Source organism: uncultured Gilvimarinus sp. (assembly GCF_963972205.1).
GTDB lineage: Bacteria > Pseudomonadota > Gammaproteobacteria > Pseudomonadales > Cellvibrionaceae > Gilvimarinus > Gilvimarinus japonicus.
Genome location: NZ_CAXAUC010000011.1, coordinates 57,672 through 99,750, shown reverse-complemented (window position 1 = coordinate 99,750; position 42,079 = coordinate 57,672). Strand labels below are relative to the sequence as shown.

43 protein-coding genes (1 of these 43 running past the window's edge) are annotated in these 42,079 nt (G+C 54.1%); 26 read left to right on the top strand and 17 right to left on the bottom strand.

Annotated features, from left to right (window positions below):
• The 4 genes from AACY82_RS14785 to nagA all read right to left on the bottom strand — a co-directional run.
• On the bottom strand, positions 1-331 hold a 331-nt coding region (locus AACY82_RS14785; RefSeq protein ID WP_339617618.1), incomplete at its 3' end, for a hypothetical protein.
• 584 nt (positions 332-915) lie between these two features.
• On the bottom strand, positions 916-1,842 hold the full coding sequence (locus AACY82_RS14780; protein WP_339617617.1) for a histone deacetylase family protein: 927 nt from the start codon (positions 1,840-1,842) through the stop codon (positions 916-918).
• Between the two features lie 151 nt (positions 1,843-1,993).
• Complete coding sequence (gene nagB / locus AACY82_RS14775; RefSeq protein ID WP_339617616.1) at positions 1,994-2,785, bottom strand: glucosamine-6-phosphate deaminase; 792 nt, start codon at positions 2,783-2,785, stop codon at positions 1,994-1,996.
• Positions 2,782-3,945, bottom strand: a complete 1,164-nt coding sequence (gene nagA, locus AACY82_RS14770) for an N-acetylglucosamine-6-phosphate deacetylase (protein WP_339617615.1) — start codon at positions 3,943-3,945, stop codon at positions 2,782-2,784. The genes nagB and nagA overlap by 4 nt, the downstream gene beginning before the upstream one ends.
• 303 nt (positions 3,946-4,248) lie before the next feature.
• On the opposite strand from nagA, the gene AACY82_RS14765 reads away from it, so the two are divergent.
• Positions 4,249-4,887, top strand: coding sequence for an RpiB/LacA/LacB family sugar-phosphate isomerase (locus AACY82_RS14765; protein WP_339617614.1), 639 nt, complete (start codon positions 4,249-4,251; stop codon positions 4,885-4,887).
• A gap of 96 nt (positions 4,888-4,983) precedes the next feature.
• Here the strand turns inward: AACY82_RS14765 and AACY82_RS14760 are convergent, their stop codons facing one another.
• Positions 4,984-5,802, bottom strand: coding sequence for a universal stress protein (locus tag AACY82_RS14760; protein WP_339617613.1), 819 nt, complete (start codon positions 5,800-5,802; stop codon positions 4,984-4,986).
• Positions 5,803-5,975: 173 nt separating this feature from the next.
• On the opposite strand from AACY82_RS14760, the gene AACY82_RS14755 reads away from it, so the two are divergent.
• On the top strand, positions 5,976-6,449 hold the full coding sequence (locus tag AACY82_RS14755; protein ID WP_339617612.1) for a MaoC/PaaZ C-terminal domain-containing protein: 474 nt from the start codon (positions 5,976-5,978) through the stop codon (positions 6,447-6,449).
• Here AACY82_RS14755 and rnt read toward each other — a convergent pair.
• Together rnt and pyrC are read right to left on the bottom strand one after the other, a co-directional pair.
• Positions 6,446-7,057: a ribonuclease T gene (gene rnt / locus AACY82_RS14750; protein ID WP_339617619.1), complete on the bottom strand. Its 612-nt coding sequence runs from the start codon at positions 7,055-7,057 to the stop codon at positions 6,446-6,448. The genes AACY82_RS14755 and rnt overlap by 4 nt on opposite strands.
• A 125-nt stretch (positions 7,058-7,182) precedes the next feature.
• Complete coding sequence (pyrC, locus tag AACY82_RS14745; RefSeq protein ID WP_339617611.1) at positions 7,183-8,223, bottom strand: dihydroorotase; 1,041 nt, start codon at positions 8,221-8,223, stop codon at positions 7,183-7,185.
• 149 nt (positions 8,224-8,372) lie between these two features.
• On the opposite strand from pyrC, the gene AACY82_RS14740 reads away from it, so the two are divergent.
• From AACY82_RS14740 to AACY82_RS14725, 4 genes are all read left to right on the top strand, one after another.
• The gene (locus AACY82_RS14740) at positions 8,373-9,338 is read left to right on the top strand and encodes an OmpA family protein (RefSeq protein ID WP_339617610.1); all 966 of its coding nucleotides are present in this window, start codon (positions 8,373-8,375) and stop codon (positions 9,336-9,338) included.
• A 181-nt stretch (positions 9,339-9,519) separates the two neighbouring features.
• Entirely contained in the window at positions 9,520-10,917 is a 1,398-nt protein-coding gene (locus AACY82_RS14735; RefSeq protein WP_339617609.1) for a Do family serine endopeptidase, read from the top strand.
• A 152-nt stretch (positions 10,918-11,069) separates the two neighbouring features.
• Entirely contained in the window at positions 11,070-11,321 is a 252-nt protein-coding gene (locus AACY82_RS14730) for a succinate dehydrogenase assembly factor 2 (protein WP_339617608.1), read from the top strand.
• Between the two features lie 37 nt (positions 11,322-11,358).
• The gene (locus tag AACY82_RS14725) at positions 11,359-11,763 is read left to right on the top strand and encodes a protein YgfX (protein WP_339617607.1); all 405 of its coding nucleotides are present in this window, start codon (positions 11,359-11,361) and stop codon (positions 11,761-11,763) included.
• Here the strand turns inward: AACY82_RS14725 and nadB are convergent.
• On the bottom strand, positions 11,741-13,372 hold the full coding sequence (gene nadB, locus AACY82_RS14720; RefSeq protein WP_339617606.1) for an L-aspartate oxidase: 1,632 nt from the start codon (positions 13,370-13,372) through the stop codon (positions 11,741-11,743). The two genes, AACY82_RS14725 and nadB, sit on opposite strands and share 23 nt — an antisense overlap.
• Before the next feature lie 335 nt (positions 13,373-13,707).
• Between nadB and rpoE the strand changes: the two genes are divergently transcribed.
• From rpoE to AACY82_RS14700, 4 genes are all read left to right on the top strand, one after another.
• On the top strand, positions 13,708-14,301 hold the full coding sequence (gene rpoE / locus AACY82_RS14715) for an RNA polymerase sigma factor RpoE (RefSeq protein WP_339617605.1): 594 nt from the start codon (positions 13,708-13,710) through the stop codon (positions 14,299-14,301).
• A gap of 203 nt (positions 14,302-14,504) precedes the next feature.
• A complete protein-coding gene (locus AACY82_RS14710; RefSeq protein WP_339617604.1) occupies positions 14,505-15,212 on the top strand; it encodes an RseA family anti-sigma factor in 708 nt (235 codons plus the stop codon).
• A 3-nt stretch (positions 15,213-15,215) separates the two neighbouring features.
• Positions 15,216-16,334 (top strand): MucB/RseB C-terminal domain-containing protein, encoded by a 1,119-nt coding sequence (locus tag AACY82_RS14705; RefSeq protein ID WP_339617603.1) that lies wholly within the window; start codon positions 15,216-15,218, stop codon positions 16,332-16,334.
• 2 nt (positions 16,335-16,336) lie between these two features.
• A complete protein-coding gene (locus tag AACY82_RS14700) occupies positions 16,337-16,795 on the top strand; it encodes a SoxR reducing system RseC family protein (protein WP_339617602.1) in 459 nt (152 codons plus the stop codon).
• Between the two features lie 68 nt (positions 16,796-16,863).
• Here AACY82_RS14700 and AACY82_RS14695 read toward each other — a convergent pair whose 3' ends face one another.
• Both AACY82_RS14695 and AACY82_RS14690 read right to left on the bottom strand, forming a co-directional pair.
• A complete protein-coding gene (locus AACY82_RS14695; RefSeq protein WP_339617601.1) occupies positions 16,864-17,949 on the bottom strand; it encodes an MJ1255/VC2487 family glycosyltransferase in 1,086 nt (361 codons plus the stop codon).
• Positions 17,946-18,482: a phosphatase PAP2 family protein gene (locus AACY82_RS14690; protein ID WP_339617600.1), complete on the bottom strand. Its 537-nt coding sequence runs from the start codon at positions 18,480-18,482 to the stop codon at positions 17,946-17,948. The genes AACY82_RS14695 and AACY82_RS14690 overlap by 4 nt, the downstream gene beginning before the upstream one ends.
• Positions 18,483-18,574: 92 nt before the next feature.
• Between AACY82_RS14690 and AACY82_RS14685 the strand changes: the two genes are divergently transcribed.
• The 8 genes from AACY82_RS14685 (at position 18,575) to AACY82_RS14650 (ending at position 29,758) form a co-directional block, all read left to right on the top strand.
• The gene (locus AACY82_RS14685) at positions 18,575-18,946 is read left to right on the top strand and encodes a diacylglycerol kinase (protein ID WP_339617599.1); all 372 of its coding nucleotides are present in this window, start codon (positions 18,575-18,577) and stop codon (positions 18,944-18,946) included.
• Positions 18,947-19,020: 74 nt separating this feature from the next.
• A complete protein-coding gene (locus tag AACY82_RS14680) occupies positions 19,021-20,238 on the top strand; it encodes an efflux RND transporter periplasmic adaptor subunit (RefSeq protein WP_339617598.1) in 1,218 nt (405 codons plus the stop codon).
• 20 nt (positions 20,239-20,258) lie between these two features.
• On the top strand, positions 20,259-23,399 hold the full coding sequence (locus tag AACY82_RS14675) for a multidrug efflux RND transporter permease subunit (protein ID WP_339617597.1): 3,141 nt from the start codon (positions 20,259-20,261) through the stop codon (positions 23,397-23,399).
• 158 nt (positions 23,400-23,557) lie between these two features.
• Entirely contained in the window at positions 23,558-24,697 is a 1,140-nt protein-coding gene (locus tag AACY82_RS14670; RefSeq protein ID WP_339617596.1) for an efflux RND transporter periplasmic adaptor subunit, read from the top strand.
• Positions 24,690-27,773 (top strand): efflux RND transporter permease subunit, encoded by a 3,084-nt coding sequence (locus AACY82_RS14665; protein WP_339617595.1) that lies wholly within the window; start codon positions 24,690-24,692, stop codon positions 27,771-27,773. Before AACY82_RS14670 ends, AACY82_RS14665 begins: the two co-directional genes overlap by 8 nt.
• Before the next feature lie 109 nt (positions 27,774-27,882).
• Complete coding sequence (locus AACY82_RS14660; protein ID WP_339617594.1) at positions 27,883-28,197, top strand: BolA/IbaG family iron-sulfur metabolism protein; 315 nt, start codon at positions 27,883-27,885, stop codon at positions 28,195-28,197.
• Positions 28,198-28,331: 134 nt separating this feature from the next.
• Positions 28,332-29,279: a rhodanese-related sulfurtransferase gene (locus AACY82_RS14655; RefSeq protein WP_339617593.1), complete on the top strand. Its 948-nt coding sequence runs from the start codon at positions 28,332-28,334 to the stop codon at positions 29,277-29,279.
• A 116-nt stretch (positions 29,280-29,395) separates the two neighbouring features.
• On the top strand, positions 29,396-29,758 hold the full coding sequence (locus tag AACY82_RS14650) for a hypothetical protein (RefSeq protein WP_339617592.1): 363 nt from the start codon (positions 29,396-29,398) through the stop codon (positions 29,756-29,758).
• A 14-nt stretch (positions 29,759-29,772) separates the two neighbouring features.
• On the opposite strand, the gene AACY82_RS14645 is transcribed toward AACY82_RS14650, so the two are convergent.
• Both AACY82_RS14645 and AACY82_RS14640 read right to left on the bottom strand, forming a co-directional pair.
• Positions 29,773-30,306 carry a hypothetical protein gene (locus AACY82_RS14645; RefSeq protein ID WP_339617591.1) on the bottom strand — a complete coding sequence of 178 codons (534 nt, stop codon included), beginning with the start codon at positions 30,304-30,306 and terminating at the stop codon, positions 29,773-29,775.
• A 159-nt stretch (positions 30,307-30,465) separates the two neighbouring features.
• Positions 30,466-31,062 carry a DUF4202 domain-containing protein gene (locus AACY82_RS14640; protein ID WP_339617590.1) on the bottom strand — a complete coding sequence of 199 codons (597 nt, stop codon included), beginning with the start codon at positions 31,060-31,062 and terminating at the stop codon, positions 30,466-30,468.
• Between the two features lie 276 nt (positions 31,063-31,338).
• On the opposite strand from AACY82_RS14640, the gene AACY82_RS14635 reads away from it, so the two are divergent.
• Entirely contained in the window at positions 31,339-31,545 is a 207-nt protein-coding gene (locus tag AACY82_RS14635; protein WP_041522612.1) for a cold-shock protein, read from the top strand.
• A gap of 61 nt (positions 31,546-31,606) precedes the next feature.
• Here AACY82_RS14635 and AACY82_RS14630 read toward each other — a convergent pair whose 3' ends face one another.
• A complete protein-coding gene (locus tag AACY82_RS14630) occupies positions 31,607-32,536 on the bottom strand; it encodes a glutaminyl-peptide cyclotransferase (RefSeq protein ID WP_339617589.1) in 930 nt (309 codons plus the stop codon).
• A 17-nt stretch (positions 32,537-32,553) separates the two neighbouring features.
• Between AACY82_RS14630 and AACY82_RS14625 the strand changes: the two genes are divergently transcribed.
• Entirely contained in the window at positions 32,554-33,192 is a 639-nt protein-coding gene (locus AACY82_RS14625; protein WP_339617588.1) for a DUF502 domain-containing protein, read from the top strand.
• Here AACY82_RS14625 and mnmC read toward each other — a convergent pair.
• The 4 genes from mnmC to trmL form a co-directional block, all read right to left on the bottom strand.
• Positions 33,158-35,230, bottom strand: coding sequence for a bifunctional tRNA (5-methylaminomethyl-2-thiouridine)(34)-methyltransferase MnmD/FAD-dependent 5-carboxymethylaminomethyl-2-thiouridine(34) oxidoreductase MnmC (gene mnmC, locus AACY82_RS14620; protein ID WP_339617587.1), 2,073 nt, complete (start codon positions 35,228-35,230; stop codon positions 33,158-33,160). The two genes, AACY82_RS14625 and mnmC, sit on opposite strands and share 35 nt — an antisense overlap.
• Complete coding sequence (fldB, locus tag AACY82_RS14615; RefSeq protein ID WP_339617586.1) at positions 35,227-35,778, bottom strand: flavodoxin FldB; 552 nt, start codon at positions 35,776-35,778, stop codon at positions 35,227-35,229. Before fldB ends, mnmC begins: the two co-directional genes overlap by 4 nt.
• Positions 35,775-36,221 carry a flavodoxin domain-containing protein gene (locus AACY82_RS14610; RefSeq protein WP_339617585.1) on the bottom strand — a complete coding sequence of 149 codons (447 nt, stop codon included), beginning with the start codon at positions 36,219-36,221 and terminating at the stop codon, positions 35,775-35,777. Before AACY82_RS14610 ends, fldB begins: the two co-directional genes overlap by 4 nt.
• Positions 36,222-36,301: 80 nt before the next feature.
• Positions 36,302-36,757 (bottom strand): tRNA (uridine(34)/cytosine(34)/5-carboxymethylaminomethyluridine(34)-2'-O)-methyltransferase TrmL, encoded by a 456-nt coding sequence (gene trmL / locus AACY82_RS14605; RefSeq protein ID WP_339617584.1) that lies wholly within the window; start codon positions 36,755-36,757, stop codon positions 36,302-36,304.
• 162 nt (positions 36,758-36,919) lie between these two features.
• On the opposite strand from trmL, the gene AACY82_RS14600 reads away from it, so the two are divergent.
• The 6 genes in view from AACY82_RS14600 to AACY82_RS14575 are tightly spaced (at most 28 nt apart) and all read left to right on the top strand, a layout consistent with a single transcriptional unit that may run on beyond the window.
• Positions 36,920-37,837: an MSHA biogenesis protein MshI gene (locus AACY82_RS14600; protein ID WP_339617583.1), complete on the top strand. Its 918-nt coding sequence runs from the start codon at positions 36,920-36,922 to the stop codon at positions 37,835-37,837.
• Positions 37,837-38,445 (top strand): hypothetical protein, encoded by a 609-nt coding sequence (locus AACY82_RS14595; protein ID WP_339617582.1) that lies wholly within the window; start codon positions 37,837-37,839, stop codon positions 38,443-38,445. The genes AACY82_RS14600 and AACY82_RS14595 overlap by 1 nt, the downstream gene beginning before the upstream one ends.
• Positions 38,432-39,100 (top strand): type II secretion system protein GspM, encoded by a 669-nt coding sequence (gene gspM / locus AACY82_RS14590; RefSeq protein ID WP_339617581.1) that lies wholly within the window; start codon positions 38,432-38,434, stop codon positions 39,098-39,100. The genes AACY82_RS14595 and gspM overlap by 14 nt, the downstream gene beginning before the upstream one ends.
• Positions 39,093-39,500 (top strand): hypothetical protein, encoded by a 408-nt coding sequence (locus tag AACY82_RS14585; RefSeq protein ID WP_339617580.1) that lies wholly within the window; start codon positions 39,093-39,095, stop codon positions 39,498-39,500. Before gspM ends, AACY82_RS14585 begins: the two co-directional genes overlap by 8 nt.
• On the top strand, positions 39,497-41,233 hold the full coding sequence (gene mshL / locus AACY82_RS14580) for a pilus (MSHA type) biogenesis protein MshL (protein WP_339617579.1): 1,737 nt from the start codon (positions 39,497-39,499) through the stop codon (positions 41,231-41,233). The genes AACY82_RS14585 and mshL overlap by 4 nt, the downstream gene beginning before the upstream one ends.
• A 28-nt stretch (positions 41,234-41,261) precedes the next feature.
• A protein-coding gene (locus AACY82_RS14575) for an AAA family ATPase (RefSeq protein ID WP_339617578.1) crosses the window boundary here: on the top strand, positions 41,262-42,079 show its 5' portion. The gene runs 91 nt beyond the window's last position; 818 of the gene's 909 nt are visible here — the first part of the coding sequence; it begins with the start codon at positions 41,262-41,264; the stop codon falls past the right edge of the window.

Sequence of the window (42,079 nt, the reverse complement as noted above, 5' to 3'; positions counted from 1 at the left end):
TGTTAAGCGAATGTGGTTGAATGATGATCAAACAAAAATCAAAGAAGACGGCTGTGGTGTATGTTTGTGAAAAATGTATTTCTACGGTCTCGTTAGGAGAATAGATGAACATAAAGTTTAATAAACCAATGGTAGCTTTATCTGGAGGTGTACTAGCATCTTTTGTATCGTTGGGCTTGTACTTTCTTATTTTAAATAGACGGCTTCCTTTCTTGAAAAATGAAACTGTCTTTTCTGGTGGTAAGGAAGTTCCAACCGAAGAATTTATAGAGCTAACTTCTCCAATGTTTTTATATGTTGCACCAGTGTTTGTTTTGGTTGGTTTGGTCAATTATTTTATACTAAAAAATAGAGCAAACAAAATTTGAAAAATTCACCTAACAAGGCGAAAAACCTCCACTACGCGTCTTTGTGTATTCGCTTCGCTCATTGTTGCACAAACCCACTCCATTGCGGTTTCCGCTGTGCCGGGCGTTGAGAATTGAGGTCTAGACATGGAAGAAACGGTTGGTTTTTTGTTTATATAGATAACGATAGAGCTATTTTTTTTGGTTGAATATACTTCACGGGTTTTGCGTTGGTGCTCATAATCTCTTTCGGTAAGTTAAAGCCTGATATTCTGTCTCGACTGGAGTCAGGCCGTGTTTCAAAGAAACAAAGCGGCTTTAGAGTGTTCGAGCGGGAAGGAAAAAGTATTTAGGTGCGTGGGCTGTAAGCGTCATGGATTTATTGTTTTGGATCGCTGTCGTAACAGCAATAATAGTGCTTTAGCAAATGTCATATAACAAAGTGTGGTTGCCACCTTGGGCTGGGCGGCGCAAGAAAAGCGTGCAGCCCCAATACGTGGCGTTTGCTCCAAGTTACCCATAGCCAGTAGGTACACAGTTGAATTTTGGTGTACCCCGTACCCCGTACTTAAAGCTTCGCCATCGCCTTAACATGCGCCACCACACTGCGCCCCAGCGCGGGTAAGTCGTACCCACCTTCTAGCATCGAGACGATGCCGCGACATTGCTCGTGCTCGTCGACGTAAGCGCGCAGTTGTTCACTGACCCATTGGTAGTCTTGCTCGGTTAAGCTGACCGACGACATATCGTCCAGTAAATGCGCATCAAAGCCGGCTGACACCAGGATAAGCTCGGGTGCGCAGTCTTCTAGTGCCGGTAGCCAGTGTTCGCTAATTGCTTGTTGGAAGTCCGGGCCTTTGGTGGTGGCTGGTAGCGGTACGTTAACGATGTGTGAACGCTTAACGTCGATGTTGGTATCTGGGTAAAACGGGTACTGAAAGCTGGAGCAAAAGAGTACGCGCGTTTCATTGAGGAAGATGTCTTGGGTGCCGTTGCCGTGGTGTACGTCAAAATCGACGATGGCGACGCGTTTTAGCCCGTAGGCGTCTAGTGCGTGGTAGGCGGCTACGGCGATGTTATTGTACAAACAAAAGCCCATGGCCCGAGCGCGTTCGGCGTGATGGCCCGGTGGGCGCACGTTGCAAAAAACGACTTTGGTGGTGCCTTGCATGACTAGATCAACCCCTTGGACACCGCTGCCGGCGGCGTAACGGGCGGCCACTAAGCTTTGCGGGCTAAGAAATATATCGTCGCCCAGGCTGACAATACCTTCGCTAGGCAAGTGGGTATTAAGCCAGTGCAAGTATTGTTGGTCGTGCGCGCGCGCCAGCTGTGTGTCGGTTACCTCGATGGCATCGCGCTCGGTGAGTACAAACTCCAACCCGCTGCTAAGCAGTTGGTTGTGGATGGCCTCTAACCGCTCGGGGCTCTCGGGGTGGCCGTCGGGCATAGAGTGCTCAAGGCAGGCAGGGTGGCTGATAATAATGGCTGTCATAATTATTATTGTTACATATTTTTTGACGCAATGAATGGCGTTATTTTTGTGGCTATTAGCTCAAATGTAACACTTTGGTGGGGACCTTGTGGCGTGGGGAATGTTTGTCTATTGGTAAGTGGGGCGCGCTAACGCCCCACTTACCATGCTTTTAGCGCCCGAGTAATTGCTCTAGTTTTTGGTTTTCGGTTTCAATGTGTTTGTAAAAGTCGGTATCGCTTAACTGCGAGGCGGCAGCTTCGTCAATGATGATAACCGCGTCTGGGTGCAGCTGCAGGGCCGATGCGGGGCACGCGGCGGTGAGTGGGCCTTCGACGGTGGCTTTGATCGCCTCGGCTTTGGCCTCACCGGTGGCCAGTAGCACGGTTTTTTTCGACTCTAAAATAGTGCCGATGCCCATGGTGATGGATAGCTGCGGCTGGTATTCATCGGCGCTAAAAAAGCGTGAGTTATCGGCGATGGTTTCTTTGGTTAAGGTTTTAATGCGAGTGCGCGAGGCCAGCGACGAGGAGGGCTCGTTAAAGCCGATGTGACCGTTGCGGCCAATGCCTAGCAACTGTATATCAATGCCGCCGGCGTCAGTGATGTCGCGCTCGTATTGCTCGCACGCGGCGCGCGGGTCTTTGGCGTTGCCGGGGGGGACGTGAGTGTTGGCCTTGTCGATATCCACATGGTCGAACAGGTTAACGTTCATAAAGTGACGATAACTTTGCGGATGATCGTCAGCAAGGCCTAGGTACTCATCCAAGTTAAAGCTGTGTGCGTTGGCAAACGATACGTCCCCGTTTTGGTTGCGGGCGATAAGCGCTTTGTAGAGCGCGACCGGAGTCGAACCTGTCGCCAGACCCAGTACCGAATTGGGTTTTTGTTTGAGCTGTTTGCTAAAAATATCGGCGCCATAAGCGGCGACGGCGGCGGCATCTTTTAATATGACGACTTTCATGTTGACTCCACAGATGTATGAGATTGGTGTGCACCGGCAACCCAGGTGTTGCGGACGTTAAAATCATTGTCAAAGTGCACAAGATCGGCGCGCCAACCGGTGGCGATTTGGCCGAGCTGGTTGTCTAACTGTAAATACTGCGCGGGGTAGAGCGATGCCATACGCAGGCATTCGCCCAGCTCAACCCCGACGTCTTGATGGCAAATACGCACCGCGTCGATCATGCCGATGGCGCTGCCGGCCAAGCGGCCCTCGGCGTTTACCAGGGCGCCGTCTTGCTCATAAATAGTTTCGCCGTAAATGCTAAAAGACTTCTGTGTGCTGCCGACGGTCGACATCGCATCGGTGACGAGGTAGAGCTTGCCGTTGGGTTTAGCGTTTAAGGCGGCGCGCACGGCACCTGGGTGCACATGATGGTTGTCGCAAATAATCGCGCACCAGGTGTCGTCACTTGCAAAGGCGGCGCCTACCACGCCCGGATCGCGACCGGTAAGCGGGCGCATGGCGTTGTATAAATGGGTAAAGCCGCTGATGCCTTCATCAATGCCGGCCATTACCTGCTCGTAATGCGCGTTGCTGTGGCCGGCGCAGACAATTAAGCCCGCCTTGACCAAGGTTTTAATTTGGCCTGTGTGTGCGTGCTCGGGGGCCAGAGTAATCATGGTGGCAAAGTCACCGCTGATCTCGGTGAGCCACTGGGTGTCGGCTGGCTCCATCTCGCGAATATAGCGGGCGTTGTGTGCACCGCGCTTGTCCATATCAAAAAATGGTCCTTCGATATGTATGCCTAAAATCCCGCTCATGCCGGAGGTTACGGCATCCGCGACAGCTCTTACTCCAGCTTGATGAGTGTCGCGGGTATCGCTGATTAGGGTTGGCAGCATACTGGTGGTGCCGGTAGGGCGGTGACCATCGAGCATGGTTTGCAGTGCGCTAACACTGGTATCATTAGTAAAGAAGCTGCCGCCGCCGCCGTTGACCTGTAGGTCAATAAAGCCGGGGGCGATAATACCGCCGTCGAGGTCGATTATGTCGGCATCGTGGACAACGTTGTCATTTCCGGCCGTAAAAATCAGCTTATCGCCGTCAATAATCAGTACCTGATTATCCAAAAACTTGTCGCCAGTAAAAATTCTGGCTCCTACAAGTGCTTGTTTCATAAGAATATTTACCTGTTTTGTGGGTAAACAAAGAGGTTTGCTGCTAGTCGCGGCGCCACTTTGGTGCTTACTCTTTGGGCTATTATCGAACGTTTTTGGCCTTGGTTGCAATCAATTGTGTTTATTTTTGCCCGTCTCCTAACTCGTAGGGTGGGACGTGATGTATACTTTGATGATTGGTAAGACCACAAAGGTTGACCAAAATTGGTAAAGTTGTTAGGCTGTCTGCCTTGTGGCGATGTTACGCCAAGCCTGCGGTGAGCATCCCAAATTCATTTCTGTTAAAAAGTCAGAGAGTTGTCCATGAAAATTGCATTGATGAACGAGTTCAGTCAAGCCGGTAAGAACCCTATTATCCTGAAAGAGCTGGAAGGCGTCGCCGCGGAGCAAGGTCACAGTGTGTTTAATGTCGGTATGTCCGGCGATAACGATCATCGTTTAACTTATATTCACTTGGGCATTGTTGCCAGCTTGTTGCTTAATTCTAAGGCGGTGGATTTTGTGGTCAGCGGTTGCGGCACCGGTCAGGGTGCTTTGATGTCGTTAAATGCTTACCCCGGCGTTTGCTGTGGTTACTGCATTGACCCGGCGGATGCGTATTTATTTGCGCAAATTAATAACGGTAACGCGCTGGCGCTGCCTTTTGCCAAAGGTTTTGGTTGGGGCGCCGAGTTGAATGTGCGCTATATCTTTGAAAAGGCCTTTACCGGCGTGACCGGCCAAGGTTATCCGCCAGAGCGCCGCGAGTCGCAAGTGACTAACGCGGGTATCTTAAATGGCGTGAAAGAGGCAACCAGCAAAAGCTTTTTGGATGGTTTAAAAGCCATTGACCCAGAGTTGGTTAAAACCGCTGTGGGTGGCGAGCGCTTTCAGCAGTGCTTCTTTGATAACTGCCAGGATGCCGAGATTGAAGCGTTTGTACGCGAGGTGTTGGCGGCTTAAGTTAAGCCTGCACCCAGTACAAAAAAGCCCAGCATTGCGCTGGGCTTTTTTGTGTCTCTATCTTGTTGCTTTACTTGCGTGTTTTATTCACACGCATCAGCCGTGGTTAATCACCATAACATCGGTGTCCAACGCGTCGATAAGGCGCTCGGCGGTGTTGCCGCGGCGTGTTTTCGTCATGCCGTTTTGGCCTAGCGTACCCATCACGACTAAGTCGGCATTAATATTTTCTGCCACCTTAGAGACCACATCAGAGGTGTAACCGTTGTCCACATGGATACGGTCTGTGGGCACCCCGGTCTCGTTGGCTAAGCGGCCGCGGTCTGGGTAGCTGTACGAATCCATATAGCCGTTGACGACATGTAGCTCAGCGTCATAAACCTCACAGAAGTGACGAGCTTCGGCCAAGATTTTCTCGTTTAGCTCAACTTGTACATCGCGCGTCGCCTGGAAGTTAACGGCGGCCAAAATCTTTTTGCGCTCAGTGCGGGCACTTGGGCGAATCAATACGACAGGGCATGCAGCGCCTTTTAATAGCTCCCACTTAGATTCGGTAAAGAAAAAGCGGCGGTTGCTGGTGTTGGCGTGAACCGGTAGGTAAATCAGGCTGGCATTGGCACGCTTGGCCGATTGCATGATTGACTCTTGCCACTCGGATGACCAAGAAACCTCAATCAGGTGCTCGACGCCAGCGTTGTTAAGTACCACGCGAATTTGCTCTTCAAACCAGCTTTGGTCGCGCACCAGGTTGGCGTTATAGGCGCGAGTGTCAACGGCGTTGCCATCGACCGCGACAAACACATGGACAAAGGGCTTAACCTCTTGCAGTTGTGATGTCAGCGCAACGCGCTCCAGAGCGACGTGTTGTTCGTCGTTGGGATCCACTACTACAAACATTATTTGCTGCTTGGACATGGGTTCTCCTACTGTTTCCCTTTGATCGTACCGTTCTATGTTATTGATTATCGCGCATTAATGGCGCGCTGTCAGTGGGCCAAGCATAGCAAGTTGGCCGCCGTGTGAATAGCGGCGCGCCGCATTGGTTGCGGTACAATAGCGCGTTTTAATCACTTTTTAGGAGTAGGCCTATGCCGCAATTGATTTCGACCGGCTTTAGCGAGCTAACCGAGGGGCAGCAAGCCCGCTTGGAACGCAGATTAACCACCGAGGTTATTCGCCAGTATGCGGCGGTGAGTGGCGATGTGAATCCTGTGCATCTGGACGCCGAGTACGCGGCAACCACCGCTTTTTGTGAGCCTATTGGCCACGGTATGTGGCTCGGGGCGTTAGTGTCGGCGGCCATTGCCACCCAGTTGCCGGGGCCAGGCTCGGTGTACCGCGCTCAGCAGCTGCAGTTTAAGCAGCCCATCAAGGTTGGTGATACGGCCGTAGTGACGTTAACCGTTAAAGAGCTGAAAGCGCGGATGCGCTTGGTAGTGCTTGGCTGTGAGGTGCACAACCAAGAGGGCACGCTCTTGGCACGCGGTGAAGCTGAGGTTATTGCTCCGCCCGAAAGTGCAACCATGGAGGCGCCCGAGCTGCCCCGTGTGCAGGTAGATTAAAGCTCTAGTGGCGACCAACCGCCCAGCTCTTGCCAACGATTGACGATCAGGCAAAACAGCTCGGCGGTCTTTTCGGCGTCGTAAGCGGCTGAGTGCGCGGCGCTGTTGCTAAACTCAATGCCCGCCAGTTGGCAGGTTTTGGCCAGAACCGTGTGGCCAAAAGCAAGGCCCGACAGGGTGGCGGTGTCAAAGCACGAGAACGGGTGAAACGGGTTGCGTTTGATCTCGCAGCGGTTGATGGCGGCGTTGATAAACCCCAGGTCGAAGTGGGCGTTGTGGCCCACCATCACCGCCCGGGTGCAGCCTTGCTCTTTGACCGCACGTCTAACCCCTTGCAGCAGTTCAATCATTGCCATGGGTTCTGGGTCGGCAAAGCGGTCCGGGCTATCCAGATCGATGCCGGTAAAATCCAGTGCCGACTGCTCGATATTGGCGCCGTCAAAAGGCTCAATATGGTACTCCAGAGTTTGGTCTGGCAGGAGTAGGCCGTTCTCGTCCATGGTTAGGGTGACGGCCGCCACTTCTAACAGTGCATCGCGCCCACTGTTAAAACCGCCGGTTTCCACGTCCACCACCACCGGCAAAAAACCGCGAAAGCGCTGGGCCATAGGTGAGCTGGTGTCTCGGTCAAACTCGGGGGGCGTGGGGTTCACTGGGTTTCCTTAAGTTGGGTTGACGTTAAATGCTGAAATAATAATGTCTGGGTTGTGCCGGGCTGTTGCCCGACACGCCATTAAACGCTGTCTTTTACTTGCCAGTTGAGGGTCTCGCCGGCGCATAAAGGAACGATTTTTTCGTCCAGATACGCTAATGAACTGGGCATTTCCCAGGGCTGGCGCACTAATGTGATGGTATCTTGGTTGCGTGACAAGCCGTAAAAATCCGCGCCAAAGTGACTGGCAAAGCCCTCTAGTTTATCCAGCGCGCCGGCCGCATCGAAAGCTTCGGTGTAAAGCTCGATGGCGCTGTAGGCGGTGTAGCTGCCGGCACAGCCGCAAGCGGCTTCTTTTTTGCTTTTGGCGTGCGGCGCCGAGTCAGTGCCTAGAAAAAACTTAGGGTTGCCGCTGGTGGCGGCGGCCATGAGTGCTTGCTGGTGGCTTTGACGCTTTAGAATGGGCAGGCAGTAATAATGAGGCCTGATGCCACCGGCCAGCATGTGATTGCGATTGTAGAGCAGGTGGTGGGCGGTAATGGTCGCCGCTACGTTAGCTGGTGCCGCCAGGACAAACTCGGCGGCGTCGCGGGTGGTAATGTGCTCAAGCACAATATTCAGCTCTGGAAAGTCGTTGACGACTTTGGCCAGCGAGCGCTCTAAGAAGGTTTTCTCCCGGTCAAAAATATCAATGCCCGAATCGGTTACCTCGCCGTGTATAAGAAGGTGCATCCCCTCGCGCTGCATGGCTTCTAAGGCCGGATACAAGTGTGCGAGGTCGGTGACCCCCGAGTCGGAGTTAGTGGTGGCGCCAGCGGGGTATAGCTTACCGGCCACCACGCCGGCGGCGCGCGCGGCGCTGATGTCGGCGGCGCTGGTGTTGTCGGTTAAGTAGAGCACCATCAGGGGTTCAAACTGGCGGCCGGCCGGTATCTGTGCGGTAATCCGGTCGCGATAAGCCAGTGCTTGCTCGGCGTTCATGACTGGCGGCACCAAATTGGGCATTACGATAGTGCGGGCAAATTGCCGGGCAGCGTCGGGCACAGTGCGTGCTAATGCGTCGCCATCGCGCAGGTGAATGTGCCAGTCGTCCGGGCGGGTAATCGTTAATTCTTGAGTCATGATGTGAGCTTTTGTCTGTAAAGGCTCGCATCCTAGCAAAAATGCCGCTAAAGCGCAGCCGTCTCGGGCCGATACCCCTTACAGACCCCTTGTGGGTGATATAACTGACTGGTGTTAGGGGCGAGGTGGATGAGCGAGGTAATAGGTTAATGGTGTGGCGTAAGCTCCGACAGCGGCTTGTCTCGCGCTCTGTGCTGCTGGCGTTAGGCGTTAGTGCCGGCCCCGTGCTGGCTATTACCTTTGAGGCGCCGATGGAGCTTAGCCGCTGGCAGGTGGATGCCAGTGCTTTTGCCTGTAAATTGTATCAGCCGCTTAATCGTTATGGCGAGGCGGTGTTTATGCGCCGCGCCGGCGAGCCACAGCGCTTTTATCTGCGTGAGCAAAACCGTCAGTTTGCCGAAGGTGAGGCTCAGTTATTAGTGCAGGCGCCGCGCTGGCAGGGCAGTGGCGCAAGGCGTCCGCTGGGCACGGTGCCGGTGGTGTCCGGTGAAGAGCCCATTCGTATGGATTGGCAAGCCTCCCAGCGATTGATCGGCGAGTTGCAAAATGGTCAGCAGTTGTTGTTTTCCCATCGGGCCTGGTACGAAGAGGCAACACCGGTAAAAGTCGTACTTGAGCCGATCCGGTTTCGTTTGGCGTTTAGTGAGTTCCAGCAGTGCCTTGGCGGTTTGTTGCCGGTTAACTACGATCAAATCCATCGCAGTAGTGTGGTGTTTACCGGCGGTGCACCAGAGTTTGACCCTGATCAGCAGCCGCTATTGGACAACTTGATTCAGTACGTCTTAGCCGATCAGTATGTCACCACGGTCGTGATTGATGGCCATACGGACGGCCAAGGGTTGCGTGCCGACAATTTAGAGTTGTCTAAGCAGCGGGCCGAGTTTGTCGCCGACTACCTTACTACCCGCGGGGTTCCGCAAGAGCTGCTGCAAGTTCGCTGGCACGGCGAGCGCTACCCAGTGGCGTCTAACCGCTCGGCCGAGGGGCGCGCCGAAAACCGCCGCGTTACCTTGCGCATTGACCGGTTCGAACCTAAATCACAAACCCTTGAGGCGCGCGGTGACGATAGCGCGCAAGACTCCGATGCTCCGGAGCAGGCGACAACACAATCGTAAACGTTGGCGGCGATGAGAGCTTGTTAGAGTTTTCCACCGTCGTTTTTTGCGTGTAAATATTTATAAACCCTCGGAATCTTTGCCTCTGTGCTGTGTCCAAACGCCCGTAACGCAATCATGCCTGCCTTCGGTTTTATACCCGTGGTACGTCGTAACTGGAAGACACAGAGGTGATACTTAAATGCAGCAAACCGTGTTAAATGCCCGAGCACTGATGGGCGTATTGGTATTGTCCATGTTGGCACTGACGGCCCGTGCCGCCGCACTGCCTGAATTTACCGACTTGATCGAAAAGAGTGCGCCGGCCGTGGTGAAAATTACCACGAGCAAAACCGTCAGCAGTGGCGGGCCCAGTATGGATCAGCTACAGGATTTACCCGAGGCCTACCGACATTTGTTTCCGCAGCCTAGTCCGCGCGAGCGTCACGCTCAGTCGATGGGGTCGGGTTTTATCATTAGTAACAACGGCTATATCTTGACGAATAACCACGTAGTGGATTCCGCCGATGAAATTAACGTGCGCTTGTTTGATAAGCGCGAGTTGATGGCTGAGGTGATTGGCGTTGACCCGCTATCGGATTTGGCGCTGTTAAAAATCGACGCCGAAGATTTGCCGACGCTAAGCTTGGCAAAAAATGACAATTTAAAAGTGGGGCAGTGGGTAGTAGCCATTGGCTCGCCATTTGGTTTGGATTACTCGGCCAGTGCCGGCATTGTCAGTGCCATGGGGCGCTCCATTCACGCCCATGATAGCCAGTATGTTCCGTTTATTCAGACCGATGTGGCGATTAACCCCGGCAACTCCGGTGGCCCGCTGTTTAATTTAAAAGGTGAGGTGGTCGGGATTAACTCGCAAATTTACAGTCGCTCGGGCGGCTCGAATGGTTTGTCATTCTCGATCCCCGCCGACGTCGCCTCTGAGGTGGTGGCGCAGTTAATGGATAGCGGCAGCGTGCAGCGCGGTTGGTTGGGTGTTGCCATTTCTGATGTGAGCCGCGATGTGGCCATCTCGTTTGGGTTGTCTAAACCGATCGGTGCCCTGGTGAATGATGTGGAGCCGGGTAGCCCGGCCGAAGAGGCCGGCCTTAAGCCCAGCGATATTATCGTTTTGTTTGATGGTGCCGAGGTACTTGATTCAGGCGTTTTACCGCAACTGGTGGGGCGCATGGCGCCGGGAACCGAGGTTGAGCTGACGGTAATGCGCGGCGGCAAAAAGCAATCTTTGGATGTAACGTTGGGTGAGCGCGACTCTGATCCGGAAGAGGTGGCAAGCTTTGGCGATGCCGCCGGTCTCGACCGGTTGGGGCTGAAGCTTGAGCCCCTGAGTGAACAGTATCGCGAGCGCTCGAATCTGGATGGTGGTGTGTTGGTGCGCCAAGTCGAGCCCAATTCGGCCGCGGCTGCCACCGGTCTGCGCCCTGGTGACGTGATTGTTCAGCTGGGTTATGACGGGGTGCAAGATCTGGATGAGTACCGCAAGATCGTCAAAGGCTTAGATGAAGACAAGTTAGTGCCTATTCGCTTTTACCGTCGCGGCCAATCGATGATTCGCACCATCAAAATTGAGTCAGACGATTAAGGTGTTTGATCGCTTTTAGTCCCTAGTACTGAGGCAGCCTAGCTGCCTCTTTTTTTGTCCGTTGATTGGTCATCGCCCAGTGTGGTTACGGCGAGCTGTGCGTTATACTGCGGCCTGCTATCGTTAGATATACATTAATACGGGGTATGTACGTGGAGCGAAATCGCTTATTTTGGGGCAGCCGGCGCGGTATGCTGGAGTTGGATCTGATTCTGCTGCCTTTTTTGGATAATGTTTACCCGACACTCGCGCCGGAAGATCAGTTGCGCTACCAGCAGCTGCTAGAGTGTGAAGACCAAGATATGTTTGCCTGGCTGCTGCACCGCCACGAGCCAGACAACCCCGAGCTGCAAAGGATTGTACAAATTGTTCGCGACAACACCGGAATGCCAGACGACGCCTGAGCATCGGCGACCCTCTCTGCGGGCAGAGCCATTTACCATGGTCGTGCGCCCGTCACGTTATCTGCGCAATTGCTATTTAATCGTTTACGCTGTCTTGACGTTACTCACGTTGGGCTTGACGGCCTTAGGGGGCGCTTTTGCGCTGCTAGCGTTGACGGTCAGCGTTTTGCTTGTCTGGCAGCTGGCCTCTAGATTGCGCTGGCAAGCCGAGCAGTATTGGCGTGTGCAGTGCGACTCGGAAGGTTGGTGGCTGGGGCGTGTCGGCGCAGAGCTAAAGCCCGCCCGACTCGTCGGTGGCACTCGATTATGGCGGACACTCACCTTTTTGACGCTTCTTGACGAGCAGGGTACACACCCGCTGCTGCTCTGCCCCGATAGCGCGGCGCCCGATGAGTTGCGCCGCTTGCGGGTGTGGTTGATTAGTCGACGGGGCTTTTGCTGACAATAATGTCTTGCCCGGCAAAATTGGTGGGTACCAGCATAGTGTCGCGGGCGATTGTGCTTTGACGTGGATGATCCAGCGAATAGTGCAGGCCGCGACTCTCTTTGCGCTCCATGGCCGAGCGAATAATCAGCTCGGCGACCGTGGTTAAGTTGCGCAGCTCGATTAAATCACTGCTGACTTTGTAGTTGCTGTAATACTCGGCAATTTCTTTTTGCAGCAGTTTAATCCGGTGGGTGGCGCGTTCCAGTCGCTTGTGCGTGCGCACGATCCCCACGTAATCCCACATAAAACGACGCAGCTCATCCCAGTTGTGCGAGATCACCACATCTTCATCGGAGTTGGTCACCCGGCTTTCGTCCCAGTTGGGGGATTGGTCCGGCTCGTTTAGGTCGTCCATTTTAAGCAAGATATGCTCGGCGGCCGATTGTGCGTAAACGATACACTCCAGCAGTGAGTTGGATGCCATGCGGTTGGCGCCGTGCAGACCGGTAAACGAGGTTTCGCCAATGGCGTACAAATTTTGTAAGTCCGTTTGGCCGTTGCGATCCACCACTACGCCGCCACAGGTGTAATGGGCGGCCGGCACCACGGGTATAGGGTCGCGGGTAATGTCGATGCCGTATTCTAGGCAGCGCGCCTTAACCGTAGGGAAGTGCTCGGCAATAAAGGCCTCGGATTTGTGCGAGATATCCAGGTAGACGCAGTCGCAACCCAGGCGCTTAATCTCGTGGTCAATGGCGCGGGCGACGATATCGCGTGGTGCTAGCTCGGCGCGCTCATCAAAGCGCGGCATAAATCGCTCGCCATTAGGCAGCTTTAAATAAGCGCCTTCACCGCGCAGGGCTTCGGTAATCAAAAAGGTGCGAGCTTTAGGGTGGTACAAGCAGGTGGGGTGGAATTGGTTAAATTCCATATTGGCTACCCGGCAGCCGGCTCGCCACGCCATGGCGATACCGTCGCCGCTGGCGCTGTCGGGGTTGCTGGTATAAAGGTACACCTTGCTGGCCCCACCGGTGGCCAAAACCACCACTTTAGCCTGAAACACATGAACGTGATCGGCCTCGCGCGATAGGGCATAGGCGCCGCTGCAGCGCAGCTTGCGTGAGTCGGCATCCGCCTGGCTGATTAAGTTAAGGGCTACGTGGTGCTCAAAAATTTCGATTGAAGGGTGGCTGCGTACTCGGTCGATTAGAGTGCTGTGCACCGCTTGGCCGGTGGCGTCGGCACTGTGAATAATACGCCGATGGCTGTGGCCGCCCTCCTGGGTAAGGTGATAGCCGTTGGAGTCATGCTCGCGAGTAAAATTGACCCCTTGGTTGATCAGCCACTTGATGGCTCCGCGCGAGCGCTCGACGGTAAAGCGCACCGCGTCTTCGTGGCATAAGCCAGAACCCGCGACTAAGGTGTCGGCGACATGGGCCTCTACTGAGTCTTGATCGTCGAGCACTGCCGCAATGCCGCCTTGGGCAAACCAGGTCGAGCCCTCGTTAATGGCGCTTTTGCTTAGTACCGCGACGCGGGCGCGGTCGGCGAGCTGCAGTGCGAGGGTGAGCCCCGCAGCGCCCGAGCCGATAATAAGCACATCGTGACTGTAGTGTTGGTTCATAGTGTGGTCTTTGATCCAAGGGGGTCAGCAGTATATCAAGATCCGAGTTTGGGGTGGGCTATTATCGCCTCTGCGGTTGTCGGGCCGTAAGGCGTTAGTGTACACAGTTATAAACACGTATAATCAGCGTGGAACTTCTTATAGCGCCGGCATGTCTATTGGGCACTAAATTCGACATTGCGCTATAGAGTGAAGGCAGTGCTATATAATGGCGGCGTAACAGGTGCTACCGGCGTCGCATAAAGATGCCACCCGCTGATCTGGCTTTTGCAGGTTGGTTTGCTCACAGTTTTGTAAGTCACTTCGCGTGTGCGGGGTGTTTTGGGGGTTAGACGATGACAGCGCAATCTGCGCCGGATACTGATCAGCAGTTAGTCGAGCGTGTGCAAAAAGGTGATAAGCGCGCGTTTGACCTGCTGGTGGTAAAGTACCAACACAAAATATTTTCTATTATTGGTCGTTACATTCGTGATCATGCTGAAGTACAGGATGTCGCGCAGGATGCGTTTATCAAGGCGTATCGTGCGCTGGGCAACTTCCGTGGTGAGAGTGCGTTTTACACTTGGCTGTATCGCATTGCGATCAATACGGCGAAAAATCACTTGGTGTCACGCTCGCGCCGGCCGCCTTCGTCAGATGTAGAGGTCGATGATGCCGAGTATTACTCCGGCTCCGATCTGTTAAAAGACGCGGACACCCCCGAAAGTAACCTGCTGTGCGATGAGATCAAGGCGGCCGTTGACGAGGCGATATCGGCGCTGCCAGAAGATCTGCGCTCGGCGGTAACCTTGCGCGAGATGGAAGGGCTAAGCTATGAGGATATCGCCGCGATCATGGATTGCCCGGTAGGCACGGTGCGTTCACGCATCTTCCGTGCGCGTGAGGCGATCGATAAGCGCATTGCGCCGCTGCTGGATCGGGCAGAATAAAAAATGATGCGAACCTGAATCTTGGCTGAACCTTTTACGAAAAGCTGTGTCAGACAGGATAAGCAAGATGTAAATCTTTGTAATCTCGGTCGGTGTGGGGTATGTTTAGCAGCCCTAAACACGTTCTACTTAACGTTGTAATCGGCGAGCTTGGTTGTCACCCATTTGGCCCATATTGGGCATGTATATAGGTAAACGCGAGCATGACAGAGCAGTCTTTAGATACTCAGTTGGCAGAATCACTATCGGCACTGTCCGATAACGAGGCGTCCGAGCTAGAGCTGGCGCGAATCCTCAAAGCCAGCGAGGGCGATTCGCTCAAAGCTAAGTGGTCCCGCTACCAAGTGGCGCGCTCGGCAATGCGGGGCGACTTGCCCGCCGAGTTGGCCCCCTCAGGTTTTGCCGATCAACTGAGTGCAGCGCTGGCCGAAGAACCAACCCCTGAGCTTGAGTCCAGCAAAAGCGCCGCGAAACAAACGGCAAGCGGCACTGTCGCGGGCGTATCGCGCTGGTGGTTAGGCTTGGGTCGGGTGGCGGTAGCCGCCTCAGTAACGGGCGCTATTGTTATCGGTGCTCAGCTTTATCAAGCCGGTGGTACTCTGCCAGAGACTAACACCATGGCCGCCGACAGCGGCGAAAAAACCATCAGTGCTCCCGACAACTCGCTGCCTATTGGCTATGGTGCGCCGGCCCTGCCTGCGCAGCAGGTCAGTGCCGAGATGGGCGGTTATCAACCGCAGCGGGCTCGCCAAGTGGTGTTTGAGCCTCGTCGCGCCGATGTTAAGGTATCGAACGAGCAGATTCGCGCCTATTTAAATCAGTTGGTCGAAGAGCACACCGATCACGCGGCGGTTAATAGCGCACAGGGCATGCTGCCCTACGCCCGGGTCCCTTTAATCGAAGAAGAGTAATGTATGTCGCACCGTCGGTTCGCCGGCTTCGTGCTGTTGCTGTTGAGCCCCTTGGGGTTTGCCCAGATTCAGAACGAGAGCAGCCCCTCCGAGCCGCCTGAGGCGGCCTCTGTCAATGATTCCTCGGCCGCCGCTCCCGATGCGGCAGAGCCTACCGCTGGTCAGCCCGCACCCGAGCAAGAGCAAATGGTTGATACCGGGCTGGACTCCAGTCCTCATCAGCTGCCCTCGGTACGCGAGTTGCTGGAGCACATGTCACAGCGTCAGCAAAGTTTGAATTATCGCGGCACTTTTACCTACCAAAACAATGCCGGCACCGAGAGCTTTCAGTTACAGCACTGGGTGGATGGCGATACGGAAAATCAGCGACTGTATTATCTAAATGGCCCCGAGCGCGAGGCAGTGATGCGCCACACCACCCAGTGCGAAACACTGGCAGAGCAGCTGATTGCCGGTAAGCTTAGTGGTTTGGCAGACAATTTTTCCAGTTTAGATCGTCTGTATAGCTTTTCAATTCGCGGGGTCGAGCGGGTGGCCGGTCGGCTGGCTACGGTGCTGCAGGTGGTGCCGCGAGATACGTTTCGTTTTGGTTACTTTTTTAGCGTCGATCGCGAGACCGGGCTGCTATTAAAAACACTATTGGTGGATGAACATCAGCGAATCGTCGAGCAGTTTCAGTTTATTGATTTGCAAACTGGCCTTGCGGTGTCCGATTTTGCCACGGAGCGCGATGCCGGTATTGTCCACCGGGTTGACGCCGATAAAGTGTCTGGCTGTAATAAACCGCTAGCGTCCGCACCGTCGCAGTGGGCATTGAGCTGGCTGCCAGCAGGCTTTGCGTTTTCGGGGCAGCGAGTAGTGCATGCCGATACCGAGATGCTAATGTATACCGATGGTTTATCGACGTTTTCGATATTTTTGGATCCCGTTGAAGGCAAACTGGTGATCGAAGGGCGCGCTCAGCGCGGCGCGACAAATTTTTATATGCAGGGGCTGACCCGTGCCGGTCAAACATACCAAGTGACGGTCGTGGGCGAAATTCCGCTAGCGGTTGCCGAAAGAATGGCGCAGTCTATCGGTGTGAATGACACAGCGCCTGCCCAGCCCCAACCGAGAGGTTAGCTATGCTGCTTGAAACCGGTAGTGTCGTTGCTGTCGAGCCAGACGGCTTATGGGTAGAGACGATTCAGCGCTCTACCTGCGGCAGCTGCGCAGCGCAAAAAGGTTGCGGCCAAAGCCTGCTGGCTAAGCTCACCGGGCATACGAGTTATTTGTGGGTGTCATTGGCGGGGCGCTCAGCGGACGATTACCACATCGGCGATGAAATTCAGCTGGGGGTGCCGGAAGAGGTGGTCGCTAACGGCTCGTTGTTTGTGTATTTTTTGCCGCTGCTGACACTGTTAGCGGCAACTGTGGCGGCACACTACAGTATTGGCCGTGAAGGTGTCACTGCGCTGGCGGCGATTGCCGGATTATTGGCCGGCGGCGCGCTGGTGCGCTGGCGAGCTTATACCACCCGCCACGACAGCCGCTTGCAACCTGTGTTAGTCGATGATCGGCAAGTGGTTCAACTCGTTGGTTAGCCACTGAGCGGGGCCGCCTTGGCCTTGTCTTGTTTTACTCTCTGTTTTTTCAATCGTGCTGAATATTTTCAGAGGTCGACGACCCTCAGAGGCTCGCACTTCGCTAACTCCAATTTATTTGGTTGGGTCACTCCGGGGACTTGTTGCCACAACTTAGCACTAAGTGCTGGCAGGTTTTGTGCGCTGTCGTTAATAATCCATTCCACAATGGCCGCCGATACGTCGGGGTAGGGAATCGCCTCGGGTATCGGTAGTTGCAACCACTGCTCAATTACCGCTTGAGTTAACGGCGAAGCGGTTGTCGCATAACCCAGTTGCGCTAATGCGATGGCGTTGGATTGTTGCTCCATTTGTCGTACGACCGGCTCGACGAGAATTTTTTTGCCAAGGCCGATGGCCTCGCTTGGAAGTTCAAAGCCGGCGCTGCAAATCACACCCTCACAACTGTGCAAATGATCTTGAAAACCGCTTCGAGAAAACGGCCGCAGGTGTAAGTGCCCTTGATCAATGGGGTGATCAAGTTTGTGGTAAATATAAAAGTCGACGTTTTTGACCGGCTCAAGCAGAGCCACAATATCATCCAGCTCGGCAAAGGGCAGGTACACTAAAATTTGTCCGCAAGTGACGCTTACCGCATGACTCGATGGTTCGACGATAGGTGGTAATAAAGGTTGATTAAAATGGTGCCAGTGCACGCCAACCGGTGTGTCGCAGGGAGCAAACCAGCGCATAAACAGATCGGTAATAATATTGTTGGCGCGCTTGGGGATCGGGTATAAAAAAGCGCTTTGGTGAGAGATGCCTAAACTTCGAACCCCCGCGCGTTTTGCCGCCCACGCACTGACGGGCTCGAAATCGCTGATGACTAAATCGTACTGTTTGCAATCGAGTGTCCGGGCGTCGCGCCTTAGTTGCAACAAATCACTTTTAAACAGGGTTTTAAGCATATTGACTTTACCCTTAAAGGTCTGCAGCGTCATACCTTTAAATAAGCGGTAGTGGCCAAACGCCTCCATATCAAAAAAGTCGCGGCGTGCCCGTCCGGAAAACACCCAATCAACATCAATGTTGTGGCGGGCAAATGCCCGCGCCATAGAGCGCGCGCGCGTTAGGTGACCGTTGCCCGTGCCTTGAACGCCGTACAGAACCTTCACCCAATGACTCCTGTATACAGTAGGCTGCCCAAAATAGCGCAGCCGGTGCCCAGCGCTGCGCCGGCTAAAATATCCGTGGGGAAGTGCACACCCAGCAGTACCCGAGACACCCCAATCAAACTGGCCATCACATAGGCGGGGATGGCAAATAATGGGTAAAAATTAAGTACCAAGAATGCGAAGACAAACGCTGCAGCGGTGTGGCCAGAGGGGAAGCTAAACTGATCGGAGGGGGTAAACCACCCCTCGTAGATATCGATGGCGGCGGCAGGGCGGTTGCGTTTTATGGCATTTTTAAGCAGCAGATAAAGGCTGACGTCCAGCGCGTAACACGCGAGTCCCATATACAAAAACGCCTGACTGTTTGGTACCTCAAAGGCCACTAAGCCCAAGGCGATTAGGGTGTATAAAGGGCCATCGCCGCAGCGAGAGATCCAGCGCACTGTGCGCCGGTAAGGAAACTGCTTGGTGACGTGTAGCCAGACAAACGCCAAGGTGTCGATCTGGTGGACTCTTTGCAAAAAAGCATTCATAGTTTCACCCGTTTTTGCCGATCCGTTTGGGTTGGCTAAGAGATACCACCGGACTGTGACGTTCGTGTGACAGAGTGAAGGAGTTTTATTGCATGAATAAGCCCGGCAAGCGCGGTTGGACGCGCTTGAAGCACGCGACAGTGTATTCACTGCAAGGCTTGGCGGCGGCCTGGCGCTATGAGGCGGCGTTTCGTCTTGAGGTGGTTTTAACGCTTTTGGCGTTACCGCTGGCCTGGTGGTTGGCGCAAACCCATATCGAGTTAATTTTGCTGGTGGCCAGTTTGTTTTGGGTTTTGGTGGCGGAGTTGGTTAACTCGGCGGTGGAGGCGGTGGTGGATCGTACCGGCTCGGAGCTGCATGAGCTGTCAGGGCGGGCAAAGGATATCGCCTCGGCTGTGGTAATGGTCAGTCTTGCTTTGTGTGTGTTTGTCTGGGCGGTTATCGCCTGGAATCGCTTTGTTTAGCCCCCTCAAGCGGTAATTCTCTCAATCTGCGTCTATCCTAACGGTAACAACGACAGAGCAAAGTGGATTCGCTTATGAAGGGTGCAGTTGGGGCAATAGATCTGGCGGGTAGGGAGTGCGTCGATAACAGCAAGAGGGCTCGCATTGCGGACGCTTTGCTGTTTAGTATCGCTGTGATTGCGGCGGTTGGCTGCTCCGAGAAGGCGGATCACGCCGCCAGTGCGCCTGCTCCGGCAGTTGTGGTGTATGAGGTTACGGCAAAGCCTGTGGGCACCTACCGAGAATTTGTCGGTCGCACTGAGGCATCCAAAAAAGTCGATTTAAAAGCCCGGGTAGAGGGCGAGTTGATCTCGCGACACTTTGTCGAGGGAGCGTTAGTGAGCGACGGGCAGCTCTTGTTTGAGATTGACGATGCGCCTTATCGTGCCGCCTTGCAAAGTGCCGAGGCTGAGCTCGAGCGCGCTACGAGTGAGGTGGAACGCACAGAAAAAGAGTTCGCCCGCGGCAAACAATTGGCTCCGGACGGTTATCTGAGTCAACAAGACCTCGATAAGCTGAAAGCGGCGGCAAGTCAGGCAAAGTCGGCTTTAAAAGCCGCTCAGTCAAACCTCAAAAACAGCCATATTAACTTAAGTTACACTCGCATCAGCGCGCCTTTCTCGGGCCTTGTGGGTAAAGCACGGTATAACGTGGGCGAAATCGTCGGGCCCACCAGCGAGCCCTTGGCTGAGCTCAGCGCGTCCGACCCAATTTACGTTAACTTTCAGCTGGAAGAGAGTGCGTACATATCCTACCTGCAACAGCGCCACAGTGCCGACAGTATTAATCAAGATTCGCCGGTAGATATCGCTTTGCGTTTACCTAACAACGATATTTACCCCCGCCCCGGAACGCTCACCTTTGCAGATACTAAAATTGACGCAACCATGGGCTCTGTGAACTTACGTGCCGAGTTTGCCAATAGCCGTGGGCTCGTGATGCCGGGGATGTATGTGACGGTGCTGGCTGAAGGGCGTGATAAGCAGACGATGCCGGTTATCCCTCAGGCGGCAGTACAGTCCGGGCAAGATGGCTACTCGGTTTTGGTGGTGGACGACGACAACAAAGTCGCGCAGCGTATCCTGCAAATGGGGCGTCGTTTGGGGCCAATGTGGGCGGTTACCAATGGCTTAGAGGCGGGCGAGCACATCATTATTGACGGTTTGCAAAAAGTGCATGCCGGAATCGTTGTTGCACCTGAGGTGCGTGATGTGGACCCGGTGACCGGCGCAATTGCCGCCGATAGCGAATAATCGCCCGATAGGGAATTGCCATGATTAGCAGGACGTTTATATACCGCCCCAAGTTTGCCTTTGTCATATCGATTGTCATCACGCTAGTGGGGTTGTTGGCCATCACCCTGTTGCCGGTGAACCTATATCCAGAGCTCACACCACCTAAAGTACAAGTGTCCGCCACTTACCCTGGTGCTAGCGCTCAGGTAGTCGAAGACTCACTGCTGCGACCACTGGAGGAGCAAATTAATGGCGTAGAGGACATGCTGTACATTGAATCTACCGCTAACAACAATGGTGCCGCTAATATCATTATTACCTTTGCCGCTGGTGCTGATGTGGATATGGCGCAGGTGAATGTGCAAAACCGAGTTGCTTTGGCGGAGCCTTTTTTACCCGAAGAGGCTAAGCGGCAAGGGATTCGGGTGCGCAAGCAAGCCACTAATATGCTGCTGGGGATTAACTTGATTGCCAAGCCCGGCTTTGAGCATATGGATGCGCTGTATTTAAGTAACTACGCGACTAATAATTTAGTCGAGCCGTTAGCGCGAGTCCCCGGTGCCGCCAACGTCAACGTGATGGGCGATAAGTCTTATGCCATGCGCTTATGGTTAAACCCCGACCGTATGAGCGCACTCAATATTACAGTAACCGATATTACCAATGCGCTGCGCGAGCAAAACCTGATTGTCGCTGCGGGTAAGTTTGGCCAAAATCCTGCCCCCGATGCACAACAATTTGAATACAGTATTCAGGCGCGGGGGCGACTGGAAGATACCAAAGAGTTTGGCGATATTATTTTGCGAGCTGATGATGAAGGCGCCTTGGTTCGCGTTAGGGATGTGGCGCGTATCGAGCTGGGCTCAAAAAGTTATGGTATTCAATCTAAATTAAATAATAAAGAAACGGCATTTGTTGTGCTGTACCAGTTGCCAGAGGCAAATGCCACCGCTGTTGCTACAGCGGCGCGCAAGGTAATGGCTAAGCTCGGTGCCAATTTGCCAGAAGGGCTTGAGTTTAAAATTATTTTTGATTCCACCCGGTTTATCGAACGGTCGATTGAGGAGGTGGTGAAAACACTGGTACAGGCGATATTTCTTGTAATTGCGGTGGTGTTTTTATTTTTGCAAAACTGGCGTGCGACTTTGATTCCAACCGTTGCGATTCCGGTTTCCTTAATTGGTACCTTCGCTTGTATGCTGATTTTGGGCTACTCAATCAATACCATTACACTTTTTGGCTTAGTGCTCGCTATCGGGGTCGTGGTCGACGATGCCATTATTGTCATCGAGAACGTAGAGCGAATTCTGGCCGAAGAGCGCTGCAGTGTTCGCGAGGCGACCTTAAAAAGTATGAAGCAGGTTACCGGCCCCATTGTTGCTACCACCTTGGTGTTGTTAGCGGTATTTGTCCCGGTGGGGTTTATGCCCGGGATAACCGGCGAGTTATACAAACAGTTCTCGGTGACGATATCGTGTGCAGTGCTAATCTCCTCCATTAACGCATTAACCTTAAGCCCCGCCCTGTGTGCTGTTTTGTTAAAGCCTGAAAACAAACCGATTGCGGTAATGGCGCCGGTCGAGAAGGGGCTGGCAGCATTAACTCGAGGCTATCAAGCACTCATTGGCGGTTTGCTAAAGCGCGCTGGGCGTATGGGTGTGGCTGTCGTTTTATTGTTTGCAGCGTTGGCCTGGTTAGCCATAAATGTGCCCACTGGGTTCGTTCCCGATGAAGACCAAGGCTACCTGTTTGTCGATGTCCAACTGCCCGATGCTGCCTCTAGCCAGCGCAGCGTGCGTGTACTGGAGGACATTACCGAGATGACGCTGCGTCAGCCTGGGGTGAGTGATTTTATTTCGGTTGCCGGCTTTAGCTTGCTGGGTGGTGTGGGCTCTAACAATGGCTTTGGCATTGTGGTGTTGGATGACTGGGAAGATCGCACCGAGCCTGCGCTAAGCGTTGCCGCGTTGCTGCAAAAGTTGCAGGGTCTATATTGGGCTATGCCAGAGGCGCGGGTGATGACTTTTAACTTGCCGCCCATTCCCGGCCTGGGTGCCTCTAGCGGTTTTGAGTTTCAGCTGCAGGATACCGCTGGACGCTCGCCTGAAGCGCTGGCCCGAGCGCTAAATGGTTTAGTGTATGCCGCCAATAGCGACGCGGAATTAAGTCAAGTGTTTAGTACCTACCGCGCTAATGTGCCGCAGTATTTTCTTGATGTGGACCGCACCAAAGCCAAGGCGCAAGGCGTATCCATTGGCGATATTTTTACTACCTTGCAGGCGCATCTGGGGTCTCTTTATGTCAACGATTTTAATCAGTTTTCACGCACCTACCGGGTGATGATTCAGGCCGATAGTCAGTACCGACTTGGGCCAGACGACTTGCGCCACTATTACGTGCGCAATAACGCCGGTGAGATGGTACCGCTTATGACCTTGGCAAGCTTGTCGCCTGTGCAAGGGCCCACCAGTATTAATCACTTTAATTTGTATCGCTCCGCGACGGTCACCGGTGAGGCCGCGGCCGGTTTAAGCTCCGGTCAAGCGATTGCCGCGATGAACCGGGTTGCGCAATATCTACCCGAAGGGTTTGTCTATGAGTGGTCGGGGCAGTCTAAGCAAGAGATTGATGCCGGTAATTTAGCGCCGTTTTTATTCGCCTTGGCGCTATTGTTTGTTTACTTATTTTTAGTGGCGTTATATGAAAGTTGGACGATTCCGGTTGCCGTTTTGTTGGCAGTGCCGGTAGCCATTTTCGGTGCTTTTTTTACCTTGCAGTTGGCTGGGCTCGACAACAACATATACGCGCAGATTGGCATGGTGTTGCTGATCGGTATGTCGGCAAAAACGGCGATCTTGATCGTGGAGTTTGCGATGGAGCAGCGCCGCGAGGGCAAGTCGATTTTTGATGCCGCTTATATCGCCGCGCACTTACGTTTTCGCGCGGTGTTAATGACGGCGCTGTCATTTGTTCTGGGCGTACTGCCGTTGGTGTTCTCGTCCGGTGCGGGTGCGGCGTCGCGAATTTCGCTGGGTTTTACGGTGTTTGGCGGTATGCTGGCGGCCTCTGTGTTGGGCACTTTGTTGATTCCGCTATTTTATTGGGCTGTGCAACACCTACGTGAGCGAATTGGCGGCCCGGCCAAATCGGGCCAGCCGGAGTCCCAGACCGCAGTCTAAGGTTTCGGCTCTAGCGCAGCGTTCAGCTGTGCTCGCCTGGAGTGTTAGGATATTTACAGTTCCTTACCTGTTTCGTGTGTAACTTCTCATTCCCACCCGTAAAATAGTTTTATTACTAATAATGCTCTGTGATAAGGGCCTAGATTTGGAGTGCCTCTGTGCCCAATAAACCGTCGACCCGTTTACCTGTGTGTATGCGTGGCAAACTATTACTCGCTTTTGCCTCACTGTGGTTTTTGGCCGGTTGCACTGACGAGGCCACCCTTAAGCCCGGCGCTGGTGGTTCTAAAGCGCGACCAGTGATTGCTGCCAAGGTCGCGTTAAGTGCCGAGCAAGTGAATGTTGAGGCCGTGGGTACGTCCCGTGCGCTGCAGTCGGTTGCCGTGCGTCCCCGCGTGGCGGGGCAGGTGACCGAGGTGGGTATCGAGCCCGGACAAAAAGTTACCGAAGGGCAGGTGTTGTTGCGCTTGGATGCCCGCGATGAAGCGCTGGCGCTGCGCAACGCCGAGGTCGAACTGGCCGATGCCGAGCGCTTGTTAACCCGTTACCGTCAAACCAAAGACAGCGGCGCGGTAACAGAGTCGGCGCTCGACGACGCCGAAAGTGCGGTGGCGCGCGCACAAATTGCCGTTGATCGCGCCCGTGTCGACTTGGAATACCAAAAGGTGGTGGCCCCATTTGCCGGTTACGTTGGTTTAAGTGATATTGATCCGGGCGCCTGGGTTGATAACAGCACTGTGATCACCACCATTGATGATCGCAGTGTATTGTTGGTGACCTTTGCTTTGCCGGAGTTGTTGTTGGGTCAGATCCAGCCGGGCCAAAGCATTGAGCTTGCGACCTGGCGCGAAAACTCGGTAACGGCGCAGGGGCAGGTGGTCGCAATCGACAGTCGGGTCGATGAGAATGAGCGGACCTTTAAGGTGCGAGCTCATGTGGATAACAGTGCAGATTTACTGCGCCCCGGGATGAGCTTTCGTATCGCTTTATCGCTGACCGGTAATACTTATGTTCTGGTGCCCGAGGTGTCCTTGCAGTGGGGAGCGCGTGGCTCGTTTGTCTGGGCCATTGAGAATGGCGTGGCTAAGCGAAAACTAGCGACCATCGTTCAGCGCCGCGCGGGTGAAGTTTTGGTGAACAGCGAGTTGCAAGATGGTGCGCTTGTTGTGCTGGAAGGCATCCAAATGGTTCGTGAAGGTCAACCGGTTAAGGTTGCCGAAGTGCGTGAGTTAAACAGTCAGTCCTCTAATACCGCAGCCTCAGATGCCGCCGAGAATAAAGAGGTGAGCGGTGAGTGATACTTCTGGTTCGCTGCATAAAGAGGATTTGGCCAGCCTAAGCATCCGGCGCCCCATTCTTATTCTGGTATTGAATCTCTTAATTGCCATTGCCGGTCTGGCGGCGATTCTGGCGGTCGAGGTGCGCGAGTTGCCGGACGTCGACCGACCGCAGGTGTCCGTGCGCGGTGTATACCCCGGCGCCTCGCCCGAAACCATGGATGCCGATGTCACCAGTATTGTCGAGGGCGCGGTGGCACGGGTATCTGGCATTCGCAATATTCGCTCGTCCAGTGAAGAGAATAACTTTCGCCTGCATGTCGAGTTCTCACCCAGTGCCGACTTAAACAGTGCCGCCTCGGATGTTCGTGAGGCGGTAAGTCGGGTCGAGCGGGATTTGCCGCCGGATATGGAATCTTTGACGGTGGTCAAGGCCGATCCTAACGCCAATCCGATTATCAACCTAGCGCTGGTCAGCGAGCAAATGGGGGAGCTGGAGTTAACCCGCCGCGCCGAGAAGGATTTGATTCCCGAGCTTGTTTCCATTGACGGCGTGGCCGATGTCGTTCTGTTTGGTCAGCGGCAAAAAATTCTGCGGGTGGTGATGGACCCGATCCGTTTGGCAAGCTTTGGTTTGGGCGTCACAGATGTGGCCGATGCCCTGCGACAAGCTCCGTTCGATGTACCCTCCGGAAGTTTTCGCTCGGGCGATTTGGAGTTGCTGGTACGCGCCGATGCCTCGGCGGTGACCGAGCGCGAGCTGCAAAGTATTGTGATTGAAGGCAATACCCGCTTGGCCGATGTGGCTCAGGTGTTTTTTGCGCCGGAAGACGCCGAGTCTTATGTGCGGCTCGATGGCCTGCCGGTGGTGGGGCTAGGGGTGGTGCGTCAGTCGCAATCCAATACCCTGGAGATCGCCGAGCGTGTGCATCAGGCGGTCGGGCGTTTGAACGAGCGCTTTAATGATTTTGAGTTGGTGGTAACGGAAGATAGCTCCAAGTTTATTAAAGGCTCAATGAGCGAAGTGCTGTTTAGTTTATTGCTGACGGTCAGCATCGTTATTATCACCATCTGGTTGTTTATTGGCTCGTTTCGGGTGACCTTGATCCCCAGTGTGGCGATACCGGTGGCTTTGATCGGCACGGTTGCGGCGATTTGGGCCATGGGTTTCTCGCTCAATATTTTGACGTTATTGGCGCTGGTGTTGGCCACCGGCTTGGTGGTGGATGACGCAATTGTGGTGCTAGAGAACATTCAGCGCCGCCGCCATCAAGGTCTCGGTGCAAGGGCGGCGGCAGTGCTCGGCACCCGGCAGGTTTTCTTCGCGGTGATTGCCACCACGGCGGTGTTGATTTCAGTGTTTGTACCGGTGGCGATGCTGCCCAGTACCGCGGGGCGCTTGTTCCGTGAGTTTGGTTTTGTGTTGGCGTTTGCGGTGGGGATATCTTCGTTTGTTGCTTTGTCGCTAGTGCCGGCAATGGCGGCGCGTATTGTGCCGGAGCGCAGTAACGAATCGCACCCGATACGCGACCGGCTGCAGAGCTTTGGTAATCGTATCGCAAAGGCGTACTCGCGCGCGCTTGCGTTGGTTCTGCGCCATAGTGTGATCGCGGTGATTGCTGCGGTATTGGCTATTGCCGGCAGTGCATTGTTGTACCAGTTTATTCCTCAGGAATTATTGCCGGAGGAGGACCGCGGTGTTATCTACGTCGATGCCACCGGCCCCGATGGCACCGGGCTTGAATACACTGAGCGCCAAGTCAACGCGATGGAGGCCCGGGTGCAACCGTTGCTGGACTCCGGGGAGGCGACGCAGTTATTTTCGATTGTGGGTCGCTATGATCCTAACCGCGGCCGGGTGATTTTACCGCTGGCCGATTGGGAAGCTCGCCGTCGCACACAGCAAGAGATGATGGACGAGCTAAGTGGCGCGATGAGTGAAATCCCCGGCGCTTTTGTCAGGGTTTCCAGCACCAACAGCCTTGGCTTATGGAACGGCGGCGGGGGCATAGACATAGCCCTAGTCGGTAGCGATTACGATGAGATTTTTGTCGCGGCAGAAAGTTTTGCGCGCGCGATCGAAGAGCAGTTGCCTAACCTTTCGCAGCCTGATGTTCAGTTCCAGCCGACTCAACCCCAGCTGTCTGTCACCATCGACCGGCGCCGAGCATCGGACTTAAATATCCCGCTGGACAACATATCCGCGACTTTGCGGGCGATGGTCGATGGTTACGACTTGGTTGATTTAAGTGTCGAGGATGAGGCGATTCCGATTATTTTGGAGTCGTCCGGCAATCAAATTAATGATCCGGGCGATCTGGTTAATTTGTTTGTTAGCACCCGCGACGGGCGTCTACTGCCATTGTCGTCGGTGGTGACCTTAAGCGAGCACGCGGTAGCGGCGGAGCTGGATCGGCACAAACAAAGGCGCGCTATTGAAATCGACATAAACCTCGACAGTGGCTATCCGCTGCAGTCGGCGGTCAACGATTTGCGTGCATTGGCCGAGCGTGAGTTACCGCCGGGGATTGGCTTGATCTTTTTAGGCGAGGCCGAGACCCTGGATGAAACCGCACACGAGGTCACTGTGACCTATATCATTGCACTGTTAGTGGTGTTCTTGGTGCTCTGTGCTCAGTTTGAAAGCTTTACCAGTGCGGTGATTGTAATGTTAACCGTGCCCTTTGGTATTGCTGCGGCTATCGTAGCGCTGCTGCTAACGGGCACCAGTATTAACGTCTACTCGCAAATTGGTTTGGTGATGTTAATTGGCCTGATGGCCAAAAACGGCATCTTATTGGTGGAGTTTGCCGATCAGCTGCGCGATCAGGGCCGCTCGGTACTGCAAGCGGTGCAAACGGCCGCCGCCGTGCGATTGCGCCCGATTGTGATGACGATGATGTCCACGGTGTTGGGTGGGCTGCCGTTGATTTTGAGTGCCGGCCCCGGCGCCGAAGCCCGACGCGCTATTGGCTGGGTGGTGTTTGGTGGTCTAGGTATCGCCGCCGTGTTTACACTGTTTTTGACGCCGGTGGTGTACTTACTGGTGGCGTTGGTCTGCCGCCCGCGCAACCCAGAGCCAGCGTTTGGCCTCTGAGTTGGAAGAGGCGGCGAGTATTCCCGATGATCACAGTGAATATCACTAAACGCGCAGGCCCGTCCCTGAGGTACAATGGCGGCTGCAATTTTGCGTTAGTGGAGGCGTGATGAACCCCGTACAAGCCAGTATTGAGCAGGCGTTAACCGAACAATTTAGCCCGGCTTACTTAAGGGTGGTTAACGAAAGTCATATGCACAGCGTGCCGCCCAACTCGGAGACCCATTTTAAGGTTACCTTGGTAAGCCAAGCGCTGGAGGGCAAGCGCCAAGTACAACGCCATCAGTTGGTGTATGGCGCGCTCACCGAGCAGTTAAAAGGGCCTGTGCACGCGCTGGCGCTACACACCTTTAGCCCTGATGAGTGGGTGGCCGAGCAAAACGTGCCCGATTCACCCCACTGTTTAGGGGGCGGCAAGCGCTAATACCGCCAATAGTCGGGCGGGCAAACACAGCGGTACTAGCGGCAAAAATGCTGGCTGTACAAAAAACAAGCGGTTATAATGCTCGCGATTTTAATCCGCCCGTCCTGGGCAGCTTTTAGGTAATTGTTTTTCTTATGAATCAGTATGTTGTCGCTGCGCTGTACAAATTTGTTGAGCTTCCCGATTACGAGGCGCTTAGTGTCCCTCTTAGAGCCGAGTGTGATCGTTTGGGTATAAAAGGCACTTTGTTGGTGGCCGCTGAAGGTATCAACGGTACCGTGTCCGGCTCGCGCGCAGGTATCGATACGCTGCTGGATTACTTGAAAAGCGACAGCCGCTTTGCTGACATCGAGCACAAAGAGTCGCTCTATGACGAACAGCCGTTTTACCGTATGAAGGTAAAGCTGAAAAAAGAGATTGTCACCATGGGGGTCGAGGGTATCGACCCCAAACAGATCGTGGGCACCTATGTAAAACCGCAAGACTGGAACTCGTTAATCAGTGACCCGGATGTGCTGGTGGTGGACACGCGCAACCATTACGAGTATGCCATTGGCAGCTTTGAGCGCGCGATAGACCCCGAGACAGAGACGTTTCGCGAGTTTCCCGCTTACGTTAAAGACAATCTAAACCCCGCCGAGCACAAAAAAGTCGCGATGTTTTGCACCGGTGGTATTCGCTGTGAGAAGGCCACGGCTTACATGAAAGAGCAGGGGTTTGACGAGGTGTACCATCTAGAGGGTGGGATTTTAAAGTACCTCGAAGAGGTCCCGGCCGACGAGAGCCTGTGGCGCGGCGAGTGTTTTGTGTTTGATAACCGTGTGGCGGTCAATCACGATCTGGAGCGCGGCTCGTTTGACCAGTGTTACGGCTGCCGCCATCCTATCACTGAAGATGAAATGGCCTCCGAGCTGTATATGAAGGGCGTGTGCTGCCCTCGTTGTCATCACAGTTTAAGCGATGAGCAGAAAACCCGATTTGCCGAGCGACAAAAACAAATGGAGTTGGCTAAGGCGCGCAATGAAGTACATTTGGGAGCGGAGCCGCCTGCCCGGCAAAAAAATCGCCGAACGGCTGGCTAATACCTAGCTCTGGTGCGATTGTCGCGAAAGTGTCACAATTGCCGGATACCCTCTTTCATCCCCTAAGCGGTCGGCTTGCTCGATGGGGTTTATTTGTAGCAGAAAAGGTCAAAGCAATGGATTTTGAATCCTGGGACGTCGATTTGCCAGCGGGCGAAGCGCGCCATAGCAGCGGTTGTATCATCCGAGTCGAGGGCGATCCGCGCAATCCGTCGTCGGTTGACCCGAGCCACTTCCCCAAAAGCCTAAACTTTATCGATCAGGCGCGGCTGTTACGCTGTGGCGTTGAGGCTTTAGCCAATGCCGCCGCTGAGGGTGGTGCACCAATCGCGCGCGAGCGCGATGAAGGTACCAGCGTTAAGGTAAAAAGCCGCACGGTGCAAGATCTGGAGCAAAAGGCAAAGATGTTTGCCGACAACCCCGATAAGCCCAAACGCGCGGTTTTGTCGCTGAAAAAGCGTGAGCGTGTCAGCGACTAAACCGGTCGGTTGGATTAACGAATGACCAGCTGGCCGCGCAGCTGCAGGTTGGTTTTGTGTTGATCTAACACTGTGAGCATTTTATCGAAGTCTTGCTCGGCAATATCCAGACCGTTTGTGACGATAACCTCTTGGCTGCCGTTGTACACCAAGGCGTTTAGCTCTGTGGTGACTTTGTCGATGGCGGCAAAAACGGTTTGGGTTGTTTCGGCGTTGTAAAATACTCGCCCTTGCTCGGTTAGGCGCAAGTAGTCGTCACATTCGGTCAACCACTCTTTGCGCTGCTCAAGCATTTTTCGAATATTGTTCATCCCCCCTTTGTGACCCGTTGGCAGACGATCATTACGGTACTTCTCTAGGCTGGCGTAATCGCGCAGCAGAAAGTCGACGCTGGTTGTCTCGCAAAATTTTGCGTTGAGGTAACTTGGGAATTCGACATTGTGCTGTTCCATAGCTTGCTTGCGTTTGCAGTCCTCATCGCACGCATTTACCTGACTGCCGGCCAGTGCCATAAGCAGCAGGACTATCGGTAGTAGCAAGTTTTTCATAAGACGGCCTTCTTGTTTATCATTTTTGTTATGACGATCACACTTTTGGTATAAAGTAGATTGCCTCTTAGGTCAAGGTCTGGCGGAAAAATATTGTATTTTTATGGGTTTCTGGGCTGATATCTGCTTGATTTATTCTCTTTGGTTGTAAAAGTCCGATTAAGCGCCTAGCGCTTTGCCTACCAGTTGCTGTAAATGAGGCGGTAAATCGATTTCGAGTGCGCTGGCGTGGCCTGCTTCGGACATTTTGTTCCAAGTCTTGCGAATAATATCAATCAACTTTTCTTCGGTGTGTTTGCTGGCAAAGTCATCTAAGTAGTGGCGCAGAAACACTAGGCAGATGACGTCTTCTAGCGTCTGGACTTCAGCGTCGCGCTTTAGCTGCTTTTTTTGCAGCATGGTGGCAACTCGCTCGCAGCTTTCATCTTGGTAGCCGTGCTCGCGCATGATGGCGCAGGCGCGGTCGGCGTGATGTTGCCCCAAGGTGACGCGCCAGCGCTTGTATCCCGAGCGGTCCATCGGGTAATCGGCGCGGGGAATAACCCAGCGTTCAATGTGTTGCGCGCGCGCGGCCAGCTGCAATTCATCGCTGGCCTGGGGGGCAAACGCGGCCAATTCAGCGCTCATGCGCTCGGCGTACAGCAGCTCTTTGGGGCGTTGCTTGCCGTCCAGGTCGGTCTCAAGGTTTGGATCTTGGCGGTTGGCATCGTCAAAAGCTTGTAGTGTAGCGTTTAAGCGGGCGGTGCTATTGGTCATGGCTGTTTCTCATTGGGTCAGGTCCGCGACGTAATGCCTGTCATGCCGGGCTGCCTACCGGCTGCGCGGCGCATGTCGGGTAACCTGATAACGACTGGGAGCGATTGGCTATATTACGTTATCTACCGTGTGGATTTAACCCCAGCGTGTCTATGGTTTGCACCTTTACAGTCACCAAAAAGCCGGTTTATAGTAAGTTTCTCTGGCCTGTGGTGTGTGGCAGGCTTGAGTTTTCTATGGAGCATAATCCGGCTTGGGCCGGCAAAGGTTATTGATATGTCAAAAAGTACCGGTGTGGTTAAGTGGTTCAATGAGTCCAAAGGGTTTGGTTTTATTGAGGGTGAAGGTGGTCAGGACGTGTTTGTACACTTCTCGGCTATTGTTGGCTCCGGCTTTAAAACCCTAACCGAAGGCCAGAAGGTAACGTTTGAAGTAACTCAAGGGCAAAAAGGCCCGCAGGCTGAAAACGTCACGCCTGAATAAGAACCCCAGTATTACGTAAAATGAGCGCCTGTAGTTTGGGCGCTTTTTTTATGGCTCTCAGTTAAGGGTGTTGGCCCTTACTTAAAGGCCGGGTTAACGCATCAGTGTCGATGCGCAGTTGATACAGCTGTGACCAGTGTTTGCCCGTCACCCAAAAGCTTTTGTTGCGGCTATCAAAAGCAATCCCATTGGCGACGGCATTTGGGTCCGGGTTATGCGCGCGCTCGCGTTTGGCAAGCTCGGCAATATCCACTACCGCCTTAACGGCCCCGCTGGCCGGATCAATGGCGATGATCTCGCTGCTAAACCATATGTTGGCCCAAATTAAGCCTTGGGCGAACTCCAGTTCGTTGATGTTTTTAACCGCTTGGCCATTGCGTGTGACTTGTAATCGGTACTTAAGATCGAGCGTCTCTGGATCGTGAAAAAACAGCGTATCGCTGCCGTCGGAGCGAATAAGATGTTGCTGGTCGTTAGTGAGGCCCCAGCCTTCACCTTGGTAAGTGTTGCGGCCAAGAAGCTTGCCCGTGGCGACATCGAAGCGCCACAGGGTTTGCTCACGCCAGCTTAGTAGGTAGACCGTGTTATTAAACACGGTTAAGCCTTCGGCAAAGTATTGCTTGTTTAACGCGTGTTGCCATGTCGCGCCGGCGGTAACTGCCGTATCATTTAGCGGACGGCTAACTAATTTGGATTTGCCGTAAAGTCCACTGCTTTGCAGTAGTTGCCCCTCGTGGATTTCCAGCCCCTGAGTAAAAAAGGGTGACTTGAGGGGCCGGCTTTGCAGCAATTGGTAGTTAAGTTTTACCGGCGCTTGGTCGGCGGGATCGGCATGGCTGACGGGGTTAGCTAGGCTGACCAGCGCCAGCAGTAGGTAAGCGACGGGATACTGCCAGCGCTTCTTGCGGGGCCGATTATGGCGTTGAGGGTGCGGTAAATCGTCTGGTTCTTGGGAGTTGGCCATAATGGCTGAACTTGCTCTCGTAAACATCTATTTAAGGCTCGTTTATGTCTCGCGTTCGCTCGTTTCTGATATTAACCCTGCTCGGTGGTTTGGCAGTGGTGCTGCCTATGACCATTTTTGTGTTTTTGGTGCAGTGGCTAGTGGGAGTGGTGGGTACTATTATTGCCCCCTTGAGCCGCTGGTTGGCTCACTATATCACCATCGGTGAGCACAGCGCTGATGTGCTCAGTTTTGCACTGGTCTTGGGCGTGTGCTTTGCCATTGGTTTATTGGTAAAAACCAGTGTCGGCGGTTGGTTGCACAGTAAAATTGACGGGTTATTTTCTCGTTTGGCACCCGGCTATAGCACCATTCGCGAAATGGTGACACAGGTGATGGGCGGCGAGGGCAATGCTTCGCTGCTTAACGGCAAAGTGTGTCGCGCTTATATTATGGGGGCGCAAAGTCCGGTGTCAGTGACGGGGATCGTCACCGCAGAGCACAGCTCGGGTGATTACACCGTTTATGTGCCGACAGCGCCGATTCCCACGTCGGGTTTTGTGTATCACTTACCTGCCGACTGCGTGGTGCTGCTGCCAGAGGTTAGCGTCGAGACGGCCATGCGCACGGTGATTGCCTGCGGCAGTGGCTCGCAAGTTATGTTGCCGTCTAATGATGAGACTCTGTCTGGCGGCCGCGAATAAGATCGCGCAGCGCAAAACGCGCGGGGTGCAGCGCTTGCGCTAACGGCGCGTCTAGGGGAGCGCACTCACGGTTAATAATATCGGTAAGCAGTTGCGCGCACAGTGGTATATAGGCCAGCCCGCGAGAGCCGTGACCGCAGTTAACATATAAGCCACTGTGATAACTGGCCGGAGTCTCGATCACGGTTTTAGCGTTGCGGCCTAAGGCTGCGCACTCGCGCTTGAGGGCGGGGTAATCGGGCACCGGACCAACCACAGGTAGGTAATCGGGCGTGGTGCAGCGAAATGCCGCCCGGCCCCCTGTGACAGCATTTACGGTTGGGTGGTTAAATGCTGCGCTTACATGCTCCCCCAGTTCGTTTAAATGCTCAAGGTTGCATTGGTGGTCTTGCGGGTTTAGCGCCAAGTTATTTTCGCCTAAATTGAATGTCGCTCCCAGACTGTGCTCGCCTCCATGGGCGGGTGCTAAATAACCTTTGGCGCACAGCGCGGTTTTAAGCTTGACGCTCTTGGCGGTGGCGCAGAGGCTGCTGATTTGGCCGCGAATGGGCTTTAATGGCAGTGGCGCTAGTTGTGATAACTGTCCACTGCGTTCGGCGCAGGCAACAACGGCAATGGCAGCATGGCCAATGCTGCTGCTATTGGCTGTATCGGTCAGCGCGTGCCAGTGTCCCTCGATTTGTTTTAGCTCGTGCACGTATTGGTTGCTGTGCACTTTTATGTTGGGGTGATCGAGCCGCTCTGCGCATAGCTGGCGCGGGTCGAGCCAGCCACAATCGGGGAAGTACAGCCCGCCTTGCGCAAGCGTCACGCCGCTTAGGTGGCTCGCCTCGGCGGCATCAACAGACTGAACTAACGCAGAGGGGTGGTGCAGCGCGGTAACCACTTGGCGCTGCGCAGCGGCTTGCTTATCGTTATTGGCGAGCTGCAGCAGTCCGCACTGCTCACCGCCACTAGGTTGATTGCGCCAAAAGCTTTGATAATGCCGCTGGGCGTACATCAGCGCGTGCAAGTTAAACCGTGGCAAGGTTTCGCGCCTATGGCTTAAGCGCGCATACAGTAAACCCTGCGGGTTGCCGGAACCTCCGCTGGCGGGCGTGTGTTGTTCCAGTACGGTTACGTGCCAGCCCGACTCAGCCAATGCCCTTGCGGTGTGACTGCCTGCGAGGCCTGCTCCGATAACCAGTGCGGTTAGCTCGTTGCTTGCCCGGTGAGTGGCTTGCTGATAATAAAGCTCAGATGCTCTTTCGCACGCGGGTGCGACTGTCTCAGGGCGAGGCTCTCTTGCTGCGGTAACCATCTCGCGTTTTTTTCGATAGCCAGGCTCGATAGTCACCGTAAAGCCCGCACTTTTAAACCCACGCTTGACGACGCTGGCAGCGCTAAAGGTCGCAGCGGTGGTGTTAGGCCCAGACAGTGAGGCGATGGTCGAAAATAATTCTTCACTCCACATCGCTTGGTTTTTACTGGGAGAGAAACCATCTAAAAACCAAGCGTCGACACGGGGTTGTCGCGTAACACCGGCGCTCGAAAGCTCGGGCCATAACAGCGATTGCAAGCCGCGGTTGGCGTCATCAGTAATTAAGGTGAGGCTCACGTTGTCGCTAAAGTGTAAACGCTGAATGCCGCGCCCAATAAAAACGGGGTACTGCGCCGTCAGTTGTTCGGTTAGCGGTGCGAGCTCGGGCCAGGGGGTTAAAGTGCGGGTTAAATCGTGCAGCGTTAAAGGGTGTTGCTCGACGGAGATAAAGTGCAGCCGATGATTGCCGCGCGGATGCTCACGCCACAGCTGCCAGCTGGCTAAAAAATTTAAGCCGCTGCCAAAGCCGGTTTCGGCGATGGTAAACGTGCGCTGGGTGTTGTCGCTGCTCAGGGCGTTAAAGCGTTTGGGCAAATCATTGCCGTCTAAAAAGACGTAGCGGCTTTCGGCCAGCCCGTCGTAACGAGAAAAATAGAAGTCGCCATAAATACTGGATAACGGCTGCCCGTCGTCGTCCCAGCGCAGCGTCGCGGGGCCCGTATCTGGGGTGTCGTTCACAGCTCGAACTCGGCCTTAACCTGCTCGCACCAAGTGGCGATACGCTCGTCGGTTTGGCTGAATTCGTTTTCGTCATCCAGTGCTAAGCCAACAAATAAAGTGTCGTTGGCTATTAATGCTTTCGAGGCTTCAAACTCATAACCGGTGACGGGCCAGTAGCCACAGGGCTCGGCACCGAGCTTAGCGACTTTGGCGTGCAGGTAACCCAGCGCATCCAAAAACCATTCGGGGTACCCGATTTGGTCTCCTAAGCCAAAGTGTGCAACTTTTTTTCCCTGCCAATTCAGCTGATCGATTTCGTCCCAAATCTCGTCCCAATCTTCTTGCAGCTCGCCGTAATCCCAAGTGGGAATGCCGAGAATGACACGGGGGTAAAACTCGGCCTCGATAATGGGCGTGTCGGCGATGTTAAAAACGTCGACCATGCCATCACCCAGTTGCGCGCGAATCTTTTCGGCCACGATTTCGGTGTAACAAGTAGAGCTGCCGTAGAACAGACCGATAGGTGCTCGGCTGCTGGCGGCTTGGCTCGTTGGCGTTTGGCTCATAGTTGCGCAGCCCAGTTCTCGATCCACTCAAGCGCCAGCTCGGACGGATCGTCGCCGCTTATGGCGTCGAGCACTAACGGCTCGCCGATGCGCGTAGCGCCTAGCTCGCTCATGGCGTGGTCGATAGCGCGACCAGCTTCACCGAAGGTGGTGTAGCTACTGTCACCTAAATTAATCACGCCGTAACGGCGCCCGGCGATGTTGGGATTATCGCGCATTAAGGCTAAATACAATGGCTGTATATTGCCTGGCAAATCTCCGGCGCCGGTGTTGGCAGTGCAAATTAGCAGGGTGTCATCGGGGTTGTCGAGTAGGTCTTCAATCTCGGGCAGCGGATTGACGATGGTAACGATGCCTTTACTCTCGAGGCGATCTTTAAGGTCGCCGGCGACGGCTTCGGCGGTGCCCATTTCGGTGCCGACTAATATTTGCACACGTGTCATAGCGTTTACCTGTACTGACAAAAGGCGTTTATTGTACGGGGTTAGCGGGCGCTTTTAAATCGCGCCGCTGGGGGCAATGTTTAGCGGTAATCCAGTTGACGCCAAGCTTCGTACACCATGACCGAAACCGCGTTAGACAGGTTCATACTGCGGCTGCCCTCCCGCATGGGGATGCGTAACACCTGCTCTGGGGGTAATGATTCGCGAATGCTGGGGGGCAAGCCACGGGTTTCTGGGCCAAATAATAAATAGTCGCCTTGCTCAAAGCGTGCTTCACTGTGACACTGGGTTCCCTTGGTGCTAAGGGCGTACACTCGCGTAGGTTGTGCTTTAGCCAAAAAGTCATCCCAGTTACTATAGGTGACGAGGTCCTTCCACTCGCCATAATCAAGCCCGGCGCGGCGTAGGCGTTTGTCGTCTAAAACAAAGCCTAGAGGCTCTATTAAGTGCAGCTGACAGCCGGTATTGGCCGCCAAACGGATGATGTTGCCGGTATTGGGGGGGATTTCTGGTTCAAATAAAACGATATTGAGCATGGCGCAATCCAGTTCCAAAAGGCTATAGTCAAAATAAGGGTTAATAACAGGCTATGATTATAAACGGGCTTGATAAAGAATACTGTTATTAGCCTATAGAGAAATACGCGCCACGCTGGCATAGTGTGGTGTCTCATAAAATAAGGTTTGGAGAACATTGGCTTGAAGTTGATTCGTGCTAAGTCACGCAAGTACGAAACATTAGGGGTAGAATTCACCTCGGAAGGTGTCGCTTTGGCGTTGCTTGAGCGTATTGCCGGCCAACTGCCCCGCTTGCTCGCCGCTGAGTTTATTCCCGGCTCCGATACTCCTGCTGTTGCCCTGCGAGAACGACTTGCCAAGCTGGGCGGGCGGGCGCGCCCCTGTAAACTGGTAATGCCAACAGCGGGGTATCAGCTATTGTTGGGCGATGCACCGGACGTCCCGCTTGAGGAGCTGAGCGAGGCGCTGCGCTGGCGGGTCAAAGATCTGGTTAGTTTCTCGGTCGCGGACGCCATCGTACAGGCATTTTTACTGCCCGAATCCTGCACCCGTGGCGGCACCCGGCTGGCGTATGCGGCCGTTGCCAAGCGTACCGCCGTGGCCGATCAAGTCGCGCTGGCCCAAGAAAGTGGCGTAGCGCTGCAAAGTATTGACATCCCCGAGTTGGCGTTGGGCCAACTGGCAACAGCTTGTTTGGACACCTCCCGGGCGATCGGCTTAGTCCATCTTATTCCCGGTGGGGGAACCTTGTTATTGATTCGCGATAGTGAGCTGTATCTGGCGCGCAATTTCAAATTAGACTTTAACGGCGGTTTGCTGGATGACTTGCCTGCCGAGGCGTTGGTATTGGAATTACAGCGCTCGCTCGATTACTTTGAGCGGCAGATGCGTCAGGTCCCGCCGTCGCACATCTATTTGTGTGGTGAAAACATTACTGAGGATAAAATCACGCCTGCCCTTAAAGACGGGCTCTCCGCGCGGGTCGAGCTTTTGCCCCTAGGGCAGGGGTTAAGCATCGCCGATGATATCGAGCAGCACACGCTACCTCTGTGTTTACGGGCCATTGGCGCGGCTTTGGCCGAAGGCGGGGGGCGCTAATGCAAGTCGTTAACTTTTATACCGCCGAGTTTCAACCTGACCGCTCTGCGTTGCGTGCGGCCCATATGCTATGGGCGCTAGGGTTAACACTGGTGTTATTGTTGTTGTACTCGTTGTGGTATCACTCGCAAACGGCGCACTTAATACGTGAGCAGGCCGAGTTAAGACAGCGTACAGATGATGCCCAGATAGCCTTGATGCAACTGCTGGATAGCCAAAAAGCGCTCAACGCAGATGCATTGCGGGCGCAACTGGCCGAAACTCGCGATGAGATCACTCAGCGTAAGCGAGCGCTTGAGTTGATCGAAACACAGGATATGGGCAACACGACTGGGTTTTCGGGGCAACTGCGCGCTCTTGCGGCGCAGTCTCAGCCGTCTGTGAGTCTAGAGGCGTTTACACTACTTGCCGGCGGCGCCCAGGTTGAGTTGCACGGCAAAACTTCCGAGCCCAAAGCTGTACCACGATACCTTGCGCTGCTGCATAGCACGGGCGCTTTTGCTCGCAGTACATTTGGCGTACTGAATCTGGAGCAAAATGAAGGTGCCGGGTTTCCTTTTTCTGTGACGGCACCAACACTCAAGGAGGCCAAAAATGAAGAGCCTTGAGTCAATTAACGCCTATATCGATAACTTATCACTGCGTGAACGGGTGATTGTTCTATTGGCTGCGGTGCTGGTGCTTTATGGCTTCTGGTTTTTGCTTTGGTTTAATGGCGCCAGCCAAGTGCGCGAAGCAACCAATCAGCGCATTGCCGAGATATCTGCCGAGCAGCAAAAAATTTCCGCTCAGATCGAGCAGTTCTCAAAGGCCGGCGGCGGCACCGCAGAGGCGTTAGCGGGCGAGCTGAGCCGGGCACAGCGCGAGCTGATTCGCACCGATGAGCAGCTGTCGCGCTCAAGTTCGGCGCTCGTCAATGCCGATCAGTTAGCGTTAGTGCTGCAAGAGATGTTAGCCGAGAGCAGCGCGCTATCGTTGATGTCGATGCAGACCTTACCGGTTGCGCCCATTAGTTTGGCGTCCGCCGCCGAAGCCGATATGGATGAGCTAGCCGATGCTAGCATTAATGTCTATCAACATGGCGTGGTGTTAACGGTGCGCGGGCGTTATTTTGAGGTGTTGGAGCTACTCGACAAACTCGAAGCCAAGCAGTGGAAGTTTTACTGGCAGTCACTGCGTTACGAGGTACAGAGCTACCCCGAGGCAGAAGTGCAAATACGCGTGTTTAGCTTGAGCGCCGAGGAGGGCTTGCTGGGTGTGTAAGTGGCCGTTATTTCTCGTGAGTTTGCTGGTGATCCAGGTCGCGTCGGCGCAAACGCCGCTGCGCGACCCGACGCGGCCTTTAGTGAGTCAGCTTAAGGGAAGCGTTGATACATTGGCTTTGCACTCGGTACTGATGAGTGCCAGCCGCAAAATTGCCGTCATTAATGGTTTTACCGTACGCGAGGGGGAGGCAGTGCCAAGCGCCGAGCGGTGGGTTGTGCAACAGATCGAACCGGGCGCCGTAGTGATTAGCGATGGGCAACAGCGCCGCCGTTTAGAGCTTTCCAGCCGTATCAACAATGTTAAAAGCAGTGTTGATCTGCGAGCTGACGGTATACCAAAACATAATATACAAAAACAGGGCTGCCGAAGCAGCACTTGTGTCGAGGTGAAGCAATGAATTGGCGTTTTCCCACTCTAATGAGTGTGGGCGTATTGGTTTGGTTAAGCGGTTGCACCCAGCCACAGGAGCGCACACTGAGTATTGAAACCGAAATGGCGAATGTCGCCAAAGCAGCGCAGCCTGCGCCGGTGGAGGTGCCCGAGCAGGTCAGTGCCGAGTTGTCGGTTGCCCCCGACGCTAATTCCCGCGCTGACGTTGAACGTTTTGATGTGGAGGTCAGCGAGGTGCCGGCCCGCGCGTTCTTTTTAAGTTTAGTTGATGGCACCGACACGAATATTGTCGTGCATCCCGAGGTAACGGGCACCATATCGCTTAATTTACACGGTGTGAGTGTGGATGAGGTGTTGGAAATCGCGCGCGATATTTATGGCTACGAGTACAAGCAGCGTGGCGGCATTTATACCATTTACCCCAATCATTTGCGCACCGAAGTCTTCCATTTAAATTACTTGGATGTTCAGCGGGTGGGGGTGTCGGACACCAGCGTGATGATTGGTCGGGGTGAATCACAAGGTGGTCAGGTTGGTGGCAGTGCGGGCAACCAAAGTACGAGTCAGGGTGACACCGCTAACTTACTGAGTATGTTGTCGTCCGAGTCGGGCAATAACTCTACCGCGCTAACGCCAGGCTCGAGGATTCAAACCCTTAACCGCACAGACTTTTGGGTGTCTATTAAAGCGGCAGTGTCGGCCATCGTGGGCGGGGAGAGCGACGACCGTATGGTGATGGTGTCGCCGCAGGCAGGCATGTTGGTAGTCAAAGCGTTGCCCCACGAGCTCAATGCGGTGCGGGAGTTTCTAGATCGCTCTGAGTTAAGTGTTAAACGCCAAGTGATTTTAGAGACAAAAATTCTAGAGGTTCGCCTAAGCGAGGGTTACAACACGGGTATTGACTGGAGCCAAATAAACGGCCAGTTAAATTATGGTTATCAAGCTGGGCGCGATCATAATACCAACGATACGGTATCGTTTACCGATTTTGTACCCGGCGGTTTTGAGGGGCAACAAAACTTTGTCGACGGTGTGGTGGAGACCTCGTCGCAAATGTTCACCTCGGTACTCGGCGTGCCAGATATCAGTGAGCTGGTGTCGTTGCTGCAAACGCAAGGCAATGTGCAGGTGTTATCCAGCCCGCGAATATCCACCGTAAACAATCAAAAAGCGGTGATTCGGGTCGGCGCCGATGAATACTTTATTACCGGTATTTCGAGTAATACTACAGCCAATGCATCGGCTGTGACCAGTACCCCTAACATCGAGTTGTCGCCGTTTTTTAGTGGCATCTCGCTGGACGTGACGCCGCAAATTTCAGAAGACGACAGTGTCATTTTGCATATTCACCCGGTGGTGAGTGATGTTAAAGATCAGCTTAAAAACTTTACTATTGGCGATGAGGACTTCTCGCTGCCGTTGGCCAATCGCGGCGTGCGTGAATCCGACAGCATCGTTCGGGCGCAGTCGGGCCAAGTGATTGTCTTGGGCGGTTTGATGCAAGAAACTAAAGTGAACGAAGATGGTAAAAACCCGGGGCTGGGAGATATCCCATTTTTTGGCTCGATGTTTCGCACCACCAGCCGGCTGACCGAAAAAACCGAACTTGTGATTTTGCTGCGCCCTATTGTCGTTAATGACGATGCGTGGAATGCGCAGATCGAACAATCTGTGCAAGGGATTGGTAAATTGGGCGAAGACTACCGAAAAATGTTTGAAGGCAACCTCGAGACACCATAAATAGCGATCAATAACAGGAGCACCGTGCGTGTACCGACAGCACTTTGGTCTGCGTGAGCAGCCGTTTTCACTCACGCCGGACACCGAGTTTTATTTTAACCACAAAAGCCACCGCGAGGTATTGGGCACTATTTTATTGGCACTGCGTCACGCCGAGGGCTTTGTTAAAGTGGTCGGCGAAGTGGGCACCGGTAAAACGTTGCTTAGCCGTAAGTTGCTGGATGCCTTAGACGCGCAATACCTCACCGCTTATATTCCCAATCCGTATTTAAGCCCCGACGAGCTAAAGTGGTTTTTGGCCGAAGAGATTGGTGTCGAAACCGAGGACAAACCCGCCCATAAACTATTGGCGGACATTAACCAGCGTTTGATCGAGCTGGCACTTGCGAAACGCCAAGTGGTGTTGATTGTCGATGAAGCGCAGGCTATGCCACGTGAGACGCTTGAAGCTCTGCGCCTATTAACCAATCTCGAAACCCGCAAACGCAAATTACTGCAGGTGGTACTTTTAGGTCAGCCCGAGTTAGACGAGATGCTTGAGCGGGCCGACTTACGCCAACTTAAACAGCGAATTGTTTTTGCCGAGTACCTTCAGGCGATTCCGTCGGCAAATGTCGCTGCCTATGTTGACTCTAGGTTAGCCGTGGCGGGATACACCGGCGCGCCGCTGTTTACCCGAGCCGCGGTGCGATTGCTTGCTAAAGCCTCTGGTGGTGTACCGCGTCTACTGAACGTTGTGAGCCATAAAGCGTTAATGGCCGCCTATGGCGAAGGCGCACGACAGGTGGGGCGCGCGCATATGGCGCGTGCGGTACTCGACACTTCAGAGTCGCGACCGGCGGGACG

Coding starts and splice junctions, on each gene's coding strand:
- AACY82_RS14780 (WP_339617617.1), bottom strand. CDS start 1,842: ATGACAGCCATTATTATCAGCCACCCTGCCTGCCTTGAGCACTCTATG.
- nagB (WP_339617616.1), bottom strand. CDS start 2,785: ATGAAAGTCGTCATATTAAAAGATGCCGCCGCCGTCGCCGCTTATGGC.
- nagA (WP_339617615.1), bottom strand. CDS start 3,945: ATGAAACAAGCACTTGTAGGAGCCAGAATTTTTACTGGCGACAAGTTT.
- AACY82_RS14765 (WP_339617614.1), top strand. CDS start 4,249: ATGAAAATTGCATTGATGAACGAGTTCAGTCAAGCCGGTAAGAACCCT.
- AACY82_RS14760 (WP_339617613.1), bottom strand. CDS start 5,802: ATGTCCAAGCAGCAAATAATGTTTGTAGTAGTGGATCCCAACGACGAA.
- AACY82_RS14755 (WP_339617612.1), top strand. CDS start 5,976: ATGCCGCAATTGATTTCGACCGGCTTTAGCGAGCTAACCGAGGGGCAG.
- rnt (WP_339617619.1), bottom strand. CDS start 7,057: ATGGCCCAGCGCTTTCGCGGTTTTTTGCCGGTGGTGGTGGACGTGGAA.
- pyrC (WP_339617611.1), bottom strand. CDS start 8,223: ATGACTCAAGAATTAACGATTACCCGCCCGGACGACTGGCACATTCAC.
- AACY82_RS14740 (WP_339617610.1), top strand. CDS start 8,373: ATGGTGTGGCGTAAGCTCCGACAGCGGCTTGTCTCGCGCTCTGTGCTG.
- AACY82_RS14735 (WP_339617609.1), top strand. CDS start 9,520: ATGCAGCAAACCGTGTTAAATGCCCGAGCACTGATGGGCGTATTGGTA.
- AACY82_RS14725 (WP_339617607.1), top strand. CDS start 11,359: ATGGTCGTGCGCCCGTCACGTTATCTGCGCAATTGCTATTTAATCGTT.
- nadB (WP_339617606.1), bottom strand. CDS start 13,372: ATGAACCAACACTACAGTCACGATGTGCTTATTATCGGCTCGGGCGCT.
- rpoE (WP_339617605.1), top strand. CDS start 13,708: ATGACAGCGCAATCTGCGCCGGATACTGATCAGCAGTTAGTCGAGCGT.
- AACY82_RS14710 (WP_339617604.1), top strand. CDS start 14,505: ATGACAGAGCAGTCTTTAGATACTCAGTTGGCAGAATCACTATCGGCA.
- AACY82_RS14705 (WP_339617603.1), top strand. CDS start 15,216: ATGTCGCACCGTCGGTTCGCCGGCTTCGTGCTGTTGCTGTTGAGCCCC.
- AACY82_RS14700 (WP_339617602.1), top strand. CDS start 16,337: ATGCTGCTTGAAACCGGTAGTGTCGTTGCTGTCGAGCCAGACGGCTTA.
- AACY82_RS14690 (WP_339617600.1), bottom strand. CDS start 18,482: ATGAATGCTTTTTTGCAAAGAGTCCACCAGATCGACACCTTGGCGTTT.
- AACY82_RS14685 (WP_339617599.1), top strand. CDS start 18,575: ATGAATAAGCCCGGCAAGCGCGGTTGGACGCGCTTGAAGCACGCGACA.
- AACY82_RS14680 (WP_339617598.1), top strand. CDS start 19,021: ATGAAGGGTGCAGTTGGGGCAATAGATCTGGCGGGTAGGGAGTGCGTC.
- AACY82_RS14675 (WP_339617597.1), top strand. CDS start 20,259: ATGATTAGCAGGACGTTTATATACCGCCCCAAGTTTGCCTTTGTCATA.
- AACY82_RS14660 (WP_339617594.1), top strand. CDS start 27,883: ATGAACCCCGTACAAGCCAGTATTGAGCAGGCGTTAACCGAACAATTT.
- AACY82_RS14655 (WP_339617593.1), top strand. CDS start 28,332: ATGAATCAGTATGTTGTCGCTGCGCTGTACAAATTTGTTGAGCTTCCC.
- AACY82_RS14650 (WP_339617592.1), top strand. CDS start 29,396: ATGGATTTTGAATCCTGGGACGTCGATTTGCCAGCGGGCGAAGCGCGC.
- AACY82_RS14645 (WP_339617591.1), bottom strand. CDS start 30,306: ATGAAAAACTTGCTACTACCGATAGTCCTGCTGCTTATGGCACTGGCC.
- AACY82_RS14640 (WP_339617590.1), bottom strand. CDS start 31,062: ATGACCAATAGCACCGCCCGCTTAAACGCTACACTACAAGCTTTTGAC.
- AACY82_RS14635 (WP_041522612.1), top strand. CDS start 31,339: ATGTCAAAAAGTACCGGTGTGGTTAAGTGGTTCAATGAGTCCAAAGGG.
- AACY82_RS14630 (WP_339617589.1), bottom strand. CDS start 32,536: ATGTTTACGAGAGCAAGTTCAGCCATTATGGCCAACTCCCAAGAACCA.
- AACY82_RS14625 (WP_339617588.1), top strand. CDS start 32,554: ATGTCTCGCGTTCGCTCGTTTCTGATATTAACCCTGCTCGGTGGTTTG.
- fldB (WP_339617586.1), bottom strand. CDS start 35,778: ATGAGCCAAACGCCAACGAGCCAAGCCGCCAGCAGCCGAGCACCTATC.
- AACY82_RS14610 (WP_339617585.1), bottom strand. CDS start 36,221: ATGACACGTGTGCAAATATTAGTCGGCACCGAAATGGGCACCGCCGAA.
- trmL (WP_339617584.1), bottom strand. CDS start 36,757: ATGCTCAATATCGTTTTATTTGAACCAGAAATCCCCCCCAATACCGGC.
- AACY82_RS14595 (WP_339617582.1), top strand. CDS start 37,837: ATGCAAGTCGTTAACTTTTATACCGCCGAGTTTCAACCTGACCGCTCT.
- gspM (WP_339617581.1), top strand. CDS start 38,432: ATGAAGAGCCTTGAGTCAATTAACGCCTATATCGATAACTTATCACTG.
- mshL (WP_339617579.1), top strand. CDS start 39,497: ATGAATTGGCGTTTTCCCACTCTAATGAGTGTGGGCGTATTGGTTTGG.